Origin of the sequence: Campylobacter concisus, from assembly GCF_001891085.1 — a bacterium.
In the GTDB taxonomy this organism is placed as follows: Bacteria; Campylobacterota; Campylobacteria; order Campylobacterales; family Campylobacteraceae; genus Campylobacter_A; species Campylobacter_A concisus_O.
The window spans coordinates 286564-338852 of the sequence record NZ_JXUP01000003.1 but is presented as its reverse complement, the minus strand read 5'-3'; the positions used below and the strand labels follow the sequence as shown (position 1 = coordinate 338852).

General features: G+C 38.9%; 50 protein-coding genes and 1 pseudogene (1 of these 51 running past the window's edge). 22 read left to right on the top strand and 29 right to left on the bottom strand.

Annotated elements, in window-relative coordinates; genetic code table 11:
* Window positions 1-293: 293 nt before the first annotated feature.
* Genes truA through glmU form a run of 7 tightly spaced genes read right to left on the bottom strand, consistent with a single transcriptional unit; the run spans window position 294 to window position 6666 of the window.
* The gene (gene truA, locus TH67_RS03680) at window positions 294-1025 is read right to left on the bottom strand and encodes a tRNA pseudouridine(38-40) synthase TruA (RefSeq protein WP_072594405.1); all 732 of its coding nucleotides are present in this window, start codon (window positions 1023-1025) and stop codon (window positions 294-296) included.
* Window positions 1025-2053: an LptF/LptG family permease gene (locus TH67_RS03675; RefSeq protein WP_072594404.1), complete on the bottom strand. Its 1029-nt coding sequence runs from the start codon at window positions 2051-2053 to the stop codon at window positions 1025-1027. Before TH67_RS03675 ends, truA begins: the two co-directional genes overlap by 1 nt.
* Window positions 2046-2834, bottom strand: coding sequence for a prepilin peptidase (locus TH67_RS03670; RefSeq protein WP_072594416.1), 789 nt, complete (start codon window positions 2832-2834; stop codon window positions 2046-2048). The genes TH67_RS03675 and TH67_RS03670 overlap by 8 nt, the downstream gene beginning before the upstream one ends.
* Window positions 2835-2841: 7 nt before the next feature.
* Window positions 2842-3513: a polyprenyl diphosphate synthase gene (gene uppS / locus TH67_RS03665; RefSeq protein ID WP_072594403.1), complete on the bottom strand. Its 672-nt coding sequence runs from the start codon at window positions 3511-3513 to the stop codon at window positions 2842-2844.
* A gap of 3 nt (window positions 3514-3516) precedes the next feature.
* Window positions 3517-4203 (bottom strand): hypothetical protein, encoded by a 687-nt coding sequence (locus TH67_RS03660; RefSeq protein ID WP_072594402.1) that lies wholly within the window; start codon window positions 4201-4203, stop codon window positions 3517-3519.
* Entirely contained in the window at window positions 4200-5372 is a 1173-nt protein-coding gene (coaBC, locus tag TH67_RS03655) for a bifunctional phosphopantothenoylcysteine decarboxylase/phosphopantothenate--cysteine ligase CoaBC (protein WP_072594415.1), read from the bottom strand. The genes TH67_RS03660 and coaBC overlap by 4 nt, the downstream gene beginning before the upstream one ends.
* Entirely contained in the window at window positions 5359-6666 is a 1308-nt protein-coding gene (gene glmU / locus TH67_RS03650) for a bifunctional UDP-N-acetylglucosamine diphosphorylase/glucosamine-1-phosphate N-acetyltransferase GlmU (RefSeq protein ID WP_072594401.1), read from the bottom strand. Before glmU ends, coaBC begins: the two co-directional genes overlap by 14 nt.
* A gap of 136 nt (window positions 6667-6802) precedes the next feature.
* Here glmU and TH67_RS03645 point away from each other — a divergent pair, with 136 nt between their 5' ends.
* The 8 genes from TH67_RS03645 to TH67_RS03610 are packed head-to-tail and all read left to right on the top strand — an operon-like array spanning window position 6803 to window position 16199.
* Window positions 6803-7570: a motility protein A gene (locus TH67_RS03645; protein ID WP_021091276.1), complete on the top strand. Its 768-nt coding sequence runs from the start codon at window positions 6803-6805 to the stop codon at window positions 7568-7570.
* A complete protein-coding gene (locus TH67_RS03640; protein ID WP_072594400.1) occupies window positions 7570-8349 on the top strand; it encodes an OmpA/MotB family protein in 780 nt (259 codons plus the stop codon). Before TH67_RS03645 ends, TH67_RS03640 begins: the two co-directional genes overlap by 1 nt.
* Before the next feature lie 11 nt (window positions 8350-8360).
* Window positions 8361-9083 carry a flagellar type III secretion system pore protein FliP gene (gene fliP / locus TH67_RS03635; RefSeq protein ID WP_374048483.1) on the top strand — a complete coding sequence of 241 codons (723 nt, stop codon included), beginning with the start codon at window positions 8361-8363 and terminating at the stop codon, window positions 9081-9083.
* A complete protein-coding gene (locus tag TH67_RS03630) occupies window positions 9083-10348 on the top strand; it encodes a TolC family protein (RefSeq protein WP_072594398.1) in 1266 nt (421 codons plus the stop codon). Before fliP ends, TH67_RS03630 begins: the two co-directional genes overlap by 1 nt.
* Entirely contained in the window at window positions 10345-11088 is a 744-nt protein-coding gene (locus TH67_RS03625; protein ID WP_072594397.1) for an efflux RND transporter periplasmic adaptor subunit, read from the top strand. Before TH67_RS03630 ends, TH67_RS03625 begins: the two co-directional genes overlap by 4 nt.
* A complete protein-coding gene (locus TH67_RS03620) occupies window positions 11085-14111 on the top strand; it encodes an efflux RND transporter permease subunit (RefSeq protein ID WP_072594396.1) in 3027 nt (1008 codons plus the stop codon). The genes TH67_RS03625 and TH67_RS03620 overlap by 4 nt, the downstream gene beginning before the upstream one ends.
* Complete coding sequence (locus tag TH67_RS03615) at window positions 14108-15343, top strand: TolC family protein (protein WP_072594395.1); 1236 nt, start codon at window positions 14108-14110, stop codon at window positions 15341-15343. The genes TH67_RS03620 and TH67_RS03615 overlap by 4 nt, the downstream gene beginning before the upstream one ends.
* Window positions 15336-16199 carry an EamA family transporter gene (locus TH67_RS03610; protein WP_072594394.1) on the top strand — a complete coding sequence of 288 codons (864 nt, stop codon included), beginning with the start codon at window positions 15336-15338 and terminating at the stop codon, window positions 16197-16199. Before TH67_RS03615 ends, TH67_RS03610 begins: the two co-directional genes overlap by 8 nt.
* On the opposite strand, the gene TH67_RS03605 is transcribed toward TH67_RS03610, so the two are convergent.
* The 7 genes from TH67_RS03605 to TH67_RS03575 form a co-directional block, all read right to left on the bottom strand.
* The gene (locus TH67_RS03605) at window positions 16196-17470 is read right to left on the bottom strand and encodes a ComEC/Rec2 family competence protein (RefSeq protein WP_072594393.1); all 1275 of its coding nucleotides are present in this window, start codon (window positions 17468-17470) and stop codon (window positions 16196-16198) included. The two genes, TH67_RS03610 and TH67_RS03605, sit on opposite strands and share 4 nt — an antisense overlap.
* Complete coding sequence (locus TH67_RS03600) at window positions 17470-18882, bottom strand: replicative DNA helicase (protein ID WP_072594392.1); 1413 nt, start codon at window positions 18880-18882, stop codon at window positions 17470-17472. Before TH67_RS03600 ends, TH67_RS03605 begins: the two co-directional genes overlap by 1 nt.
* A 10-nt stretch (window positions 18883-18892) precedes the next feature.
* The gene (ispG, locus tag TH67_RS03595) at window positions 18893-19951 is read right to left on the bottom strand and encodes a flavodoxin-dependent (E)-4-hydroxy-3-methylbut-2-enyl-diphosphate synthase (RefSeq protein ID WP_072594391.1); all 1059 of its coding nucleotides are present in this window, start codon (window positions 19949-19951) and stop codon (window positions 18893-18895) included.
* Between the two features lie 239 nt (window positions 19952-20190).
* Entirely contained in the window at window positions 20191-22044 is a 1854-nt protein-coding gene (locus TH67_RS03590) for a primosomal protein N' (protein ID WP_072594390.1), read from the bottom strand.
* Entirely contained in the window at window positions 22044-22460 is a 417-nt protein-coding gene (locus TH67_RS03585; RefSeq protein ID WP_072594389.1) for a type II secretion system protein, read from the bottom strand. The genes TH67_RS03590 and TH67_RS03585 overlap by 1 nt, the downstream gene beginning before the upstream one ends.
* Window positions 22457-22693: a hypothetical protein gene (locus tag TH67_RS03580; protein WP_054196819.1), complete on the bottom strand. Its 237-nt coding sequence runs from the start codon at window positions 22691-22693 to the stop codon at window positions 22457-22459. The genes TH67_RS03585 and TH67_RS03580 overlap by 4 nt, the downstream gene beginning before the upstream one ends.
* A 13-nt stretch (window positions 22694-22706) precedes the next feature.
* Window positions 22707-22940: a cell division protein ZapB gene (locus TH67_RS03575; protein WP_021091279.1), complete on the bottom strand. Its 234-nt coding sequence runs from the start codon at window positions 22938-22940 to the stop codon at window positions 22707-22709.
* 125 nt (window positions 22941-23065) lie between these two features.
* Between TH67_RS03575 and uvrB the strand changes: the two genes are divergently transcribed.
* Window positions 23066-25042, top strand: coding sequence for an excinuclease ABC subunit UvrB (uvrB, locus tag TH67_RS03570; RefSeq protein ID WP_072594388.1), 1977 nt, complete (start codon window positions 23066-23068; stop codon window positions 25040-25042).
* Window positions 25043-25882: 840 nt separating this feature from the next.
* On the opposite strand, the gene TH67_RS10780 is transcribed toward uvrB, so the two are convergent.
* From TH67_RS10780 to TH67_RS03560, 4 genes are read right to left on the bottom strand one after another with little or no spacing between them, the layout of a single operon-like run.
* Entirely contained in the window at window positions 25883-26155 is a 273-nt protein-coding gene (locus TH67_RS10780; protein ID WP_374057346.1) for an MFS transporter, read from the bottom strand.
* Window positions 26156-26167: 12 nt separating this feature from the next.
* On the bottom strand, window positions 26168-26425 hold the full coding sequence (locus tag TH67_RS10325; RefSeq protein WP_180371723.1) for a hypothetical protein: 258 nt from the start codon (window positions 26423-26425) through the stop codon (window positions 26168-26170).
* A 51-nt stretch (window positions 26426-26476) separates the two neighbouring features.
* A complete protein-coding gene (locus TH67_RS10320) occupies window positions 26477-26845 on the bottom strand; it encodes an MFS transporter (RefSeq protein ID WP_180371722.1) in 369 nt (122 codons plus the stop codon).
* The gene (locus tag TH67_RS03560; protein ID WP_072594387.1) at window positions 26846-29386 is read right to left on the bottom strand and encodes a tryptophanyl-tRNA synthetase; all 2541 of its coding nucleotides are present in this window, start codon (window positions 29384-29386) and stop codon (window positions 26846-26848) included. It abuts the gene before it with no gap.
* 168 nt (window positions 29387-29554) lie between these two features.
* Between TH67_RS03560 and groES the strand changes: the two genes are divergently transcribed.
* The 4 genes from groES to TH67_RS03540 all read left to right on the top strand — a co-directional run bounded on the left by groES (window position 29555) and on the right by TH67_RS03540 (window position 33290).
* Window positions 29555-29815, top strand: a complete 261-nt coding sequence (gene groES, locus TH67_RS03555; protein WP_072594386.1) for a co-chaperone GroES — start codon at window positions 29555-29557, stop codon at window positions 29813-29815.
* A gap of 8 nt (window positions 29816-29823) precedes the next feature.
* Window positions 29824-30132, top strand: coding sequence for a monooxygenase (locus tag TH67_RS03550; protein ID WP_081370901.1), 309 nt, complete (start codon window positions 29824-29826; stop codon window positions 30130-30132).
* A 22-nt stretch (window positions 30133-30154) separates the two neighbouring features.
* Complete coding sequence (gene groL / locus TH67_RS03545) at window positions 30155-31789, top strand: chaperonin GroEL (RefSeq protein WP_002940160.1); 1635 nt, start codon at window positions 30155-30157, stop codon at window positions 31787-31789.
* Window positions 31790-31922: 133 nt separating this feature from the next.
* Window positions 31923-33290 (top strand): phosphomannomutase/phosphoglucomutase, encoded by a 1368-nt coding sequence (locus TH67_RS03540; protein WP_072594384.1) that lies wholly within the window; start codon window positions 31923-31925, stop codon window positions 33288-33290.
* 395 nt (window positions 33291-33685) lie between these two features.
* Here the strand turns inward: TH67_RS03540 and TH67_RS03535 are convergent, their stop codons facing one another.
* The 4 genes from TH67_RS03535 to TH67_RS03520 form a co-directional block, all read right to left on the bottom strand.
* Window positions 33686-34546, bottom strand: a complete 861-nt coding sequence (locus TH67_RS03535; protein WP_072594383.1) for a cysteine ABC transporter substrate-binding protein — start codon at window positions 34544-34546, stop codon at window positions 33686-33688.
* A gap of 93 nt (window positions 34547-34639) precedes the next feature.
* Window positions 34640-35377 (bottom strand): amino acid ABC transporter ATP-binding protein, encoded by a 738-nt coding sequence (locus tag TH67_RS03530; protein ID WP_072594382.1) that lies wholly within the window; start codon window positions 35375-35377, stop codon window positions 34640-34642.
* A 1-nt stretch (window position 35378) separates the two neighbouring features.
* Complete coding sequence (locus tag TH67_RS03525; protein ID WP_072594381.1) at window positions 35379-36047, bottom strand: amino acid ABC transporter permease; 669 nt, start codon at window positions 36045-36047, stop codon at window positions 35379-35381.
* Window positions 36034-36687: an amino acid ABC transporter permease gene (locus TH67_RS03520; RefSeq protein ID WP_072594380.1), complete on the bottom strand. Its 654-nt coding sequence runs from the start codon at window positions 36685-36687 to the stop codon at window positions 36034-36036. Before TH67_RS03520 ends, TH67_RS03525 begins: the two co-directional genes overlap by 14 nt.
* A 109-nt stretch (window positions 36688-36796) precedes the next feature.
* On the opposite strand from TH67_RS03520, the gene TH67_RS03515 reads away from it, so the two are divergent.
* The 4 genes and pseudogenes from TH67_RS03515 to TH67_RS03500 all read left to right on the top strand — a co-directional run bounded on the left by TH67_RS03515 (window position 36797) and on the right by TH67_RS03500 (window position 39809).
* Entirely contained in the window at window positions 36797-37042 is a 246-nt protein-coding gene (locus tag TH67_RS03515) for a CBU_0592 family membrane protein (protein WP_021089339.1), read from the top strand.
* Window positions 37039-38007, top strand: a complete 969-nt coding sequence (locus tag TH67_RS03510) for an agmatine deiminase family protein (RefSeq protein ID WP_072594379.1) — start codon at window positions 37039-37041, stop codon at window positions 38005-38007. Before TH67_RS03515 ends, TH67_RS03510 begins: the two co-directional genes overlap by 4 nt.
* Window positions 38008-38120: 113 nt before the next feature.
* A pseudogene (locus TH67_RS10610) lies at window positions 38121-38935 on the top strand (cation diffusion facilitator family transporter).
* Between the two features lies 1 nt (window position 38936).
* On the top strand, window positions 38937-39809 hold the full coding sequence (locus TH67_RS03500; protein ID WP_072594378.1) for a carbon-nitrogen hydrolase: 873 nt from the start codon (window positions 38937-38939) through the stop codon (window positions 39807-39809).
* Window positions 39810-39835: 26 nt separating this feature from the next.
* Here the strand turns inward: TH67_RS03500 and TH67_RS03495 are convergent, their stop codons facing one another.
* From TH67_RS03495 to TH67_RS03480, 4 genes are read right to left on the bottom strand one after another with little or no spacing between them, the layout of a single operon-like run.
* The gene (locus TH67_RS03495) at window positions 39836-40501 is read right to left on the bottom strand and encodes a phosphate ABC transporter ATP-binding protein (RefSeq protein ID WP_072594377.1); all 666 of its coding nucleotides are present in this window, start codon (window positions 40499-40501) and stop codon (window positions 39836-39838) included.
* Window positions 40470-41327 (bottom strand): PstA family ABC transporter permease, encoded by an 858-nt coding sequence (locus TH67_RS03490; RefSeq protein ID WP_072594376.1) that lies wholly within the window; start codon window positions 41325-41327, stop codon window positions 40470-40472. The genes TH67_RS03495 and TH67_RS03490 overlap by 32 nt, the downstream gene beginning before the upstream one ends.
* Window positions 41314-42171, bottom strand: coding sequence for a phosphate ABC transporter permease subunit PstC (gene pstC, locus TH67_RS03485; RefSeq protein WP_072594375.1), 858 nt, complete (start codon window positions 42169-42171; stop codon window positions 41314-41316). The genes TH67_RS03490 and pstC overlap by 14 nt, the downstream gene beginning before the upstream one ends.
* Window positions 42172-42175: 4 nt before the next feature.
* Window positions 42176-43048 (bottom strand): phosphate ABC transporter substrate-binding protein, encoded by an 873-nt coding sequence (locus tag TH67_RS03480; protein WP_072594374.1) that lies wholly within the window; start codon window positions 43046-43048, stop codon window positions 42176-42178.
* Window positions 43049-43362: 314 nt separating this feature from the next.
* Between TH67_RS03480 and TH67_RS03475 the strand changes: the two genes are divergently transcribed.
* Together TH67_RS03475 and TH67_RS03470 are read left to right on the top strand one after the other, a co-directional pair.
* Window positions 43363-44304, top strand: a complete 942-nt coding sequence (locus tag TH67_RS03475) for a TAXI family TRAP transporter solute-binding subunit (protein ID WP_072594373.1) — start codon at window positions 43363-43365, stop codon at window positions 44302-44304.
* 85 nt (window positions 44305-44389) lie between these two features.
* A complete protein-coding gene (locus tag TH67_RS03470) occupies window positions 44390-46456 on the top strand; it encodes a TRAP transporter permease (RefSeq protein WP_072594372.1) in 2067 nt (688 codons plus the stop codon).
* 163 nt (window positions 46457-46619) lie between these two features.
* Here TH67_RS03470 and TH67_RS03465 read toward each other — a convergent pair whose 3' ends face one another.
* From TH67_RS03465 to TH67_RS03455, 3 genes are all read right to left on the bottom strand, one after another.
* Complete coding sequence (locus tag TH67_RS03465; RefSeq protein WP_072594371.1) at window positions 46620-47105, bottom strand: tetratricopeptide repeat protein; 486 nt, start codon at window positions 47103-47105, stop codon at window positions 46620-46622.
* A 70-nt stretch (window positions 47106-47175) separates the two neighbouring features.
* The gene (locus tag TH67_RS03460; RefSeq protein WP_072594370.1) at window positions 47176-47838 is read right to left on the bottom strand and encodes a M48 family metallopeptidase; all 663 of its coding nucleotides are present in this window, start codon (window positions 47836-47838) and stop codon (window positions 47176-47178) included.
* Window positions 47814-49133, bottom strand: coding sequence for an MATE family efflux transporter (locus TH67_RS03455; RefSeq protein ID WP_072594369.1), 1320 nt, complete (start codon window positions 49131-49133; stop codon window positions 47814-47816). The genes TH67_RS03460 and TH67_RS03455 overlap by 25 nt, the downstream gene beginning before the upstream one ends.
* Window positions 49134-49235: 102 nt before the next feature.
* Between TH67_RS03455 and abc-f the strand changes: the two genes are divergently transcribed.
* The 3 genes from abc-f to TH67_RS03440 all read left to right on the top strand — a co-directional run.
* Complete coding sequence (gene abc-f, locus TH67_RS03450; protein WP_072594368.1) at window positions 49236-51167, top strand: ribosomal protection-like ABC-F family protein; 1932 nt, start codon at window positions 49236-49238, stop codon at window positions 51165-51167.
* Between the two features lie 67 nt (window positions 51168-51234).
* Entirely contained in the window at window positions 51235-51603 is a 369-nt protein-coding gene (locus TH67_RS03445) for a hypothetical protein (protein WP_180371721.1), read from the top strand.
* A 75-nt stretch (window positions 51604-51678) separates the two neighbouring features.
* On the top strand, window positions 51679-52289 hold the start of the coding sequence (locus tag TH67_RS03440; RefSeq protein WP_072594366.1) for a DKNYY domain-containing protein. Its footprint extends 901 nt past the window's final position; only the first 611 of its 1512 coding nucleotides appear in the window; the start codon lies at window positions 51679-51681; the stop codon falls past the right edge of the window.

The window sequence follows — 52289 nt, the reverse complement described above, 5'->3', positions numbered from 1 at the left end:
AGGAGCACCATGTGCTCCTAATAAATAAAATAGATTGGTTTTTATATATTTGCCTACTTTTTAAATTCTATAACTTAGTTTGCCTACTTTTTAAATTTTATAAATTAATAAGTTCATCTAATAGATCTTGTAAAGTAATACTTCTTAAACTATCCTCTAAAGCTTCTTGTGCTTTTAGGAGGTGGGGGGGGGTGGTTAAGAGTAGGAGGGTGTGTAAACTAGCTAAGAATCCTAGCTTATAAGATTCTTTATTTAATATTTTAAATAAGCTTACTATTGAATATTCTAAATATCTAATTAAATTTATAAAAAACTCTATTTAGGTAAAGTCCTTCAGCTGGAGCTGGGATACGAGTTAGAGCGGAACATCCGTTAAGTGAAGCATTGATGAGCTCACCACCATTTTTTATACTCAAAGCTTTAAGCAGATTTGCAACCATAAGCCGTACTTGAGCGCGTAAAAAGCCATTCGCTTTAAAAACTATGATAGTTTGGTTTTTGTATTCATAGCAAAATGCCTTAAAAATTTCTCGCACTGGACTTTTTGTATCACTTCCTGTTTTCATATAGGAGCTAAAATCATGCTCGCCAATAAAATTAGATAAAATTTCATTTGCTTTTTTGATATCAAATTTTGGCAAAAAGACTTTATAATTTGAGCTAAAAACATCAAATTCTCCATGATCTATAATGTATCTATAAGACCTTGCTACGGCGTCAAATCTTGCTTGAAAATTTTCATCAACTAAATTTATACGTTTTATATGAATATTTGGGTGGGCATGGCGGTTGATTAGCTCTTTTAAGTGCTCTAAATTTTTAAAATGATCGCCACAAATTACGCTTGAGCTTTGATTGATCGCATGGACGTTTTTGTCTGTACGTGAACTAGAGACTATTTTTTCAAATATTCCAACGTGAGCCAGAGCACGTGAGAGCTCATCTTCTACGCCATTTTTATGTGGCTGAGTTTGCGAGCCTTGAAATTCGGAGCCATCGTAGCTATAAATTAGTTGGATTTTCATTAGTATCTTCGTATGATCTTGGCTTTAAAAAGCAAAATTCCTGCCAATAAAAAGACGAAAAATATGAGTGGAATCGCAAAAGCTGGTTTTGATGAAAATAGCATTATGAGCGTAAAATAGCCAAATAAAACGCCAAATGTCCCAACATAAACCATGCCCTTTTCATATCTATAAGTAACGATGCCAAAGCTTATGGCAAAAAGTGTACTGGCAAGTGGAAATAGTGCAACAAGCACATATGTGCTAAGGTCTTTTCTTCTTTTTTCACTACTATTTGCCTCCGCCCAGTACTCTTTGATACTGCCTATATCGCTTATCTCTTCACTTTGTGCAGTCCTTATTTTCATGGATTTGAAGTTGCTTTGATGATAAATTTCATCTTTTATGTCATACATTTTTCCATCTAATAAAGAGAGTTCGATGCTTTGATTTGTATTAGTAATCTTTGCGTTTTTAGCAGTGATTAAGCGTTGGGAGTCTTTAATGTAAGGATTAAACATCACAATATCTTTATAAGTAGTGCCGTTGTTATCTTGCATTTCACTACCCACATAGACCATCCAGTCAGAGAATTTTTGTCCAAACTGAGTTGGCTTTAAATTTAGCTTTGCAACAGTCTTTTTATAATCAATAAAATTTGCATTTAGCTGCGCGGCTATTGGTATCATTATGGTAGCGATGACAAGTAGAGCGGTGCTTAAAAATGCTGAAAATATTAAGAAAAATTTAGCAATTTTATTTGGTGAGCCACCAAGCGTAAAAATAACGATACTTTCATTCTCTTTTGATAATCTAAAAAGAGTCATCGCAAGTGATACAAAAAATGCGATAGGCACGACAAAAAGTAGCACGCGTGGAAGCATAAATGAGTAGAGTTTAAAGAGCTCGCCAAAGCTGATCTCAATGTAAGAAGTAATGCGCGCGATCTGGATGAAAAATACGATCGACATGATCAAAAAAAGCGTACTAAATAGCGACGCAAAAGTCCCTAGGAAGTTAAACAAAAGATATCTATTCACTCTACTCATAAATAAACCTTAAAATTTCTAAAATTTGCTCTTTAAAAGCGTATGTAATAAGTAAGCCAAGACTTAAAAATGGCACAAAGGCTAGCTCGTAGCCCTTTTTTTGAACGACCGCATAGACTGGAAGTGTAAAAAGTGCTGCAAGATAGATCGCCACTAGAGCTAGTTTGGCTGGCAAGATAGCTCCGATGATCGCTGCTATAAAGATATCTGCACTACCCATCGCTTCTCTTTTTATGGCAAAGCTTACGACAAATCTCAGCGCCCAAAAGATAAATGCAAAAAGGAATAAATTTAAAATTTGGGCAAAATTTCCTTTAAATATAAAAAGCATCAGAGCGTAGATAAATGCGAAAAATAGCGCCGCAAAAAGAAGCGCATCTGGCACAGCTTTATATCTTATATCTATGACGCTAAGAGCTAGCAACATAACAAAGCAAGGCCCTAAAAATAGCGCGTAAAGCAATGTTTCTACACTTAAAATTTCGCTGCATTCTTTAAAAAAACAGATCAAAAAAATTATCCCAGAAATTAGTTCGATCACTGGATAGATGAGGCTTATTTTTTGCTTACAAAAGGCACATTTGCCGCCTAAAAATAGCCACGAAAAAATTGGAACATTGTGATAAAAATTTAGCTTATGATCGCAGTTTGGACAATGAGAAGCTGGAAAATTTATGCTCTCATTTCGTGGCAAGCGATATATCAGCACATTTGAAAATGAGCCCACGCAGATGCCAAAAACAAAAGCAAAAACGGCAAAAAAGATGACTAAATTATCCATTATCTCGCTAAACTCCGCCAAATCTTCGCTCTATGTTTTTAAATTTGCCAACGATATTTGCAAGCTCATTCTTGCCAAAGTCGGGCCAAAGTGTCGGTGTAAAAAATAGCTCTGCGTAGCTTGCTTGCCAAAGCATGAAATTCGAAAGCCTGCTCTCGCCACCAGTTCTAATGAGAAGATCCACTGGCTCACTCTCATCAAGTGCTGCATTTAGGCTTGCTTCGTTTATCTCGCAGCCTTCTAAATTTAGCTTTTTCACAGCTCTAATGATCTCATCTTTTGAGCCGTAGTTTATCGCTAAATTTAATAATAAATTTTTATTCTCTCTTGTAGCGTTTTTGGTGATCTCTATCTCGTTGTTTAGCTCATCGCTGAATGGCGAAATATCGCCAATTGTGTTAAATTTGATCCCATTTTTTATAAAATCATCACGCTTTAAAATGAGAAATTTCTTAAGCAAATTCATCAAAAACTCGACCTCTTTTTGTGGCCTTTTCCAGTTTTCGGTACTAAATGCGTAAAGACTTAAAATTTTCACCCCATTATCGATACAAAATTCGCACATATCGCTTACTACATTTGCTCCAGCTTCGTGCCCATTTGTCCGTAAAAATCCACGTTTTTTAGCCCAGCGTCCATTTCCATCCATGATAATAGCAATGTGGTTTAATTCATTCAATCTTTAGCCTTTTATATCAATAATTTGTTCTTTTTTGCTCCAAAGAGCACTCACATTTTGCACTGTTATGTTGGCGTTAAATTCACTTTTTAACAAGCTAGCTACATTATTAAATGGGGTCGCGATCTCGTATAAAACTTCATCTTTAAATTTAAAAATAAGTGGAGCAAAATTTGAAAATATTAAAAAAATTTTCATATCATTCTCCTCTTTTTTTAGCTGAAAAACGCTGTTTATGCCATTATAAGTAAATGGTATATGCACGACATTTTCTTGCAGAGCAAAGAGCATTTTCGCTAGCACTTTCATCTCGCCTTTTGTCTTAGCTTCACTTAAGCTTTTAAATAAATAGTCGTAAAACCACGATAAATTCTCATTTTCTATCAAATTTTCGATAAGATTTAGCCCATCAGCCAAGACATCTTCGTCTAAAATTCTTGGCTTTTCGTATAAATTTTTTATGACGATATTTTCGCCATGGCTTTGCACTTCACCCCAGTATCTCGAGCCTACGTTTAGCTCTTTTGCACTTTTTGTGTTTAAATTTCTATTTGCAAAATTTAAAATGTATCTGTTAAAACCGATCTTTTGGCTTACCAAGATACTAAGCGGAAGTGATGAATTTATCGCTACTAACGGTGAATTTGCATTTTTTGCTATTTTTTGAATGCGAGAAATTTTCTCTATCATAAATTTGCTGCTAGTTTCACGATATGTCTTGCGATCTCGTCTTTTGCGGCAAGCGGTAGTAAAGTTTCATTATTTTTCGTGATGAAATTTATCTCATTTTGCTCGCTTGCAAAGCCATTTTTCTCACCCAAGATATTTAGGCAAACTGCGTCAAGCCCCTTTTGCTCTAGCATTGCTCTAGCATTTTTGTGTGCGCTCTCGCTTGAGATTTCAAGCTTAAAGCCGATCTTTTTGCATTTAAACTTTTTTAAGCTTTGCAAAATATCGACATTTCTCTTTAGACTTAAGCTTAAAATTTCGCCAACGTCCTCTTTTTTTATCTTGCCATCTATCTTTGTCGGTACAAAATCACTAACCGCAGCACACATTACAATTAAATTCGCGCTCTCACACTCGCTCTTGCAAAGCTCTAAAAGCTCACTACTTGAGCCAAAATTTAAAATCTCAAATGGCTCGTTTTCCACTTTAAAACTAGCAAGTAGTTTTACCTCCGCACCGGCGTAGTAAAAGGCTCTAGCCAAGGCTCTTGCCATCTTGCCACTTGAGAAATTTGTAATGGCTCTAACATCATCTATCTTTTCAGTCGTTGCGCCACCAGTGATCACTACTTTTTTACCTGCAAAAAGAGGCCTACTAAGCCTTTTAATGGCGGCTTCTACTATCACCTCAGGACTCGCAAGACCACCCTTGCCAACGTCACCGCAAGCTAGAGTTTTAAGAACTGGCTCAACCACTAAAGCGCCGTTTTTCTTTAAAATTTCAAGTGAGTTTTGCGTAGCGAAGTGCTCGATCATATTGTTATTTGCAGCCGGAGCTACAACTAAAGGCACGTGTGAGGCGGCGATTAGCGTTTGCATAAAGACATTGTCACAGATGCCAGCTGCTAGCTTATTTATCGTATTTACCGAGGCAGGTGCGATAAGGACTAGATCCATTTTAGAGTAGGCTATGTGATTTACGCCATCTTGCCAGTTTTGAGTTTGAGAGCTTAAAATTTTATGCTCACTTAGCGCCTCAAAGCCACTTACACTGCAAAATTCAAGCGCTCCGTCACTTAAAGCCACGTAAACATCAGCACCTTGCTTTTTAAGCAGCGATAAAATCTCGTAAGCTTTATAAAAGGCGATACTGCCGCAAACTGCTAGTAAAATTTTCTTATTTTTTAACATCATCTTTGCCAAAGAATTTCTCAAAAAAGCCACTTTTGTTCTCTTGGCGAGCTCTGCTGATCGCTAATGCACCGCTTTCAACGTCTTTTGTGATGGTGCTTCCTGCTGCGATTATGACGTTATCAGCGATATTTACAGGGGCGACTAGCTGTGTATCTGAGCCAACAAAGACGTTTTTGCCGATTTTGGTTTTGTATTTTGTTTTGCCATCGTAGTTGCATGTGATGGTACCACAACCGATGTTTGTGCCACTTTCTATCTCGCAGTCGCCAAGATAGCTCAAATGTCCAGCTTTTACGCCGCTCAAAACACCTTTTTTAACCTCGACGAAATTTCCTATGTGTGTGTCAGAAATTTCAGAATTTGGCCTGATGTGAGCTAGCGGGCCGATATCTGAGTTTTTGATGACGCTGCTTTCTATTACTGATGAGCTTTTGATGATGCTCTCAGTGATGATGCACTCGCCAAGGATACTTACGTTTTCTTCTAGCACGCATTCGCCTTCAAATTTAGCCCTGCTGTCTATGAAAATGCTCTCTGGCATGCGCATCAAAACGCCAGCTTTCATTAAATTTTGCTTGATCTCATCTTGCATGATCTTTTCTGCAATGCTAAGTTGAAATTTATCGTTTATGCCCATGAAATTTTGCTCATTAACATTTACTGCAACGCACTTTAAGCCCTTTTCATTTGCTATTTTTATGGCGTCAGTTAGGTAGTACTCTTTTTGTGCGTTTTGGTTGCTTATGAGCGGTAAAATTTGCTCTAGCGCCTCGCGTTTAAAGCAGTAGCAGCCAGCATTTACGCTTTTTATCGCAAGTTGTGCTTCGCTTGCATCTTTTTGCTCGACGATGCCTTCAACTTTGCCGTTTTTTATGATGACTCTGCCGTAGCCAAAAGGATTTGCTGCTTCAAATGAGCTCATAACCACGTCCGCTTCAGCATTTGCTAGACGCATTAGATCGGTTGATTTTACAAGAGGCATATCACCACAAGTTACTATCACCTTTTCGCCGCTTAAATTTACGCTTTTTATCGCTCCAGCAGTGCCTGGGAAATTTGTATGATCTTGCTCAAAAATTTTAGTTTGAGGGAAAATTTCTTTTATCTTTTTGCTAATTAGCTCTTTTTCGTAGTGAAGCACGACGCTAACGTCATTTGTGATCGCATAAGCTTGCTTTAAGATGTGAATGATCATTGGCTCACCGCAAAGTTCAAATAGGACTTTTGGACGTTTTGATTTCATTCTGGTGCCAAGACCAGCCGCTAAAATTATGATTGAAGTATTGTTCATTTTTAAGCCTTTTAACGTTAAAAATTTCGCAGATTGTAGCAAAAAATGGCAAACATTTTTTTTAATTTAACGATTGTTTCAACAAAAAGCTAATAAAATAGCAATTCTTAAGAATTTATAAATAAAGTGAGCTTAAATGGATTTAGGAACCGTCGTCGGCTGGGTTTTGACCCTGGTGCTTTTGTTTGGATCAATGGCGATAGGCGTTGGTATAGGACCATACATCGATATTCCTTCTGTGATGATCGTTTTTGGTGGTACTATCGGCGTTATGATGGTTGGCTTCAAGATGGAGACGCTTAAAGGAATTGGTAAATTTTATGGCATTGCTGTTAAGCCATCAGTCGTAGTAAATTTACCTGAGACTATAAAAAAAATAGTTGATTATTCAACTAAAGCTAGACGTGATGGTATCTTATCGCTTGAAAGCGAAGTAAATAATGAGACAAATCAGTTTTTAAAAAGAGGCCTCTCAATGGCGGTTGATGGCAATGAGCCAGATGCGATCAGAGCGCTTTTGGAGATTGATATCGATCAAACTAGTACAAGACATTCAAATAACATTAAAATTTTTGAGCAAGTTGGCGGTTTTGCGGGTGCGATGGGTATGATCGGTACGCTCATTGGTCTTGTTGCGATGCTTCTTAACATGTCAGATCCTAGTGCGATAGGTCCATCAATGGCGGTTGCCTTGCTTACGACGCTTTATGGTGCGATGATAGGTAACATCATAGGTGCGCCTGTGGCAAATATCCTCTCTATTCGCGATGCTGATGAAGCACTTGAAAAACAAGTCGTACTTGAGGGAATCATGTCGATACAAGCAGGCGATAATCCAAGAACGCTTGAAGCTAAACTCTTAGCATTTTTACCACCAAAAGATAGAAAAAGTCAGTTTGAATAATGGGTAAGTTAATAAAACCAGAAGAGTGTCCAAAATGTATGCCTGAGTGGCTAGCTGCTTTTGGTGACCTCATGTCACTTTTGCTTTGTTTTTTCGTTTTATTACTTTCTATGGCGACAATGGATGCTAAAAAGATGGAGGCCGCTGTTGGCTCACTAGCTGGTGCTTTAAGTGTGCTTGAAGGTGGTGCTAGACCTGAAAATCAGATAGAAAAAGAGACGGATCCAGAAAATACTCGTGCAAAAAAGATAAGCAAGCAAAAGGGCTCACAAAGTGAGCTAAATATGAATGTTAAAAAGATAAATGAGCTACTAGCTGCTAGCGGGGCACCTGAGATCACTATGGAAGAGAGCGAAGATGGCTTTATCGTAAGGCTTCCAGCAGCTATGCTTTTTGATAAAGATAGTGCTGAAATTTCTGGTGAAGATGCGAAGCTATTTTTAAAACGAATAGGCATGATTGTGGCGAAAATGCCTAATGATGTAAAAGCCGATATTATCGGCCATACAGATAATATAGAACCAAGTAAAGACTCAGCTTATAAAAATAACTGGCAGCTCTCAACTGCAAGGGCTTTAAGCGTAGTTGAAGAGCTAATCAACGATGGCGTGCCACAAAATAGGATAATAGCTTCTGGCAAAGCTTCGTTTGATCCGATCGCTAGCAACGGTACAGAAGAGGGTAGAGCTAAGAATAATAGAGTAGAAATTCACTTCATATCGCTTGAGCCAAAAAATAAAGAGGCTACTAAGAAAAGTATCCTTGATATGAGGAATTAGTCGTGAAAGCACTGCTTGCTTTAGCGGTTTTACTTTGCACGGTTTTTGGGGCTGATCCTGCGCTACCAACTATAAATTTAAGTCTAAATTCTCCAACAAATGCCGAGCAACTTGTAAATTCTCTAAACGTTTTACTAATCCTCACCGCACTTGCACTCGCTCCTTCGCTCATTTTTATGATGACAAGTTTTTTAAGGCTTGTTATCGTATTTTCATTTTTACGCCAAGCCATGGGCACGCAACAAGTTCCACCTTCAACAGTGCTCATCTCGCTTGCGATGGTTCTTACCTTTTTTATCATGGAGCCAGTTGGGCAAAAGAGCTATAATGATGGCATAAAGCCTTATATAGCTGAGCAGATAGGCTATGAAGAGATGCTTGATAAAAGCTTAAAGCCATTTAAAGAATTTATGGTAAAAAACACAAGAGAAAAAGACCTTGCGCTTTTCTTTAGGATTAGAAATTTGCAAAATCCAGCAAATATTGAAGAGATACCGCTAAGTATCGCAATGTCAGCTTTTATGATAAGTGAGCTAAAGACATCTTTTGAGATTGCGTTTTTGCTATATTTGCCATTTCTTGTCATCGACATGGTCGTAAGCTCAGTGCTGATGGCTATGGGTATGATGATGCTTCCTCCTGTAATGATCTCACTGCCATTTAAACTGCTCATATTCGTGCTTGTTGATGGCTGGAATTTACTAATAGGAAATCTTGTAAAAAGCTTTCACTAATGAAAAAATTTTTATTCATTTTTTTGCCGGTATTTTTGCTTGGTTCAAATTTAAGCGTTATTGCAAACAAGGTAACGCAAAATGAAATTTCAAAGATCAAAGAGCTTGAGCTAAAAAGAGCAAATTTAAACGATGAAGCCACATTAAGCTCATATATGCCAAGCCTTAGCTTAGAGGGCTCATACGGCAAAAATGCAAGCACTTTTCCAAGTGTAGTTGCTAAAGAGTCAGCCGGTGTGCTGGCTAGAATTGATTTTTTGCTTTATGATGGCGGGGCTAGAGAGGCTAGGCTAAAGATGAGCCAGCTTTTAAAAAACAAAGCCATGATCGCTAGTGATGAAGTCAAAAACTATCTTGCACTTAAGGCTGTAAATTTATACTTTAACGCAGCTGCACTTGAAAATATAATCACGGCCAAACAGGCTCAAGCAAATTTTTTAGAAGGTGTTTTAGATAAGCTTGAAAAGGCAAACATTGCAGGCCTTGCCGCAAAAGATGAGCTTGAAAATGTAAGGGCTAAATATTACTTAGCTAATAGCACGCAGCTTGAATACAAAAACAAAATGGAGCAAATTTTAAATGAGATAAATTTGCTAACTGGTGAGAAAATTTTACCAGTAGCTGGAGCAAAGATGGCTGAGATTGGCTCAAATTTAGCTTCAAAGAATGCTGAGCTTGATAGACTAAGCCAAGATATATTTTTAGGTGAAGCTAAGCTTAGCGAGGCAAAGGCTGGTTTTTTGCCTCAAATAATGCTCTATGACACATATGGATTTTATAAAAATAATTACGATATCGATCTAGGCAGGCTTAGTTCTTACCGCTCATACGTGGATAAATACTTAAAAGAAGATACTCACGGCAATAAATTTGGTATCGCTTTTAAATGGAAAATTTTTGATTTTTTCGCCACTAGTAAGATGAGTCAGGCCCAAAAGATCGCGCTTGATGAGGTAAGGCTAAATTTGGAGTATAAAAAGCGTGAAAACGAGATAAAACTTAAAAATTTGCAAAGTGAAATCGTGGTGCTTACTTCAAAAATCGCTTCACTAAACGAATATGTAAAAGCAAGCGATTTGGCACTAAAAGCTAGCTATGAAAAGTATAACTCTGGGCTTTTGGGATATAGCGACTTGCTTGAGGCGCTATCGCAAAAATTTGACGCCATTAGCCTTTTTGAAGGGGCAAAAGATGAGCTGGAGATAAAAAAGGCAGAGTATTTTTTTGAAAGTGGCGAGAGCATTTTAGAGAGGATTAGGGATTGAAAAAGCTGATAATTTTAATGATATTTTGCATCTTTTCATTTGCAGCAGAAGATATTTTTGCTGATTTTGAAGTCTATGCCAAGCAAAGCTCAAAGCTTGCATTTGAGAGCAGCGGCAAGGTGGATAAAATTTTTGTAGATGTCTCAAGCCACGTTAAAAAGGGCGACGTTTTAGCTAGCCTTGATCAAACAAGCCTTGAGATCGCTCTAAAAAAGGCAAAAAACGATTTAGCGCTTGCTAAAAATGCCAAAGAATTTGCTAAAAGCACCTTTAATAAATTTAGCCAAGTAAAAGACGTCACTTCAAAGCAAGAATTTGATGAAGTAAAGTATAAATTTGATGAGGCAGCTCTTAGGGTGCAAGCAGCTGAGATCGCCATTTTAAATGCAGATGATCATCTTAAAAAGGCCGTTTTAAAAGCTCCTTTTGATGGTATCATAGCTAGTAAAAATGTCGAGCTTGGCGAGAGCGCTTCGCCACTTCAGCCAGCCTTTGTTCTAAACTCTGAGGAGGCTAAAATTTTAATAGCGATTGACGAAAAATATGCAAATTTAGTAAAAGTTGGCGACATTTTTAAATTTAAGCTTGACGCGACAAACGAGGAAAAAGAGGTTAAAATCGCGCTAATTTACCCAGAGATTAAGCGAGAGACCAGAAAATTTTACGCCCAGGCTTATGACAGCGGGCTAAAGCCAGGTATGTTTGGTCAAGGAAAAGTGATAATCGGCGAAAATAAATGATAAAAACAGCCATAAACCGCCCCATAACTACGCTTATGATATTCTTAAGCCTCGTTGTCTTTGGCATCTACTCGCTAAAGACGATGAATGTAAATTTATACCCGCAAGTAAATATCCCAATCGTTAAGATCACAACCTACGCAAATGGCGATATGAACTACATCAAGACAAAGATCACGCAAAAGATAGAGGACGAGGTCTCAAGCATCGAGGGGATAAAAAAACTTTACTCAACTAGCTTTGACAACCTAAGTGTGGTAAGCATCGAATTTGAGCTAAACAAAGACCTAGAGAGCGCTACAAACGACGTCCGCGACAAGATGCAAAAGGCAAGGTTAAACGCAAACTACGAGATAGAAAAGCTAAATGGCCTCTCTTCAGCCGTCTTTAGCCTCTTTATCACAAGGCTTGATGGTAATGAAACCAAGCTCATGCAAGAGATAGATGATGTGGCAAAGCCATTTTTGGAGCGCATTAGCGGCGTTTCAAAGGTCAAGACAAATGGCTTTTTAGAGCCAGCGGTGAAAATTTTGCTAGATAGATTTAAGCTTGATAAAAATGCCCTTAGCGCAAACGAAGTGGCAAATTTGATAAAGGTTGAAAATTTAAAAGCGCCACTTGGCAAGATAGAAAATGAGCAGATCCAAATGGCGATCAAGTCAAATTTCAGCGCCAAAAGCATAGATGAGATAAGAAATTTAACGATCAAACAAGGGGTCTTTTTAAAAGATATCGCAAGCGTTGATCTCTCTTACAAAGACGCAAACGAAGCAGCGATAATGGATAAAAAAAGTGGCGTCTTGCTTGGCCTTGAGCTAGCTCCAGACGCAAATGCTCTAACCGTGATCGCTCTAGCTAAGTCAAAGCTAGATCAGTTTAAAAGCCTGCTTGGCAGCGAATACGACGTAAAAATAGCCTATGATAAGAGCGAAGTGATACAAAAGCACATCGATCAAACCGCCTTTGATATGATCCTTGGCGTCTTGCTAACCATCGTGATCGTCTATCTGTTTTTAAGAAATTTCTCGATCACCATCATCTCAGTCGTAGCGATACCAACTAGCATCGTAGCGACGTTTTTCATCATAAATGCCCTAGGCTACGACATAAACCGCTTAAGCCTCATAGCACTCACACTTGGCATCGGAATTTTCATCGACGATGCGATAGTCGTCACTGAAAATATCGCTAGCAAGCTAAAAGATGAGCCAAATGCCCTAAAAGCAAGCTTTGCAGGCATAAAAGAGATAGCATTTAGCGTCTTTGCGATCTCGCTCGTGCTGCTTTGCGTCTTCGTGCCTATCGCCTTTATGAGCGGCATCGTTGGCAAGTACTTTAACTCTTTTGCGATGAGCGTGGCAGCTGGCATCGTCATCTCGTTTTTTGTTAGCATCTTTCTCGTGCCAACGCTTAGTGCTAGGTTTGTAAATGCCAAAGAAAGCAGCTTTTTTCAAAAGAGTGAGCCATTTTTTGAGGCTCTTGAAAATGGCTATGAGAAGCTTTTAGCCTTGGCGCTTAAATTTAAGCTCATATTTTTAGCCATAACGCTTGTGGTCGTTGTTTGCTCATTTGGGCTGGCTAAATTTGTAGGTGGAGACTTCATGCCAAGCGAGGATAACTCGGAGTTTAACATCTACTTCAAACTCGATCCCTCACTTAGCCTGCAAGCTAGCAAAGAGAGGCTAAAAGATAAAATTTCACTCATAAATGTCGATCCTCAGGTCGCTTACGCCTACTTCATTCTTGGCTACACAGACGCCAAACAGCCTTATCTTGTAAAGGCTTACGTTAGGCTAAAAGAGCTAAAAGATAGAGCTAATCACGAGCGGCAAAACGCTATCATGCAAAGTTTTCGTGACAGACTAAATAGCGATGATATGAGCGTTATAGTAGCTGATCTGCCAGTAGTTGAAGGTGGCGATGTGCAGCCAGTTAAGCTTACTATCACCTCTGAAAATGGCAAAGAGTTAGAAAAATTTGTACCAAAGATTAGCAAAATGCTAAAAGAGATAAATGACGCAACGGACGTAAATTCTCCTGAAGAAGATCTGCTAAAGCGCGTGCAAATTTCCATCGATGAAGATAAGGCTAAAAGGCTAAATTTAGATAAAGCCAGCGTTGCAAGCGCCGTTTATAGCGCATTTAACGAGAACGAGGTCTCTGTTTTTGAAAACGAAAATGGCAAAGAGTATGAGCTTTACATGCGCCTTGATGATAAATTTAGAAGCGATACAAATGATATTTTAAAGACCAAGATAAGAAGCAAAGAGGGCTTTTTTGTCACACTTGGCGACGTGGCGACGATTAGTTTTGAGCAAAAGCCAGCTAGTATTTCGAGATTTAATAGAGCTGATGAGATAAAATTTTTAGCAAATACCAAAAACAACGCTCCGCTAAATAGCGTGGCAAATGAAATTTTAAAGAAGCTTGATGAAATTTTGCCAGCAAATTTCAAGTATAAATTTTTGGGATTTGTTGAGCTCATGGATGATACGAACGCTTCTTTTATCTTTACAGTGAGCGCTAGTGCGGTGCTTATTTACATGGTGCTAGCGGCACTCTACGAGAGCTTTTTGCTGCCATTTCTCATCATGCTTGCCATGCCGCTTGCCTTTTGTGGCGTGGTGATCGGACTTTTTATAAGCGGCAATCCATTTAGCCTATTTGTCATGGTTGGCGTCATCTTGCTCTTTGGCATGGTCGGTAAAAACGCCATTTTGGTAGTTGATTTTGCAAACTACTTTGCAAATAGCGGCATAGAGGCAAACGAAGCTGTGAAAATGGCTGCAAAAAAGCGCCTAAGGGCTGTTTTGATGACCACTTTTGCCATGATATTTGCTATGCTGCCGCTTGCACTTAGCAGGGGTGCTGGCTTTGAGGCAAACTCACCTATGGCTATAAGCATCATCTTTGGGCTCATTAGCTCGACCTTGCTAAGCTTGCTTGTCGTGCCAGTGCTTTTTGCATGGGTTTATAATCTTGATAAATTTATAAGAAAATTTTATGAAAGGGAGAGAATTTGAAGAAAATTTTGGGAGTTTTGCTCTTTGCTTTGCCTCTTTGGGCTGGAAATTTACTAGAGATCATCGCTCTAGCGCAAAGTGCAAGGCTTGAGAGTTTGAAAGAATTTAATAAAAATGAATATATAAATAAAAATAAGAGTAAAAAGCTAAATTTATCCCTTGATGGCAGATATACCTTTGTGCCTGATGAGATAAAGGGCGGATATATGACAAAGGCAGGCTCGATCACGGCAAAGGTTGAATATCTTATCTTTGACGGCGGTGCGAGTGAGGCTGCTGATAAAATTTTAGACCACAAGGGCGTGGAGAAAATTTACAAAGATGAAGAGCTGATGAACCTCACTGCTTTTCAGGTCGCAAAGGTCTATTTTAATGCCGTTGCCCTAAATTCGCTTATAAATTTAGAGACAAAATTTGTGGATAGCTTTGCTAAGGCTGCGGCTGAAAATGAGTTTTGGTTTGAGTATGGCGAGATAAATAAAGCTGAGTTTGATGCGATAAATTTTACTCTTGATAAAAAAAGATCTGAGCTTGACGAGCTTGGGCTTAAGCTAGCTGAGCTAAACTCAAGGATAAATTTGCTCTCAAACGGCGAGATCGGCTTTAATGCTGGCTCAAAGATAATGATGCCTGATTTTAGTAAAGATGATATAAGCGCAAAACTTGGGGCGATGGAGCAAGAAAAATTTATAAAAGAGCAAGAAAATGAGAAACAAAAGAGTAAATTTGCTCCAAGAATTTACTTAAAAGATACGCAAAGTGTGAATAATAACAGCTTTAAAAAAGGTGAGAGAACGACTTCGCAGATGATAGGCGCTTACGCTGATGCGAACAGGCCTAGAGTGGAGTTTGAGTGGAAGCTGCCTGATAGCTTAAGTCTTAGTAAGCAAAGTCAAGTTAAACGCATTGAAGAGCAAAAGGCGGCACTTGATTTAAGCGATGAAGAAAATAGGATAATCACTCGCCTAAAAGAGCTAGAAAGCACAATCAAAGGCTTAAATGCAAAGTTAAATTTGCAAGATTTGAAGCAAGATAAGCTTGATAGTGATTTTATTGATCTGCTAAATGGCTATCTTAATGGCGAGATAAAATATGAAGAATTTTTGTTTGTGAGTGAGAAAAATTTTAGCGATAGGGCAAATTTTATCCTTGATGGCGATTTACTTGAGCTAAACAAGCTTGAGTATTTTTTTGAATGTGCAAGAAAAATAAATGAGGTGATAATTGAATAAACTGATCTTTGTAACCATTTTGTGGGCGTTTAGCTTTAGTTTGATAGGTGAGTTTTTAGCTGGCAAGGTTGATAGCTATTTGGCTGTTTTTATTCGGGTTGCGCTTGCGAGCTTAGTCTTTTTGCCATTTACAAAATTTCGTAGCATCAGTCCAAAGCTCGCATTTGGCATCATGGCGATTGGAGCGGTGCAAATAGGACTTATGTATCTATTTTATTACAATTCATTTTTGTATTTAAGCGTGCCAGAAGTCGCACTTTTTACCATTTTTACGCCGTTTTATGTGACGCTCATCTATGACGCATTTAGCTTTAAATTTAGACCACTTTATCTATTTAGCGTTGGCGTTGCGGTTTTTGGAGCTTTGGTTATAAAATACGGCGCTATAAACGATGGTGTATTAAAGGGCTTTTTGCTAGTGCAAGCGGCAAATATCTGCTTTGGAGCAGGGCAGAGTGCATATAAGGCACTTTTAGAAAAATTTGACGTGGATCAAAAAAATGTCTTTGGCTACTTTCACTTTGGTGCATTTTTTGTAGCTGTCGTTGCGCTTCTTGCTCTTGGCAACCCAGCCAAATTTTCACTTACTTCAACACAAATTTTAGTGCTTCTCTGGCTTGGCATAGTCGCTAGTGGAGTTGGATATTTTATGTGGAACAAAGGTGCTTGCGAGGTCGATAGCGGCGTGCTTGCTATCATGAATAACGCTCTTATTCCAGCTGCCATCATTGTAAATTTAGTCTTTTGGCAAAAGGATACAGACTTAACTAGGCTAATTTTAGGTGCTGTTATAATGTATATATCTTTGATAATTCATAACAAGATAATGAAATTTTATGGTATGAAGATCGCTTAGGTGTAAATTTTATAGCTGGCAATAGCAAAACACAAAAGCCCAAGCAGCGGTAAAATGTAGAATATGGATCTAAATTTTATAGCTAGAAGTGAAGCGATATTATAAAAGATAAAAATAATGGCTGGCACGAAAATTTTAGTCGAGCTTAGTCTAAAATTTAAAACATTATTTAGCAATCCATCAAAAATGTCGCCATACGAAGCGATATGAAGTGCGGCGCTTAATGGATAAAAAATGCTAAAGATGTAGTTGATAGCAAGGACGCTAAGCTGCTGTAAGCTAATGAGTGGAAAGAAATAAAGCACGCAAATTTCCATTGCAAAGCAAACATATAAATTTAAAAGTATAAGATGAGCGAAGGGCGAAAATTTATCTTTTAGGTGTTTAAAATATAAAAATATGTAAAAAACGCCCATGAGTGAAAAGTAAAAACCTACGCTAAAAAATAGCTGCGGAAAGAGCGATATGCTAACAAGTGCCACTATAAAAAGTGTTTTGAAGTTTAAAATTTTAACGCCTTTTAACGTGCAATAAAATCCTAAAATGCTCATTAAAAATGCTCGCAAAAAGCTTGGTATAAAGCCTATTATAAAAAAGTAAAATGACAAGACTATAAAAACTATAATGGCTAGATCAAAGTTGTAGTTTCTAAAAGGTAAAAACCTCGCATATAAAAATTTTAAAAGCGGCCTAAATACAAAAAATATAACTGCACTTATAAAACCTAAATGATAGCCACTTATGGCTATAAGATGCGCTATACCAAGGTGCGAGACATCATCTCTTAGCTTGCCGTCAATACTTGTGCCTAAAAATAGAGCCGAGTAGAGCTGTGAAATTTTGCTATTTTCATGCTGGGCGTAGATGAGTGATTGTAATTTTTGGTTGATATTTGGTGTGACTTTTTGTGGTAGTTTTTCGCGTGAAAAGCTAGGCATGTAAAAGAAAGAAGCAAGATAGTCTTTAAAACTAACGTCTAAATTTATGACGCTTAGAAATATATTATCTCCAGCTTTAAAGTCATCTGTTTTAGCTCCAAGCGTATAAAATGAAAACTCATCAGTTTTAAGCTTTAAAATTTGCCTTTTCTTGCCGTCATCTCCAAGCTTTTCGTAGCTAGAAATCACGGTTGCTGTTAGCTCTTGTTCGCCTTTGTCCATAAAAATTTGATATTTATGATAGCTAATAGCTAAATTTATAGAAAAAATACAAAGGCAAAACAGATAAAATATAGTAAAAATTTCTCTATTTTTTAAAGCTTTAAAACGCATCAGCCTTCAAATGAAACATCAGATACTGGCATTGCAGACATATCTTCAAATCTTGAGTGTTGCTTTTGAAAGAGCACATCAACTGAACCAGTTTCGCCATTTCTATTTTTGCCAACGATGATCTCAGCCTTTTCTTGAAGCTTATTAAAGACGTGATTGCTCTTGTACTCTTTGCCCTCGGCACTTGCGCGTTTTTCTTTCTCTTTTTCTTCTTGTTCTAGATAAAACTCATCTCTATAGACAAAAAGAATGATGTCAGCATCTTGCTCGATCGCGCCTGACTCTCTTAGATCGCTTAGCATAGGGCGTTTATTTGCGCGAGATTCAAGGCTTCTATTTAGCTGAGAAAGAGCGATGATTGGCATATCTAGCTCACGTGCCAAAAGCTTTAATCCACGAGAAATTTCAGCTATTTGGACGTGACGATCAGCGTAGTTATTTGTACTCATCATAAGACCGATGTAGTCGATCACACAAAGTGAAATTTCAGGATGCATAGCCTTTAGTTTTCGCATTTGCGTTCTTACTTGATGGATATTTACATAGCCACTATCATGCACAAAAAGCTTGCTAGCAGCAAACTCCTCGCAAGCATCGCTAAATCTAGCCAACGCTTCATCATCCATCTTTGCAGTCATTATGTCTTGAAGTGGGATAGAGGTCTTGCTTGCTAGCATTCTCATCATTATCTGCTCAGCTGGCATCTCGAGCGAGAAAAAAACAACTCCAGCATTATTTTTTAAAACCTGACTCATAAAATTTAAACAAAGTGTCGTTTTTCCCATGCCTGGACGAGCTGCGACGATGATGAGGTCTCCATTTTTAAAGCCCTTTATCATCTCATTTAGCTTTTTAAATCCAGTATCAAGTCCAACGATATCTTTTTCACCAAGCAAGGCCTGAGCATTAATATGATCCATCATTTTCATGATGATCTCTTTGCCTTCTTTTATAACTCCAGTGCTTCCACCTTCTATCAAAGAGTAAAATTCCTGGCTAAGATCATCGACCATATCGCGGCTTGGCTTGTCTTCATTTACTTTGCTTGGTATATTGTGAGCGATCTTTACAAGACTTCTTTTTATGGATTTTTCTCTTAGTTCGTTTGCGTATTTTTGAATGTCTATTAGGGAATTTGTGCCCAAAATATCTAGTATTAGCTCTTCGTCGTATTTTTCGCCAAGTCTATTTTTTAAAAATGGCATAGTTATAGGATCATCGCTATTTAGGCATGCTACCATTGCATCGTATATTTGCGAATGCCCTTTTAGATAAAAATCCTTTGCCTTAACAATATCAAAAATTTCACCTAAAATATCGTTGTTTTGCAAAATGGAGCTTAGTATAGCTCGCTCCATATCAATGTCGTAAAGGTTGGTAAATTCTATCTCGTTAACTCTTTGCTTTGCCACAACTTTTCCTTTAGTCTCTACTTTTTATCTCATCGTCGATCTCTTGTAAAAATCTATCTACAAGCTCGCTCTCAGGCAGCCTTGCGACCACTTCGCCATGACGCATTATCATGCCATTGCCTTTTCCAAATGCTATGGCAACATCTGCACCTTTTGCCTCGCCGATAGCATTTACCACGCAGCCCATGACCGAGACGTTTAACGGCTCTTTTATGCCTTTTGTTTTTTCTTCTACGAGCTTTACTGCTGCCATTAGATCAGCTTGTAAACGCCCGCAGGTTGGGCATGAGATGATATTTAGACCCTCTTTTTGGCGGCCGCTATCTTTTAAGATCGCCTTTGCGACTTTGATCTCTTCTTCTAGCTCGCCTGTAATGCTAACTCTCATCGTATCGCCAATGCCATCAAGTAGTAACCCACCAAGAGCGATCGCGGACTTGATAGTCGCATGAAAAGTGGTACCTGCCTCAGTAACACCAAGGTGAAATGGGTAGTTTGTCTTTGGACGAAGCGCCCTATAAGCTTGCATAGTACGCTCGACGTCGCTTGATTTGAGCGAAATTTTAATGTCTGTAAAGTCAAAATCCTCAAGAAGCTTGATGTTATACATCGCACTCTCCACCATAGCCTCCACCGTGCGGCCGTAGCGGTCTTCAAACTGCTTTTCAAGCGATCCAGAATTTACACCTATTCGGATAGGTAAATTTCGCTGTTTGCAGGCATCAACGACCGCTTTTATGTTTTTAGCTGAGCCAATGTTACCTGGATTTATGCGGATAGCATCGACAAATTCACTAACGATGAGCGCATAGGTGTGGTTAAAATGAATATCTGCAACGACTGGAATAGGTGAGCCCGCAACGATCTGCTTTAGCGCGCTGGCGTCCTCTTTGTCAAAAACTGCGCAGCGCACGATATCACAGCCTGCAAAATATAGCCTTTGTATCTGCTCAAGCGTGCCTTTAACGTCTTTTGTCTTTGAAAATGTCATTGATTGCACGGAGATCGGTGCGTCACCGCCTATTAAAACATTGCGAATTTTTATCTGTTTTGTTGGGTATCGTTGCAAAATTTTGCCTTTAAATTTTTATTGGGGATTATAAAGAAAAATGGCTTTTAAAAGGCTTGAAAATTTATTTTTAATAGTTTATAAAAATTAGTATTTTTATTGGATGTAGTTTCTAAAATTTTACTTACTCTTTATAGTCAACTTATCAAATTTCATAATGCTTTCATAAGCCTTAGGTTTCTCTATTATCTATTTTAAAATTTACCATGTCTTTGTTGGATAGTTTTTAGACTAATATTTTAACTAAAGTTGACTGGATCAATATCGATATCACTAAGCTCGCTTTTGCAGAGGCTTGCAGCTTTTAAAAGAGGTATATGAGAGTTTGAGCGGAGTAAAATTTCATATCTAAATTTGCTTCCAAGATACTCTATCTGGCACTTTCCGTATCCTATGATCTCAAGTTCATCGCTTCTTAAAGGTTCTATTCTTTGTACAAATTCATTCATTGTATTTTTTACTATGTGTTCATCTTTATGTGAGATGATAATGCGAAGAAGCCTAGTAAATGGCGGATAAAGCTCTTTTCTATAATCTATCTCATCTTTTAAAAATGAGTCATAATCACTGATGTAGCTCTCAAAAAATTCTCTTTGTTTGCTTTGAATGATAACTCTGCCAACCCCATTTCTGCCAGCTCTGCCAGCTACTTGCATGGCAAGGGCGAGCGTTCGCTCTCTGGCTTTATAATCAGGAAAATTTAAAAGCTCGTCAAAGCCCATGATGACAGCAAGCTCTACGTTGTGATAATCATGCCCTTTGCTTAGCATTTGCGTACCAAGCAAGATATCTATCTTGCGGTCGTTAAATTCCTTCAAAGCCTTTACGAGCTTGTTTTGCGTCGTTATCTCATCCCTGTCAAATTTAGCGATTCTAGCATTCGCAAACTCAGCTTGCAACCTCTCAAGTAGCTCGCTCGTACCGATCTTTTTGGCCTCTATCATCTCACTACCGCACTGATGGCAGGTCTTTGGCACGGCCATTTTATGTTCACAGTATTGACACTTTAGCACGTTTTGTTTTTTGTAATAGCTCATACCGATACTGCAAAACGGACACTTTAGCGTTTCACCGCAGTTTTTGCAGACTAGATATTTAAAATTTGCCCTTGTTGGCAGACAGATGACAGCTTGCTTTTTATTCGCGAGTGTTTTTGAAATTTCATCTTTTAAAATTTCACTAATTCCAGTCTCGCTCTCATCGAAAATGTAATTTTTCTGCGAATCAAAATATGTCCCTTTTAAGCGAAAATGCTCCTGCTTGTAAAAGCTAGTAAGGCTTGGCGTGGCACTTCCAAGTACTACTTGTAGATCAAATTTGCTAGTTAGAAAGAGGGCAAGGTCTCTTGCATTGTAGTGTGGCTTTGAGCCTGTATTTTTGTAGCTATCGTCGTGTTCTTCGTCGATGATGATGAGTTTTAGCTTCTCAAGTGGTAAAAATAAAGCCGATCTTGCACCTGCAACGAGCCTAACTTTTTCACTTTTTATATCTTTTAAAATTTGCTCTTTTTTCTTTGACGTGATCTTTGAGTGCCAAACAGCTACCGCCTCGCCAAAGAAGCTCTCAAGGCGTTTTTGCATTTGTGGTGTGAGTGAAATTTCAGGCATTAAAAATAGCGCTTGGCTGCCTGCGTTTAAAATTTCTCTGATCTTAGCGATGTAAATCTCGCTTTTTCCGCTTCCAGTGTCGCCAAAGATGAGCGAAATTTTACGTTTATTTATAAATTCCAAAGCCTCTTGCTGTTTTTCGCTTAGTTTGGGTGCTACATTAAAATTTTGATTTTCATAAATTTGATCTGCTGCAATAGTGTCATTTGGTTCAAATAAATTTAGGCTGATACCAAGCTCGCATGTGTAATATTTTGAGATAAATATTGCCAATTCGCTTTGCATTGAGGTTAGATTAATCGGTAGAATTTCTAAAATTTTACTTGTTTTAAACTCTGGTTTGCCAGTTTCTTTTACGATAAAGGCAGTAAGAATTTTTCCTCTTAAAGAAGCCTTTACGCCTTGAAATTTTTCTAGTTTTTGATCGCTTTCATAAGTGAGCGGGGCTAAATTTAGCCCATAAAATGCGAGTATATAATAATGCATTACTGAAGTGATTTGCAAATTTCATTTTCATCACTGCAACCAAAATCACCAGTATTTTTGTCGTATTTGAAATTTGCTACTTTGCCATCTAGCCTAAATGTGTATTTGTCATCGCCTATTCTGTGCCAGCCATTTTTGCTACCGCTATCTTTTATCGGTATATTTATAACATTTTTAAAGAGTTTACTTGGATCGCCATCGTCTAGTTTTTGTGGAAATTCTGGCTTTGCTTGCAAGATGTTGTCGTTGTATTTTAGTGAAATTCCGCTTCTTATAGCAGCAAGTTGAGTTTTGGCATTTGAGATGGTAGCATCACTTCTAGAAAAAAATAGCCTAGGTATAGCGACTGTGCTTAAAATACCTAGTATAACTACTATAAATATTAGCTCAAGCAAGGTGTAAGCTCGTCTTTTCATCTCTCTTCTCGCTTTAATATCTCATCAACATTGCCAGTTAAATTTTTTACTGCCTTTATCACGGCGTAGTTTTCATAACATTTTTCTATAAAGGCGTTTAAAAGCTCTTTTGGCTCGATAAATTGGCGTCCGCCCATTAAATTTTGCCAGTCATCTTCAAAGAATTTAGCAAAATCATCATCAAGCGTGATCGTGTAGTCGCGAGATGATATCGTGAGCGTAATTTTTTTCATATTTTAACCAAGCTTATCTGCCAAGGACAGCTTCGATTTTTCTCATTACATCGTCAGCTTCGGTATTTTTCTTGTCAAGATCCTCTTCTAAACGCATGATTTGATTGCTTTTTGCCTCATTTTGTGCTTTTAAAGTTACGATCTCATTACGCAACTCTTCGTTCGTTTTGCAAAGTTCGTCATATTTTGTGATCAGGTCATTTACTTTATCGCTTAGTGTGGTTAAGATCGCATTATCTTCAAACATAAAAGTTCCTTTAAAATAATAATTAGGCTCGTATTCTAACACGCAGAGGCTAAATTCTTATTAAAATTCTCATTTGACAAAGCACTATCTTTGCTATAAAATTCGCCCAAATTTAAAGGCGATCAATGAGTAAATTTGAAATTTCATCTAAATTTAGCCCAAGCAGCGACCAAGCAAGAGCGATAAAAGAGATAGTAAAAAGCATAAAATCAGGCAATAAATACCAAACACTTCTAGGTGTGACAGGATCTGGTAAAACTTTCACCATGGCAAATGTCATACGTGAGCTAAACATGCCAACGCTTATCATGACGCATAACAAATCCCTTGCCGCGCAGCTTTATAGCGAATTTAAGGGCTTTTTCCCAAAAAATCATGTCGAGTACTTCATAAGCTACTACGACTACTACCAGCCAGAGGCCTATATCCCAAGAAGCGACCTATATATAGAAAAGGATAGCTCGGTAAATGAGGAACTTGAGCGCTTGCGCCTCTCTGCGACGGCTAGCTTGCTAAGCTTTGATGATGTGATCTGTGTGGCCTCAGTCTCTGCAAACTACGGCCTTGGTAACCCAAGCGAGTATAAAGGGATGGTGGCATATCTTAGCGTGGGTGAGAAGATAAGCCAAAGAAAGCTTTTAGAACAGCTTGTAGATATGGGCTACAAGCGCAATGACAACTACTTTGATAGGGGTGACTTTCGCGTAAATGGCGATGTGGTGGATATTTATCCAGCTTATTACAACGACGAAGCCCTAAGGGTTGAGTTTTTTGGCGATGAGATCGATGCGATGTATCATTTTGACGTGCTTGATAACAAAAGGCTAAAAGACATCTCTAAATTTACGCTTTATGCGACTAGCCAGTTTATCGTGGGCGCTGATAGGCTAAAGATCGCGATGAAAGAAATTGAAGAGGAGCTTGATGCGCGTTTGAAAGAGTTTAACGAGCAGGGCAAGCTAGTCGAGGCGCAGAGGCTAAAGCAAAGGGTGGAGTTTGATCTTGAGATGATGGCAAGCACTGGTATGTGTAAAGGCATCGAAAACTACGCACGCCACCTAACTGGTCAAAAGCCCGGAGAGACGCCATACTCGATGTTTGACTACTTTGAGATAAGTGGCAAAGACTATCTAGTCATCGTCGATGAGAGCCACGTGAGTTTGCCGCAGTTTAGGGGTATGTACGCGGGCGATAGGAGCCGTAAAGAGGTGCTTGTGGAGTATGGATTTCGCTTGCCATCAGCGCTTGATAACAGGCCGCTTAAATTTGATGAGTTTATAAGCAAAAAGGCGAAATTTCTCTTTGTTTCAGCCACGCCAAACGAATACGAGCTTGGTATCAGCCAGGGGCACGTCTATGAGCAGATTTTGCGTCCTACTGGACTGCTTGATCCTCTCATTGAGATAAAAGATAGTGACAATCAAGTTGAAGCGCTATTTGACGAGGCAAAGGCGGTCATCGCTAGAGGTGAGCGCGTGCTAGTTACGGTGTTAACTAAAAAGATGGCCGAGGAGCTAAGCCGCTACTACATTGAGCTTGGCGTAAAGGTCAAGTATATGCACTCAGACATCGACGCGATCGAGCGAAATGAGATCATTAGAGGGCTTAGAAGCGGCGAATTTGACATGCTAATAGGTATAAATTTGCTCCGTGAGGGGCTGGATCTGCCTGAAGTGAGCCTGATAGCGATCATGGACGCCGATAAAGAGGGCTTTTTGCGCTCGACCACGAGCCTTATACAGACGATGGGGCGTGCGGCTAGAAATGTAAATGGCAAGGTGCTAATGTTTGCCAAAAAGATCACGCGCTCAATGAAAGAGGCAATCGATACGACGACAGCTAGGCGTAAATTTCAAGATGAATACAACAAAGCTCACGGCATAACGCCACACTCTGCCAGCAGAAATATCGAAGAGAGCCTGCATGTCGAGGATGATAGCGAAATTTACAAGCGTGGTAAAAATTTAGAGAAGATGCCAGCAAGCGAGCGAGCTGCGATAGTAAAAGAGCTAAGAAAGCAGATGCTTGAAGCGGCGGCGCAGCTGGAGTTTGAGAAGGCAGCGGCGCTAAGAGACGAAATAGCGAAGATGAGAAAATTATAAAAAAGACAAGCCCTTTTTATTTTATACTGCGTTGGATATCGCTTCAAACTTCGGTCACGTATCATATATACGCTCCCTTGTTTTTGCTCATCCGCCTTGTCTAAAACAAAAAAATCTTGTATTTGGCGATTTGTCTTTTTCTGCTATACGTCGTTGAAATTTTACTCTACTTCAGTCACATACTATATGTATGCTCCTTTGTATCGTAAAATTTCGCCTCGTCTAGCAAAAAAATACTGTATCTTGGGGTTTAAATTACTAAACAAAACAAAAAATTTCTTGTCCTGGTGGCTTAATTTGTTCTATCTTCAGTCGAAAATTTCTTCGTTTCTGCTTACAGTTGTGATCTTGCTAAGCAAAACATTTAAAATCATCACAAGATACTTTGCCTTGATACTTTATTGATCAAAATTTAAATTTTCTATTTGTCTAGTCTGCGAAATTTTTAACTGCATAACATTTAAATCTATCACAAAATACTGCCGCCAAAAGCTATGGCTCGGCTCTTTTACATCTTAAAATTTCGCTTGTTTCCCTGTAGCGAATTCTTGTTGCGAGTAGGGCAAAACAAATAGAAATTAAAATTTACTCGTAAATTTCCTTACGTAATTTTTATATAAAAATGAAGCAAGAGATATAAATTTAAGTTCTACTGGCTGGCTTTAAAAAGTAGCTAGAAACCGCGCAGATGAGCGAAACTGCGGCGATAAAGTAAAATGAGTGCATTAGGCTAAAGATGTCAGCGATCTTGCCGATGACTGTTGCGAATATGTCGCCGATCGTGATACTAAGGCCAAGCGTTACGCCTGAGGCTAGGCCGATTTGATTTGGTAAATAAAGCTACGCAAGGGCGATTGAGGGGCTAAAAGATAGGCTGATGCAGGCGCTCACGCATATGGAGGCTGCGAGAAATAGCGCATAGCTGTCAATAAAGAGCATTAGCACGACTAGTGGTGCGGCGATGCTTAGGCTTATTTTGATGAGTCTAACTAGGCCGTATCTATCCGCTAGCACTCTGCCAAATAGCGTAGCTATCGCACCTACAGCAAAAAATAGACTTAAATTTACATTTGTAACCTCTTTGCTGAGGCCAAAAATTTTAATGAGATAGATGCTAAAAAATGTCTAAAAGCCAAATGTGACGATCGAGCGTGAAAATATACATATGCAAAGCCTCAAAAATGCGCCTAAATCGTCTTTTAAAGCGCTTGTTTTTTGTGAAATTTGCTTTTTGTGATTGCCTTCTAGCGCTTTTATAAATTTGCCCTTTTTGAGGTATAAAAGTGTTAGAAAAATTTGAGGGATTATAAAGACTAGCGTCCCTTTTAGGCCAAAATTTTCCACAAAAACGGCGACTAAAATGGGCCCAACTGCAAAGCCCACGTTGCCTCCAAAAGAAAATATACTTATACTTTTGGCTCTATTTTTGGCGTTTTAGGCGTAGTTTACGATCCTTGTGGCGCTTGGATGAAAGAGTGTGGCACCGATACCGCTTATCATCACACAGACCAAGATGATGTAGTAGTTTGTCACAAAGCCAGTGAGGTTCATGCCCCCGCCAGCAAGTAGTAGCCCAAGTGGGATGACGTATGGCAGCTCTTTTTTGTCGCTTAGGCGGCCGATAAGTGGCTGGATGAGCGAACTTGCTAAATTTGTGGTGGTCACGAGCGAGGCGGCTGTGGCATAGTCGTAGTGGTAGCTTGCGATGAAAAATGGCAGCATCGTGCCAAGGGCACTTTGGTTTATGTCGCTACAAAAGTGCCCAAGCCCCATTAGATACTTTAAATTTTCCGCCTTTTTCATCTAAAATAGCCCTTTTAAAAGCCCCTTTAAATTTTGTTTTTCGCCGCTTGCGTCATCATCTTTGCCAAGCTTTTTATCTAAAAATCTACCTATCTCTTTTTTGACCTTATTTTCAAGATATTGCGATCTGACATCGTATTTTAGCTTCTCTGTCGTGCCTGAGATTTGCACGTTTAGATCGGTCTTTTCTAGCCTGCAAACAAGTGGCACGTTAAGCATTTTTGTCGCGGTATTGTAAGTACCGCCCGCAACCTTTATGTCGCTCTTTGGCGAGCTTAAATTTACATTAAAAACGACGTTGTCACCCTTTATATCGCCGTAAATTTTGCCGTCTTTGTAAATTTCTTTTGTGATGTCCTTGCCGGTGAAGATTTTTATATTGTTTGTGAGATTTGTGCTGGCTAGATGACCATCTTTTAGTAAGATGTCAAATTTACCGAGCTTTTGCTTTGTTTCGTAGTCAAATTTAGCATCGCCATTGCCATCATAGAGATGATCTAGCCCCAAAGTCTGCGTTAGCCCTTTGACCTCAAAGTTTTTTAGCACCGCATCAAGCGTGCCACCTTTGTAGTTTGCCTCTAGTTTGCCCTTAAATAGATCATCAGAGGTGGCTTTTACGCTTAGATCATCCACTTTGCCCTCTGCCGTTACGTGGGCTGCAAATTTACCGTGAAGCTCGCGGCCAGCTAAAAACGCAAGCTTATTTAGCTCTGAAACTACCGCTTGAAGCTTTAAGTTTAGCGTGCTTTTGCTCATGTCAAAGCTGCCATCTATGCCCTTTATATCAGCTAATGAGCTAAGAAAGTCGCCGCTAAATTTCGCCATGTCGCCTTTATAGTCTAGGCTCAAATTTGAGCTAAATTTCTCATTTTCAGGGAATTTTTTATCAAGCATTTTGCTAAGCGCTGCTGCGTTAAATTTGCCCTCGTTTAAAGCGATCGTTGCGGCGACGCTTGGACTTTTGCTAAAGATATTTTGCCCCTTTGCTTGGACATTTGTCTTAGCATTTGCCAGCCTGTCGTTGCCGCTAAGTACTAAAATTTCTCCTAGCTGTGCCTCTTTTAGGCTAAGATCAAGATTTTCATTTTTTATGGTGGCGTTTAGCTTGCCAGCAAAGACATCACCGCCTAAATTTAGCTCATCTATCTTGCTCTCTTTAAGCTTCATATCGCCCGCAAGCGCCATCTTTGAGCCAACCTCAAAGCCGCTAACCGTTTTAAATTTCTCAGGGTCGCTAATGAGCAAGTTAAATTTGCTAAAAATTTGGCTATTTTTTAGGTCATAAACGCCCTTTACATCTTTTAGCTCGCCAAGGTCGCTAAGCACATTTGCGTCAAAATTTACAAGCTCACCTTTTGCGGTGGCGCCGCCTTTTAGCTCAAATTTAGCCGCATTTTTAAGCTTTGCAAGCCCTTTATCTATAAGGCCGTTTTTTATCTCAAATTTAGCATCGCCTGCAAGTTTTTTTAGCTCGTCAAAGCCACTAAAATTTGCATTTAAATTTATCTGCCCGTCTGCGTAGCTAGGCTGCAGGGCAAGTGCGAGAAGCTCTTTTAGCTTGATGTTAGCTGCATTTAAAGTTAAGTTTTTGCTATCAAAATTTGCATTTATCTTGCCGCCAAGCCCATTTATCTCAGCTTTTAGGTTTTGAAGGGCATTTTCTTGCATTGTAATTTCGCCGTTTGCATCCACAGCGCCACTTAGTTGCTCGCCTAAGAGCTTGCCAAAAAGGGTAAGATCAGGCACGTTTAGCAAAAAGTCACTCTTTAAATTTTTGCTAGCTAGATCATAAGTCGTCTCGTTTGCTTTTAAAGTGGCTTCAGGTGCGATGATAATGGTTTTTGCGCTCACTTTTTCATTTTCAAATTTAGCATTTACGCCGCCTTTAAAGCTTATATCTTTTGCTAAATCTAGCCCAAATTCGTTTTTAAGAATTTCTTTGTTTATCGCTGCGTCGCTAGCTAAAATTTGAGTATTAATGATGGGCTCATTTTTCTCATCAACTCCTTGCATATTGCTCGTTAGATCAAGCTTACCGCTAGCTAAATTTGGCTTTTTAGCAAGAGCTGAGATCTCAGAAAGCTCGATGTTTTTAGCGTCAAGATTTAGAGCTTTTGGCAGGTAGTCTTTTAAATTTGCGTTTAAATTTATGTTTGAGCCAAGCGCCGTGCCAGTTGCTGTTAGCTTGAAGTCGTTAAATTTACCAGCCACGTTTGCTTTAAGAGCGACGTCCTTTTTTAGTCCAAGCTCGCTAGCCTTTGCCTTGTCGGCGTCTATATCTATGTTTAAGTTCATGCTTTGAGCAAATAATGAGAGATCGCCATTTGCCTTTAAATTTATAGCGTTCATTACGATCGCTTCTAAATTTAGCGTGCTAAGACCAAGGCTAAAGTCTTTAAATTTGACATCTATACCACGAACGAGTGCTTCTTTTTCTATTTTGCTGGCTATAAATTTGTTACCAATTGAGCTAAAGATAAAGCCAAAAATGCAAAGGATTATCAGCGCCAAAGCCGCTACTATATAGGCTATTTTTTTCATAAATTTCCTTTATATTAGTTTTACATATCATAAAACTTTAGTGTAAGTGACTAAAGTTTTAATAAAATTTAACTATAAATTATTGACTTTTTTAGAAAAAAGTGCTAGGATTTCATCACTCAAAAATAAAGAGTGCTAAAAAAGACAATTAAACCAAAAGGATGAACAATGAACTTTCAACCATTAGGCAAGCGTGTTCTAGTCGAACGCGTAGAGGAGACAAAGACCACAGCTTCGGGCATTATTATACCTGATAACGCAAAAGAAAAACCTTTAAGCGGTGAGGTAAAAGCAGTTGGTGCTGAAGTAGAGGGCGTAAAAGTTGGTGATAAAGTTGTATTTGCAAAATACGGTGGCACTGAGATAAATTTAGATGATAAAACATATCTTGTTTTAAACATTGATGATGTTTTAGGCGTTTTAAAATAAGGATGCAGATGGCTGCAATTATGTATGTTGATTTTCCGCAAGAAGGTCTTTTTGGAGACGAGATGTCAAAAGCTTTTGAGGATTTGGCTAAAAGCATCAACCAAGAACTCGGTATGATATGGAAAATTTGGACTGAGAATAAACAAACAAAAGAAGCCGGCGGAATTTATCTTTTTGACAATAAGGAGAATGCGGAAAAGTATCTGAAAATGCATAGCGAAAGACTGGCTAAAAACGGCTATTCAAATATTCGCGGCAAAATTTTTGATATTAATATGCCTTTGTCAATGATAAATAAGGCTGATTTTTTAAAATAAATTAAAACCGAAAGGAAAAACAATGGCAAAAGAAATTTTTTACTCTGATGATGCAAGAAACCGCCTATACGAGGGCGTAAAAAAACTAAATGATGCTGTGAAAGTGACAATGGGACCAAGAGGTAGAAATGTCCTTATCCAAAAGAGCTTTGGCGCTCCAAACATCACAAAAGACGGCGTTAGTGTGGCTAAAGAGGTTGAGCTAAAAGATACTATCGAAAACATGGGTGCAAGCCTAGTTAGAGAAGTAGCAAGCAAGACAAACGACCAAGCAGGTGACGGCACTACAACAGCAACTGTGCTAGCTCACGCGATATTTAAAGAGGGTCTTAGAAACGTAACTGCTGGCGCAAATCCTATCGAAGTAAAACGCGGCATGGATAAAGAAGTAGCAGCTCTTATAGATGCGCTAAAAAACATCTCTAAAAAAGTTTCTGGCTCAAAAGAGATTGCTCAGATCGCTACTATCTCTGCTAACTCAGATGAGAGTATTGGCAAACTTATCGCTGATGCGATGGAGAAAGTCGGCAAAGATGGCGTCATAACAGTAGAAGAGGCAAAGTCTATCCAAGACGAGCTAAGCGTTGTTGAGGGTATGCAGTTTGACCGCGGATACCTAAGCCCATACTTCATCACAAACCCTGAAAAGATGCAAGTTGAGCTAAGTAACCCATTTATATTGCTATTTGACAAGAAGATTACAAATTTAAAAGATCTACTCCCTGTGCTTGAGCAAGTACAAAAGAGTGGCAAACCGCTACTAATCATCGCTGAAGATATCGAGGGTGAGGCACTTGCAACGCTTGTTGTAAATAAACTTCGTGGCGTGCTAAACATCTCAGCCGTAAAAGCTCCTGGCTTTGGTGATAGAAGAAAAGCGATGCTTGAAGATATCGCTATCTTAACAGGTGGCGAAGTCATTAGCGAAGAGCTAGGTAGAACACTTGAGAGCGCTACTATAAATGACCTTGGACAAGCTTCAAGCGTAGTTATAGACAAAGATAACACAACTATCGTAAATGGTGCGGGCGAGAAGTCAGCGATCGACGCTAGAATAACTCAAATAAAAGCTCAAATCGCAGAAACAACAAGCGACTACGACAAAGAAAAACTACAAGAGCGCCTTGCAAAACTAAGTGGTGGTGTGGCAGTTATCAAAGTAGGTGCTGCGACTGAGACTGAGATGAAAGAGAAAAAAGACCGCGTAGATGACGCACTAAGCGCTACTCGTGCAGCTGTTGAAGAGGGTATCGTAGTAGGTGGCGGTTCAGCTCTTATCCTTGCTTCAAAGAGCGTAAATCTAAATTTACAAGGTGATGAGGCAATCGGCGCTGAGATCGTTAGAAGAGCGCTTCGTGCTCCACTTCGCCAAATCGCTGAGAACGCTGGCTTTGACGCAGGCGTTGTAGCAAATGCAGTTGAGACAAGCAAAGATGCAAATTTTGGCTTTAACGCTGCAACTGGCGAATATGTAAATATGTTTGAAGCTGGCATTATCGATCCAGTAAAAGTTGAGAGAGTTGCGCTTCAAAATGCTGTTAGCGTGGCTAGCTTACTACTAACGACTGAGGCAACTATCAGCGAGATAAAAGAAGAAAAAGCAATGCCTGCAATGCCTGACATGGGCGGAATGGGTGGTATGGGCGGTATGATGTAGCAGCCCTTTTCGAGCTAGAGCTTTCTAGCTCGAATTTATATTTAAATTTAACCTCACAAAATTTATAAAATTATTTACTCCTTTTTAAATTTATTCTTGTATCATTTTTGCATTCTTTTAGGGAGAATTTATAATGAAATATGATGAAATTTTTAGAGAATACGATATCCGCGGTATTTTTGAAAAAGACTTGACAGAGGACAGCGTCAAGGCTATAGGGCTTGCTTTGGGTAAGAAATTTAATGAATTTGGCGTAAAAACTTTAAGCGTTGGTTTTGACGCAAGACTAAGCGCTAGTACGCTTTTTAGGTATCTGCTAAGCGGCCTAAATAAGGCTGGTGGCTTTAAAATTTACAACATCGGCTTGCTTCCAACTCCTGTTGGCTACTTTAGCGTTTATGCTGATTATTTCGACGCAAACATTATGATCACGGGCTCTCACAACCCAAAAGATTATAACGGCTTTAAGATCACTATCAAAAAAGATAGTTTCTTTGGCAAAGATTTGCAAATTTTAAAAGATAAGGTGAACGAGATAATCGCCTCTGGTGAGCAAATAGCAGACAATGAGAGCTGTGAGAAATTTAATATCTTAGAAAAATACGTTGAGTTTTTTGTAAAAGAATTTAGTGAGCTTAAAAATTTCAAAAAGCCTTTTGTTATCGACTGCGCAAATGGCGCTGTTGGCGTGAGCTTGGTGCCGATCGTCAAAGCACTTGGGCTAAATGCAAAAATTTTATATGAAGACCCAGACGGAAATTTCCCAAATCACCACCCAGATCCAAGCGAAAAAGAGAATTTAAAAGAGCTATTTTCGCTCATCGAAAAGAAAGAATTTGACCTTGGGTTTGGCTTTGACGGAGATGGCGATAGGATCGCAGTTATAACGCCAAAAAGAGATATAAAAGGCGATGAGCTAGCCTATCTTTATGCGCTAAATATGGATCATCCAAAGGTGCTTGGTGAGGTTAAATGCTCACAAAATATGTACGATGAGATCGCAAAGATCGGCGAAGTATTTATGGGAAAAACAGGACACAGCAATATAAAAAAGATGATGAAAGAGCTAAATGTCGATCTTGCGGCTGAAGTTAGTGGTCATATCTTCTTTAAAGAGCGCTATTTTGGCTTTGATGACGCACTTTATGCGATGATGAGGGTACTTGAACTAGTACATAAAGGCTTTGACCTTGACGGCGAGCTTGATAAGATGCCACTTGTCTTTAGTACCGATGAGATCAAGGTAAAAACGACTGATGAGGCTAAATTTAAGATAGTTGCCAAGTTAAAAGAGTATGTGAAAAACGAGAGTTGCGATCTACCAAAGATAAAAAATATCATTGATATTGATGGTATAAGAATTCAGTTTGAAAATGGTTGGGCGCTGGTACGCGCGTCAAATACAACGCCAGTTATTGTTACTAGATTTGAGGCAAAGAGCAAGGAATTTTTAGAAGAGATCGAGCAAAAAGTAACAAATCTACTAAAGAGCTTAATGTAGTTTGCAAAGGCATTTTGGGCTAAATTTACTCCAAAATGCCTTTTAGAATTTTATTTAAATATTTAAAAACTAAGTTGTATCTTTCTCGCCTAGCTTTCGTGGGTTTCTTTTTTTGTGGGCTCTATATACATATTATCTAGAATTTAAATTTATAAAATACATGCGCCTTAGCCTTTTTGAACCTTCATGTGCATAATGTAATTTAAATCCGCAAGTAGTCTATCTATAGCTCATTATTGCAAGGAGCTCGTCTACTAGCTTGCTACTCAGGTATGTTAAGATATCCGCCCTTTATGGATTTTATGCAGTGTAATCTACTGGCAAAAATTTTTACAAACGTATTTGTCAAATTTAAAAAAAAAGAGAGATGGCGTAAAAATTTACGCCATTAAATTTTAGAGTTTGCCGCCTTCAACGACAAGTGATTCTGGATTGACGCTGTCGCCGTAGATCGGTTTTAGCGTAGCATCATAGTCTTTGTGGAAGAAATTTTCTTTTCCAAGCTCAATGATCTCATTGTTTAGCCAGTCAAGTAAAACTTTGTTACCTTTTTTAACAGCTGGTGCTATCACATCCACATCACCAAGTGCTTCAACGCCTACAACAAAGCCAGGGGTCTCTTTTGCCCAGGCAAAAAGTAGGGCGTTATCATGTGCTAGTGCGGCACCTCTTTTATCAACCAAAGCTGCGAATGTTTCAGTATTTTGGTCGTATTTTGCAAGCTTAATGTCAGGATAATTTTTTGTAAAAAACGCGTCTGCGGTTGTGCCCTTATTTACGATTAGGGTTTTGTCTTTTAGCTCATCGATGCTTTTTATCACTGCACCTTCAGGGCTTACGATGCCAAGTGAAACCTTCATGTATGGAAGTGCAAAATCAACAACTTGTGCACGCTCAGGTGTTTTTGTAAAATTTGCAAGCGTGATATCTACTTTATCAGCTACTAAAACTTCAACTCTACCAGCAGCCTCGACTAGCTCAAATTTTACCTTGCTCTCATCGCCTAGTAGGTCTTTTGCGATACGTTTTGCAAAGTAAATATCATAGCCTTGGTTTTTGCCGTCTTTATCGACATAGCCAAATGGTGGTTTGTCGCTGAAAACGCCAATTCTTACAAATCCACGCTCTTTGATCTTTGCGATCGCATCAGCTTCGTTTGAAGCAGCTTTTGCCGTATCGGCACCTTTGTCATTACCACAACCCGTTAGAAAGACGGTAGCGATTAATGCTAATAAGAAAAATTTAAATTTTCTCACTCTTTCTCCTTGTAAAAAAGTTAAATAAATAAGAGCGTTAAATTTTCGCTCTAAACGCATTTTGAAAAAACGGCAAATTATCTCTTATTTTTTCTAAAACGAGAATAAATTTAGAAATTTCTTCGCACGGTCGCTCTTTGGGTTGGTAAAAAATTCCTCTGGCTCGCTGATCTCCACGATCGCCCCAGCGTCCATAAATACGATCTTGTTTGCAACCGCCCTTGCAAAGCTCATCTCGTGGGTGACTATTAGCATCGTCATTCCATCTTTGGCTAAATTTAGTATAACATCAAGCACTTCTCTAACGATCTCTGGATCAAGCGCAGCCGTAACCTCGTCAAATAGCATAATTTCAGGGTTTAAACAAAGGCTTCTTACTATAGCTATGCGTTGCTTTTGGCCGCCGCTTAGCTCTTTTGGATAGGCAAATTTCTTATCAAGTAGCCCAACCTTGCTTAACCACATATCAGCGGTTTTTTCAGCCTCGGCCCTATCTCTTTTTTGCACCTTTAAAGGCCCAAGAAGGACGTTGTCTATGACGTTCATGTGATCAAAGAGCTCATAGCTTTGAAAGACCATGCCGACTTTTTGGCGGATCCTTTGCCAATCATTAAAATTAGCATCAATTGCTTCACCATCGATTATTATCTCGCCACTTGCGATACTCTCAAGGCCGTTTATACATCTAAGAGTTGTGCTTTTGCCACAGCCCGATGGTCCAAGAAGCACGACCACCTCGCCACTTTTTACCTCTAAATTTATATCCTTTAAGGCGTGAAGCTCTCCATAAAATTTATTTATTTTTTTAAGTTCTAATATGTTTTCGCTCATTTTAACTCCATTTTTCTTCTAGTTTTTTTGATAGTTTTGAGACTGGATAGCAGATCACAAAATATAAAAAGAATATGAGCGTGTATATCCAAAATGGCGCCATAGGATTTGTAAATACATTTCGCTCGATGATCTGCTGACCGACTTTGACTACCTCCACAACGCCGATTAGCACGACGATAGAGGTCGTTTTTATCATACGACTTAGTAAATTTACAGCCCCAGGCACTAGCCTTCTCGTGGCTAGTGGGATGATGACGTGAGAGTAAATTTGAAATTTACTAAGCCCAAGTGAGGCAGCTGATTCAAATTGATGTTTTGGTATTGATGTTATCGCTCCACGCACGATGTCCATCATTTCAAAAATTCCCCACAAGCTAAAGACGATGAGTGAGGCTGTAAATGCTGAAATGTGGATATCAAACGCCTTGCTGACACCAAAATAAAATAAAAATAGCCAAACGATCTGAGGCATTATACGAACGATTTCTAGGCAAATTTTTAAAATAAAATAGATAAATTTATTTTTCATGCTCATAAGTACGCCAAGCACTAAGCCGCCGATTATAGAGATAAAAATAGAGATAAATGAAATTTCTGTGCTAATGACTAGACCTTCAAAGAGCCTTAGTAAATTTTGTGTATCAAATAATATACTAACTCCTTGCATTTCTCACCCTTTTTTCGATATAGCTAAGCGCCAGCGAAACTGGCAAGATGATGATGAGATAGCTAATTACTAGCATAAAAAGCGCTTCGTCTGTTTTGTAATAAAGCCCAATGAGATCCTTTGCGACATAGACTAGATCGGCAAGTGCTACGATGCTAACGATGCTTGTCTCTTTTAGTAAAAAGATAATATTTGCACTAATGCTTGGCACCGCTACACTAAATGCTTGAGGCAAGATAACATATCTTAAGAGCTGATTTTTGCTAAGTGCGATGCTTAGTCCCGCTTCTATCTGTGACCTTCTCACCGCCTCAAAGCCAAGCCTAAAGCTCTCGCTCATATAGCTACCACCAAGAAAGCTAAGACCAGCGACCGCACAGGCAAAGCCGCTCATTGACACTCCAAGCTTTGGCAAGCCATAATATAAAAAGAAAAGCTGTATAAGAAGTGGCGTATTTCTTGAGAGCTCGATGTAACAGTCAATTACTTTTGATAGAAATTTTAGCTTGTAAAATTTCACGGCCATACAAAAAATACCGATCAAAATAGAAAAAACGATCCCTAAAAAGGCAATCTCACAGGTAAGCACTCCGGCCTTAACATAAAGCGGATAAAATTTCTCAATAAACTCAAAATCCATAAACTTTAATCCAATCTGAAAAATGGAGTTATTTTATCTTATAATCATAAATTTAAAACTAATTAGATATGATCACGCTTTAAATTTAAGCTTGTAAAAAGGATAAAATTTGATCGATCTTTTTCAGATCATCGGCTTTTTAGGAATGATTTGTATCGTGATGGGCTACTTTTTACTTCAAATCGGCCGCCTAAATAGCCGCGATCTAGCCTATCAGATAATAAATTTAGCAGGTGCGGTGCTGCTTATCATCTCGCTTTTTGTGCACTTTAACCTCGGTTCATTTTTGATAGAGGTCTTTTGGATAATCATTACAATTTATGGAATTTATAAAATTTATAAGGAGAGAGCGTGAGAGCTTACGCAGAGTGGGAAGAGCAGGAGCTTTTGTTTTTATCACTGCCACATAGTAAGAGTGACTGGAAGCCTTATTTAGAGGAGATTTTGGCGGGTTATGAGGAGCTTGTGGCTGCTGTTACGCCCTTTGAAAAGGTAGTGCTCATCTGTCCTGATGAGGCAAATTTTTCTAGGTTTAAGAAATTTAAAAATGTTGAGTTTGTTAAGCTTGATACTGATGATACTTGGATCAGAGACTACGGTATGATCGACGTTTGCGATGGCTCTGGCGTAAAGAGCTACGACTTTAAATTTAACGCTTGGGGCGGTAAATTTAAGAGCTCAAAAGATAATGCAATAAATTTAGAGCTAGCTAAAATTTACAAAACCAAGCTTGAGCCAGTTGATATGATACTAGAGGGTGGCAGCATCGAGTTTAACGGCGATGGTGTGCTTTTAACCACCTCAAAATGCCTACTAAATGAAAATAGAAACAAGGCACTTAGCAAAGAGCAGATTGATGAGAAACTAAAGAGTTTGTTTGGCTTAAAGCGTATCATCTGGCTTGAAAATGGCTTTATAAAAGGCGATGACACAGATAGCCACATCGATACTTTAGCACGTTTCATCACACCTGATACTATCGCTTATGCGAGCTGCAAAGATGAGAGCGATGAGCACTTTGATGAGCTAAAAAGGATGGAAGATGAGCTTAAAAAGACAGGCTTTAAGCTGCTTGCTCTGCCGCTTCCTAAGCCTAAATTTTATGATGGTAAAAGGCTTGGCTGCACCTATGCAAACTTTATCTTTATAAATGGTGCGCTAATCGTGCCAACATATAACGACGAAAACGATGAAAAGGTGCTAAATTTACTTGCCAATGTACTGCCAGATAGAAAGATCATCGGTGTAAATTCGCTAGTTTTTGTCCGTCAAAATGGCTCGCTTCACTGCTCAAGCCAAAATAGATACAAAAGGTCTTAGTCTTGTCAAGTCCGTTTGATTATGAGTTTAACCGCATAAATAAACAGGAGTGCACACAGGGCGAAAATAAGGCCGTTATCGCAGCTGGAGCTTGCGCCTTTTTGCTAGCACTTGTGAAATTTACAGCTGGGCTTTTTAGCGGCTCGGTCGCTGTGCTTGGCTCGGCGATTGACTCGATGCTTGATTTTATAGTCTCGCTTTTAAATTTATTTGCGCTTAGAAAGTCAAGAAAGCAAGCCGATGAGAGATTTAACTTTGGCTACACAAAGCTAGAGGCGTTAGCAGCGCTATTTGAGTGCGTCATCATTGTGGTGGCTGCTGGATATATATTTTATGAGAGCGTTAAGAAATTTAACGAGCCAAATTTAGAGATAGACCTTGGCTTAAGCTTGGTGTGATGGTATTTTCGGTAGTTGTGACGCTATGTTTGGTGATATTTTTAAACCAAATTTCTAAAAAAAGTGGAAACCTTATCATAAAAGCAGACGCGCTGCACTATAAAATAGACCTTTTTAGCAACCTGGCAGTCATTATCTCACTACTTATCATTAAATTTAGCGGATTTATGATGATAGATGCGATCTTTGGCATCGTGATAAGTGGCTACATCGCTCAAAGCGCTATAAATTTAGGTAAAGACGCCTTTGGTGTCTTGCTAGATCACGCAGCAAGCCCTGAAGTCACAGATGAGATCATCAATATGATAAAGGCAAAGCAGAGGATTTCAGACTTTCACTACCTAAACACAAGACAGAGCGCAAATACTATATTTTTAACGCTGCATTTAGTTTTTGACAAAGATATTTCGCTTTACGACGCGCACGAGGTGGCCGACTCACTTGAAGCTGAGATAAGAGAGAAATTTAGGGATTATTCGTGGCAGATAACCACGCATTTAGACCCGTACAACGACAAAGAAGGAAAATGAGATGAAAGTAGCACTACTTCAACAAGAATTTAAAGGGACAAAAGAGGCGACTATCGCAAAGACGCTTGAGCTAATAGCCGAGGCAAAAAAAGGCGGTGCCGACCTAGTCGTCTGCCAAGAGCTGCACCAGACGCAATACTTTTGCCAAAGCGAGGATACAAATTTCTTTGATCACGCAAACGACTGGCAAGAGGACGTCGCTTTTTGGGGCAGGGTGGCAAAAGAAAATGGTGTTGTTTTAGTCACTTCTCTTTTTGAAAAGAGGGCTGATGGACTTTATCACAACACCGCCTTTGTCTTCGAGCGTGACGGCAGTGTGGCTGGCAAATACCGAAAAATGCATATCCCTGATGATCCTGGATTTTACGAGAAATTTTACTTCACGCCTGGCGACATTGGCTTTGAGCCAGTTGAAACTAGCCTTGGCAAGCTTGGCGTTTTGGTGTGTTGGGATCAGTGGTACCCAGAGGCAGCAAGGCTGATGGCGCTAAAAGGGGCGAAAATTCTCATCTACCCAACGGCTATTGGCTGGTTTGAGGGCGATAGCGAGGATGAAAAGTCAAGACAGCTTGAAGCGTGGGTGGCAGTTCAAAGAGGTCACAGCGTGGCAAATGGCCTGCCAGTTGTTGCAGTAAATCGTGTGGGCTTTGAAAAAGATGATAGCGGCGTAATGAATGGGATAAAATTTTGGGGAAATAGCTTTGTTTTTGGGCCACAAGGCGAGCAGCTTTTCCGCGCAAATAGCACAGATGAGCTATGCAAGATCGTTGAAATAGACATGAAAAGAAGTGAAGAAGTGCGAAGAATTTGGCCATTTTTAAGAGACCGCAGGATAGATGCCTACGCAAATATCACAAAGAGGTTTATCGACTAAAATTAGGGCTAGAATTTTTAGCTCTTTTAAAATGCAAATTTCTTATCCACTATGCGAACTATCCTGCCGCCAAGCCTTTTTGCCTGCTCTTCGTTGTGCGTGGTGATGATGATGGTGTATCTTTGCGACAAGCTTTTTAAAAGCTCCTCTATGATCAAGACATTTTTCATATCAAGCGATGAGCAAGGCTCGTCAAGCATGAGCACTTCAGGTTTTGTAGTTAGCATCCTTGCGATGCAAAGTCTTTGCTTTTGACCGCCAGAGAGCTTGTTAGCTGGCATATCTAGGTCGTTTATTTCGCCCAGTAAATTTACGCTTTTTAATAGCTCCTCTACTCTTTTTTGCTTATCTTTTATGCTACCTTCATAAAATTCCATCGCATAGGTCAAATTTCTCTCAACGTTAAAAGGAAAGAGCGTGGCGTCTTGAAAGAGTATGGCTAGCTTTCGTCTGAGCCAAATTTTGCCCTTATTTTTGATATTTTCGCCTTTAAATAGGATCTCTCCGCTATATCTACCGCCCTTTTGCTCCAAAAAGCCATTTAGCGCTGATAGAAATGTCGATTTACCACATCCTGAGCTGCCCATTAAGCAGATGATCTCGTTTTTAGCGACGCTTAAATTTAGATCTTTTAAAATTTCATTGTCTTGGTAAAAGATACTAAGATCTTTTATGTTTAAAATATCTGGCAATTTTCTCTCCTATATCAAATAAAACTACGGCTGAAAGCAGGTGCAAAATGATCAATATAAAAATGAGCACAAGCGCCGTGGCATAGGCATTTTGCGTTGCGACTGACTGGCTTAGGAGCATGTGCAGATGAAAAGGCAGTGCCATGACTGGCGAGAGTAGCCCCTCTACTTTTGCCATGAAGACGACTCCTGTTAAAAGTAGTGGCGCAGTTGCCCCTATGGCGTAGCTGCCAGCAAGTATCAAGATAGATATGATATTTTTTCTAATAGTTGGCAAAACAAGCTTTCTAGCCATGAAATTTTTATCAACACCAAGCGCAAAGCTATCTCTTAACATCTTTTCATCTATCTGAGAGATCACCTTTTCAACGCTTACTTCAACAAACGGAAAGACCATCAAAGCAAGCGTAATGCTAGCTGTTAGCAGGCTTTTAGGGATATCAAGACTAACGATAAAAAGCCCATAAACAAACATCCCAAGCAAAATAGAAGGAATAGAAGCCATCGTTTGGATGATAAATTTAAGTCCGAGCTTGATCGTGCTATAAGTGCAGTAAATTTGCCTATAAATGGCGCAGCTAACGCCAAGGAGCGCAGAAAATATCATAGATAGTATCATCAGCAAAAATGAGCCTATGATAGCGTCTCTTATGCCACCACTCTCACCTAAATTTAAACCTTGCGGATTTTTAGTTAGAAAGTCTAAATTTATCTGAGAGATGCCATTTGCAAAGATGAAATAAAATATCCAAAATATCACCGCAACCACTATAAATACGCAAAGATAGGCGTAAAATTTGACTATAAAATCTTTAAAAGCATTCATTGTTTTTCTCAAATTTAAAGATAAAAATATTTAGCATAAATATAAAAGCAAGCAGGACAAATCCGCTTGCAATAAGAGCGTGATAGTGCAGACTGCCAGCTTCACTCATACCCATTTCAAGGGCTATTAGAGATGGTATGGTCTGAGCTTTTGAGAGCAGGTGCGGAAAAAGCGGGGTGTTGCCTATGACCATCATCACAGCCATCGTCTCGCCAGCTGCTCTTGAAAATGCTAGTATAAAGCCTGAAATGCTAGCTTTTATAGATTTCCTAAAAATTATTTTTCTTATAAAATATCCAGTGCTTACGCCAAGCGCGTCTGAGTTTGTTTTGAAATTTTGCTTTAGCAGACCCACACTTTGGAGCAAGTGCGAGGTAAAAAAGGGCAGTATCATGACGCTAAGGATTAGACTAGCTGCTAAGACTGACTCGCCAGCGGACATTTTTAGCCCTGACTCTAAAATTTTTACAACTGTGTAAAGCGCAAAAAATCCATATATGATAGAGGGTATGCCAGCTAGTATCCGTATCATCCAGTCTAGCACGTGTTTAAGCCAGGCGCTCGCAAAAAAGCATATAAATATAGTAACGCCAAGCGAGATAAAAAATGAAAATATGCAAGCTAAAAACGCAACTGCAAAATTTGCGACTAGGATATTAAATAGTCCAAAGCTAAAAGGCTCTGTGCTAACGTCCCAGTCGCCATTTAGTAAGAAGTCAAAAAGGCTTACTTTTGCAAAGAAACTCGTGGAATTTAGCAGTAAAAATCCCACGAGTAAAAGCAAAAGCATGGCGGATAAAAGTGTGAAAAAATATATCGCGCCTTTAAAAATTTGCCCTGTCATTGGACTATTTTACTGGTATAAATCCCATTTTTTCGATAGTCCTTTGACCTTCAGCTGAATTTAGTACGTCAACAAAAATTTGCTCGCTCTTGCTTAGATCGCCACTTTTTACGATGATGAGTGGGCGAGAGATGTAGTATTTGCCATCAACTATATTTTTAACAGTTGGCTCGACGCCATCAACGTTTAGTGGTATTAGCTTGCCTTTGTTTTGATTTGTGATACCAAAAGAAGCGTAGCCAATAGCGTTTTTATTTTCGATTATTTTTGAGACAAGCGCGCCCATTGATGGTGACTGGATGACGTTTTTGCTAACTTTGACATCTTTCATGATCTTTTTTTGAAATACCTCGTGAGCACCACCGCCAAGATCTCTTGTAACTACGACTATTTCGTCATTTGGTAGGGATTTGTCAAGATCGCTCCACTTTTTGTACTCGCCTGAGAAAATTTTGACGATCTCATCTTTACTCAAATTTCCGCCCTTTAGCTTTATCACCTCATTTTCTGGGTTTACAGCTACGCAAAGTGCGTCTATGCCAAGTGTATAGGCTTTCATATCCTTTATCTTTGCTTTTTCGCTATCTTTTATATCGCGAGCTAGCATGCCAAAGTCAGCGACATGATCAAGCACGGCTTTCACGCCAGCGCCAGAGCCACCAGCTGAGACGAAAATGGTTATATTTTTGTTTGGCAAAGCACTATCTACTTTGTCCCAAGTTTCGTATTTTTCGATAAAGTCGGTTGAAATTTTAGCGATGACTGGGGCCAGAGTAGATGAGCCACTAAAGCTAACTTGCGTTTTCTCATCCGCGCCAGAAGCGAAATTTAGAGATAAAAGCAGCATAGAAGCAGCCAACATAAGTGATTTTTTCATAAAAACCTCCAAAATTTGATTGTTATTAATATTTGTAAAAGCTATTGATTAGTTGTAAATTTGCAACAGTTTTTCTAAAACTTAGAACTGTGGTGGATTATACAATAAAAAATGATATTTAAATAGCCGGTTTATCAAATTTATTTTGACTGATAAAGAAATATAAATTTAATCTTAAGGAAATATTTTTTTAAGTCTTGATTGTGTAGAATGGTTGCAACTTTACTAAAACGGCATGAAAATATCATATCAAATAAGGTAAAAAGCTAAATTTATAGAATAAAATAGCCTTAAATTTCTTGAAAGGATCTTAGATGAAAACTACTTCTTTGGCACTTGCTGGCTTGCTTTTAGCAACAACTCTTTCAGCAAAAGAATTTATCAGTATTGGTACTGGCGGCATGACAGGCACATACTATCCGATAGGTGGAGCGATTTGCCGTTTAGCAAACAAAAATACTAATGTAAAATGCTCAGTCCAATCAACTGGCGGCTCGGTTTACAACGTAAATAACGTTTTGAAAAAAGAGCTTACATTTGGCTTTGTTCAAAGTGACGTTGTCTATGATAAATTTAATGGCACTGGCAAATTTGACGGAGCAAAAGATGAAAATTTACGCTCAGTAGTTGCGATCTATCCAGAGCTTCTTGCATTTGTTGTAGCAAAAGATAGCGGTCTAACAAGTGATCTTGCTTCATTTGCAGGCAAAAAATACAATGTCGGAAACCCAGGTAGCGGCAACGAAGTGAGCACACTTGAAGTCTTTAAAGCAAAAGGCTTTGACGTTTCAAAACTAGGCTACCGCGGCGTTTTAACAGTTGGCGAATGCCCACACGCACTAAAAGATAAAAAGATAGACGGATATAGCTTTGTCGTCGGTCACCCAACTGCAAATATTACTGATGCTGCGACATCTTTGCCGATCGATATCCTAAATATCGAAGGTAGCGAGATTGATAATCTTCTTAAAGAGAAGCCATACTTTGCAAAAGGTGTGATCCCAAAAGGCTCATACGACGGCGTCGATCACGACGTAAATACTATCGGCGTAAAAGCTGTTTTGGTAACCAATAAAGATACAAAAGATGAGGCTGTAAAAGCTGTGATAAAAGCTATTTTAGACAACTTTGATGAGTACAAAACTCTTCACCCAGCGCTAAAATCAGTAAACAAAGAAGATCTTGTTCAAGGTCTTTCAGCTCCGCTTCACCCAGCTGCAGAGGCTGCATTTAAAGAGGCCGGCATCTTAAAATAGTCTAAATTTCCAGGGGCTTTTGCCTCTGGATAAAATTTAAATATACAAATTTTTAATTTGTATATTTAAATTTTAAAGGAGAGAGATGAACGAAGTCAAAGACAACGAAGAACAATTTGTCGAAGTAAAAACAAGGGAGATAAATAGCAATTTTTACAACTATTTCATTGCGATCGTATGCTTTTCTTGGTCAGTTTTTCAGCTTTATATAGCTTATTTTCCACTAAATACTAACATTTCCCGCTCAATACACTTAGCCTTTGCGGTTGGGCTTGTATTTTTGCTTTATCCAGTCACTTTTCATAAAAAGGCACATTCTAGTTTGCCATTTTACGATCTAGTCTTTTGCGTGGTAGGCGTAGTTACTGTGCTTTATCCGGCGGTTTATTTTTATGAGCTAGCCGATAGGACCGGGGACTACATCACACAAGATATCGTCATATCATTTTTAGCGATCATTGTCTTGCTTGAGGCTGGCAGGCGTGTCATGGGACCAGCACTTCCAATTATTTGTATATTATTTTTGATATATGATCACTTTGGTCCTTATATGCCAGACATCATCGCTCATCAAGGTGCCAGCTTTGAAAAGATCGCAGGTCATATGTTTTTGACAACTGAGGGTGTCTTTGGTGTGCCTATCGGAGTTAGCGTTAGTTTTATCTATCTTTTTGTACTTTTTGGCTCATTGCTTGAAAGGGCAGGTGCTGGACAATATTTCATAAATTTAGCTTTCTCGCTCCTTGGCAAATATAGAGGCGGTCCGGCTAAGGCCTCGGTCATCGCAAGTGGCCTAACAGGTATGGTTTCAGGAAGCTCGACTGCAAATGTTGTAACAGTTGGCACATTTACCATACCACTTATGAAAAAAGCCGGTCTTTCACGCACAAAAGCTGGAGCCATCGAGGTTGCGGCTGGTGTAAATGGTCAGCTTATGCCTCCGATCATGGGCGCAGCTGCTTTTATCATCGCTGAGTTTTTAGGCATGACATATACAAATGTCATGATGGCAGCGGTAATTCCAGCTTTTGCTTGCTATTTGTCACTATTTTTTATCGTTCATTTAGAGAGCGTGAAGCTTGGCTTAAAAGGTATAAATCAAAGCGAGTTTCACTCAAGATTTAAAATTTTTGTAAGCGGACTTCACTATATAACTCCGATTTTGATTTTGCTTTATACGCTATTAATCGCAAAAGAGTCAGCCATCGCTGCAGCATTTAATGCGATTGGATTTTTATTTTTAATAATGATTTTTCAAGAGCCAGTTAAAAAACTAGCAAGTGGCGAAAAAGTTGGAATAAATGATGTGTTAATAGGCTTTGAAGATATATTTTGGGCGATGGTTGCAGCCGCAAAAAGTATGACAACGATCGCTATAGCAACCGCACTTGCAGGTATTATCGTGGGTTCTATCTCTCTAACTGGCCTTGGTCAAGTGCTTTCAGATCTAGTTGAGCTACTTGCTGGTGATAATATAGTTATGATATTGCTTCTTACTGCGATGATGTCGCTAATACTAGGAATGGGTCTTCCAACAACGGCAAACTACATCGTTGTTTCAAGTCTTGTAGCACCTGTTATTTTATTTTTAGCGCATAAAAATGGCTTTTTGATCCCAGCTATCGCCGTGCATCTTTTTGTATTTTACTTTGGAATTTTAGCTGATGACACGCCACCAGTTGGCATCGCAGCTTACGCAGCTGCTGGTATCGCTAAAGCAAATCCTATAACCGTTGGCGTTCAAGGATTCTTTTATGATCTAAGAACGGCGATCTTGCCATTTGCCTTTTTCTTTAACAATAAACTTATGCTAATAGAAAGCGTAAATGAGGGCGACCCGCTTGATTCAAAAGGAATAGTCTGGATGAGCAATCCACTTGAAATTTTACTTGTCTTTGGTATGGCGATCGTGGGAATGTTTGCATTTTCAAGCTTACTTCAAGGCTACTATGTCACAAAGCTTAGAATTTGGGAGCGTATTCTTTTGATCCCTGTTGTGCCACTAGCTCTTGTACCAAATATATGTGTGAAATTTAATCTTATACCAAACGAATACACTGCTTATATCGTAGCTGCTGTACTTTATGGATTTGTTTTTATGACTCAATGGGGCATTAAAGACAAACCACTTGATCAAATAAAAATAATCTAATCTTAGGCAAGAGCATTCTTGCCTAAATTTCTAATATAAATTTTTAGACTACCTTTATACTTTGAGTAATTTCTATTTAAAATAAGTGTTTTTTGGATTTTTTGTTTAAGGATATTGGTGTAATAAATTAAATAAGAAATTTTTAGGCTCGTAAGCCTAAAAATTATAGTTGTTTTGAGCGTCTTAGATCGCCTGCAAATTCGCAAGACATCTTATCGCCTAATTCGCAGCCTTTTACTAAAAATTCATAAGCTTTTTTAAATTCTTTAGCTTCTATCAAGATAGAACCTACCATCTCGCAAGAATATCCATCATTCTTATTACAAGCTTTATTAAAAAGTTCTCTTGCTTTTTGCGGCTCAGTGTTTAGATAAAGTCCACCAGCTGCCGAGCAACCTTCAACATCGCCAGCTTCGCAAGCTTTATTGTAGTACTCTAAAGCCTTGCTTGGATTAGGTAGAGCTGTTTTTCCTAGTTGGTAAATCGCTCCAACTTTTACGCAAGATTTTACGTCATTTGCCAAACATCCTGCTTCAAATTTAGCCAAAGCTTCTTTAAAATTTGAACCAGCATACGCTTTTAAGCCATCTTCAAAATCACCTGCGAAAGCACAAGCAGCTAAAAGCGATACAAGAATCATTTTTTTCATTTAAATTTCCTTTTGTAAAATTTCTCGCAATTTTATCATATTAAATTTACACTTACTTGATGAAAAATAATTACGCTTTTAAAATTTGCTCTTGCTTTCTATAATCAGGCATGATTTTTTCTATAAAATCGTAAAAACTTTTTTGATGATGCGGATAAAGCAGGTGTGTTAGCTCGTGAAGAACGACGTAATGCATGGCTGAGAGTGGCTTTTCTATGAGTCTTAGGCTTAGATTTATATATCCTTTTTTATGATTACAGCTGCCCCAGCGAGTTTTGCTATTTCGTATGACGATGCGCTTGATTGGCTTATTTATAAAAGGCTGAAAATGGCTTACAAGCTCTAAAAATAGCTCTTTTGCTCTTGTTTTTTTAAAACGCTCAAGGCTTTTTAAATTTGGCGTAAAGACAAACTCGCCATCAAAAAATGGCTCTTTAAAATTCTCATCAAATTTTATCTTATAAACTTGCCCAAGAAATTTCATCTCATCATCTTTTGGTAAATTTGCAAGAGCTTTCTTGTAAGTATTTTCAAGCCAAATTCTGTGCATCTCAAGAAAGCTAAGAGCTATCTTTTGTGTGCTGTAAAATGGCATAGATAATGTGATCTTAGCATCCTTGCCAACTCTTAGACGCATGGATTTTACATTTGTTTTAAAATTTATTAAAACGCTTAGCCCATAAAAGTCTAAATTTATGCTCTTTTGCTTTAAACTAGGCGTTTTTCTTGCCATTTTTTGCTTCTCCAACGCCACGTATTTGCAAGGCCTCTTAGCCACTCATCAGCACAAAATCCTATCCAAACGCCGATAATTCCCCAGCCAAGATAGATACCTAAAAAATATCCAAGTGGCAGCGAAAGCCCCCACATAAAGATAAGCCCGGTTGCTAGTGGAAATTTTGCGTCGCCGCTTGCACGAAGGGCATTTACGATGACTATGTTAAAGGTTCTACCCGCTTCAAGAAATATCGAAAGTGTAAAAAGTGGCAACATGATCGTACGTAAATTTTCGTTTAAATTTAGTGCGTCCATGATTTGATACTTTAGTGCATAAGCTATAAGCACGACTACAAGCGTTATAAAAACGCCAAGTCTTAGTGCTCTAAATGTCCTTGCATATGCCTCGTTAAACTCGCTTGCTCCAACTAAATGTCCTACAATGACCTCGTTTGCCACGCTAATGCTTGCTCCACAAAGCAAAATAAGAAGCGTGATCTGAAAGTAAATAGTCTGCACACTAAGGCTAGCCTCGCCCATACTTGCCACAAAGCCAAAAGCGACCATGTATTGCGCCATCCAGAGTAAATTTTCGCCTGCACTTGGAAGGCCGATTGAGAGGATTTTCTTTAAAATTTCAAATGGTACGACAAGTAGCTTTTTAAAATAAATTTTAACTTTTGCCTTTTGACTTAGCATATAAGCTAGCACAAAAATGCCTACTAGTCTACCAACAAGTGTCGAGATAGCAACCCCTTGTAGGCCTAAATTTGGTAGATTAAACCAGCCAAAAAGGGAGATAGCATTGCCTAAAATCGTAATTACGTTCATCAAAACCGACGTTAGCATAACAGCAGTTGCTAGGTTATAAACACGAAGCACCGCAGCTAGCACCATGCCGATGCCATCAAATAGCAATGCAAAGCCAAGGATGTGAAGATATGAGAAGCTATCATTTATAAGTTCTTTTGGCACGTTTAGTAAATTTAAAATGTTGTAGCCAAAGACATAGATAACGATAGCTGAGAAGATACCAAAGAGCGTATTTGACGTGATACTTGCGTGTATAACGCTTGATGCAAGATCGTTCTTTTTAGCTCCCAGTGCTTGTGCTACGACGACTGAACAGCCAATGCTTAGGAAGTTAAAAATGGTCATAAAAAGATCCATCACTTGATTGCCAGCACCCATTGCACCAACTAAATGCACACTCACTTTTGTAACCATGTAGGTGTTGATAATAAGCGTAATGAAGTGTAAAAACATATCCAAAAATATCGGAACTACGAGTTTTCTCATAGATAAGTTCATTAAATTTTCCTTAATTATTTTAAAATTTTGGCGATTATAGCCAAAATTAGGTTTTAGCTCCCTTTTGATATAATCGCGAGAAATTTAAAAAATGAGAGAAAAATGGCATTAATCGACCTGATAGACGTAAGTAAAAAATTTGGCGCAAATGAGATTTTAAACGCTGTAAATTTTAGTGTAAATGAAAATGAAAAAATAGCGATCATCGGTAAAAATGGCAGCGGTAAAAGCACGCTTATGAAGATCATCTCTGGTGAGGTGGCAGTAGATAGTGGTAGGCGCATAGTGCAGAGCTTAATAAGCGTCGAGATGCTAGCACAAACTCCAAATTTTAACGCAACTTTTACCGTAAGGCAGGCGCTAAATAACGAGCTAAAAGAGATATTTGACGCGATAAGCGAATATGAAAAGAGTGGCGTCCTGCTAGCAAACGACCCAGAAAACAAAGAAATTTTAAAAGAGCAAGAGAGGCTTTTAAAGTTTATAGAGGCAAAGGACGGCTGGAATATCGAGCACAAGATCGAGCGAATTTTGCAAGAATTTAAGCTAAAAGAGTATGAAAATAGACCCATTTGCTCGCTAAGTGGCGGCGAGATCAGACGCGTGGCACTGGGTGCGCTCATCCTTAAAAAGCCTGATGTGCTGCTACTTGATGAGCCGACAAACCACCTTGATGTTTACATGGTCAAATTTCTTGAAGATATGCTAAAGAGCTCAAATCAAAGCATAGTTTTTATAAGCCACGATAGGTATTTTATCGATGCGCTCGCTACTAGGTGCGTTGAGGTCGAGGATGCAAGCTTAAAAAATTTTGAGGGCGGATATGCAAACTATCTAACCAAAAAAGAGGAGATTTTGGCAAGCCTTGCAAAGTCGCATGAGACGCTGCTAAAACAGCTAAAGGCTGAAGAGGAGTGGCTAAGGCGTGGCGTAAAAGCTAGGCTAAAGCGAAATGAGGGCAGAAAAGAGCGGGTGCTTGCTATGCGCGAGGAGGCTAAGAAAAACCCAGGCGTGATAAGGCGCGTGAGGCTTGAGCTAGAGCGTGCGAGTAAAAATTTCAACCAAGTGCAGAGCCAAAACCGCAAAAAAATGCTCTTTGAGTTTAAAAATTTAAGCAAAAGTATAGACGGCAAGGTGCTTTTTGAAAAATTTGACGCAAGGGTCTTGCAGGGCGAGAGGATTGCCATAGTGGGGCGTAACGGCAGTGGCAAAAGCACTTTGCTTAAAATTTTGCTAGGACTTGAAAAGCCAAGTAGTGGCGAGATAAAAAGAGGCGAGGTGAGCATCGGCTACTTTGATCAAGCTAGAAATGTCCTTGATGATGACAAGAGCCTTATAGAGACATTTTGCCCAAATGGCGGCGATCACGTGCTGGTTCGTCGGCGAAATATGCACGTCTATGGCTATCTTAAAAATTTTCTCTTCCCAAAGGAATTTCTAGATAAAAAGATAGGCGTTTTAAGTGGCGGCGAGAAAAACCGCGTCGCACTTGCGCTTCTTTTTACTAAAACTTACGATGTGCTGGTACTTGACGAGCCGACAAATGACCTTGATATCGCAACTATCAATATCTTAGAAGACTACTTGCAAAGCTTTGAGGGGGCGATCTTGCTGGTAAGCCACGATAGGTATTTTGTTGATAAGATGGTAAATAAACTTTGGGCGTTTGAGGGCACAAAGATAAATGTCTTGCACGAAGAGTATAGCGTCTATTTGGAGCTTGAAGATGAGCTAAAAGAGCTTGATAAATTTGAAAAAGAGCTCTCAAATAGCCAAAATGAAGCCAAACAAAAGAGCAAGACCGGCGTAAAGCTAAGCTACAAACAAACGCAAATTTTAAATACATATCCAGATAAAATTTCAGCCCTTGAAGCAAGAGTGGCTGAGCTAAATGAGGGGCTTAGCGATCCTAAAATTTATCAAAAAGTGGGACTTACCAAGCTTTATGAAGAGCTTGAAAAGGTAAAAGCCGAGCTTGAAAGCCTAGAAAATGAGTATTTTGAAGTTTTAGAGATCGCCGAGGAGCTAGAGTAGCTTAAAAAAGATCGGTAGGATAAGCGCGCTAAATACGAGAGTTGTTAGACAAAATTTAGCCACAAGCATGAGCCTTTTGATAGGTAAAGAGAGATTTAGTGGGGTGTTTTCACCAGAGATAGAAAAATATGAAGTAGGCGATCTAGTCCAGATAAAATATAAAAGAGTTGGGTTTTTAAATAAGATAGAGACAATTAGGCTAATCGCAAAAAGCAGCGAAGAGTCGGGACTTTTTGCAAGGATAGAAAATTTATTCTTTTTGCTTGTTGCTTTGTATCTTTGTTTTATTTCTTTGTGGGTTATCTATTATGGGATCACGTTGGAATTTAGCATTGATAGGCTTTTTGTTATGTTAGCAGCTACTTGTTTTCTATTTTGGATGGGCAAATCTGCATATATTAGGCTTATGATATTTAGATATTTTATATTTGGATAGAACTTTGAAATTTAAACTTATGAAAGGTTTTTGCGCCATGATGAGGTCGCTAAATTTATTTGAAACGAGGCTAAAATGCTAAAAAAACATCCGCTAATCTCTGTAGTGATCGCCATTGTTGTGATATTTTTTGCTGTCTATTTTTTTATCTTTGGGTTAGTTTCTATTTTAGATGACGACATTGGCGATAGTAAAGAGCTAAATAATAGCTTTTTTTACGTTAAAGACGACAAGGTCTATGCCATGGTGCCAAGTGGCGGTAAATTTGAGCTAATAGGCGTGAGGGCCAGTAAATTTAGATACATCGACACTGGCAAATACGACAACAGAAACGTTGGCGCTAGCGATGAGGCGGTGTATTGCGGTAATCTCGTGATGAGCGGGCTTGATCCAAATGGCGTTAGAGCGCTTGGCAATGGCTACTTTGGCGATGGCAAGATAACATATTTTTGCGATAGCGAAAGCGAGACAAACCTCGAAATATCCGCATTTAAAGAGTTTTGGGACATCGTCTCGCACAAAATGTTTAATACCCCAAAAGCGCAAACTCATATCTATAAATTTAGGCAGGTTTATAACGTAAATTTAGCAGCGATCTTGGGCTTTGGCTACGCAAGTGACGGCGTGAAGGTCTATCATGAGGGCAAAGAGCTAGAGGGCGCAAATGCCAGCAAAATGCGCTACAT

What these genes read in the sequence shown, in the direction of transcription:
- TH67_RS03530 (WP_072594382.1), bottom strand. Translation starts at nt 35,377, where the DNA reads ATGAGCGAAAACATATTAGAACTTAAAAAAATAAATAAATTTTATGGA.
- pstC (WP_072594375.1), bottom strand. Translation starts at nt 42,171, where the DNA reads ATGACAGGGCAAATTTTTAAAGGCGCGATATATTTTTTCACACTTTTA.
- TH67_RS03460 (WP_072594370.1), bottom strand. Translation starts at nt 47,838, where the DNA reads ATGGCAAGAAAAACGCCTAGTTTAAAGCAAAAGAGCATAAATTTAGAC.
- TH67_RS03585 (WP_072594389.1), bottom strand. Translation starts at nt 22,460, where the DNA reads ATGAAAAGACGAGCTTACACCTTGCTTGAGCTAATATTTATAGTAGTT.
- TH67_RS03520 (WP_072594380.1), bottom strand. Translation starts at nt 36,687, where the DNA reads ATGGATTTTGAGTTTATTGAGAAATTTTATCCGCTTTATGTTAAGGCC.
- TH67_RS03675 (WP_072594404.1), bottom strand. Translation starts at nt 2,053, where the DNA reads ATGAGTAGAGTGAATAGATATCTTTTGTTTAACTTCCTAGGGACTTTT.
- TH67_RS03445 (WP_180371721.1), top strand. Translation starts at nt 51,235, where the DNA reads ATGAGCCTTTTGATAGGTAAAGAGAGATTTAGTGGGGTGTTTTCACCA.
- truA (WP_072594405.1), bottom strand. Translation starts at nt 1,025, where the DNA reads ATGAAAATCCAACTAATTTATAGCTACGATGGCTCCGAATTTCAAGGC.
- TH67_RS03470 (WP_072594372.1), top strand. Translation starts at nt 44,390, where the DNA reads ATGAACGAAGTCAAAGACAACGAAGAACAATTTGTCGAAGTAAAAACA.
- TH67_RS03465 (WP_072594371.1), bottom strand. Translation starts at nt 47,105, where the DNA reads ATGAAAAAAATGATTCTTGTATCGCTTTTAGCTGCTTGTGCTTTCGCA.
- TH67_RS03620 (WP_072594396.1), top strand. Translation starts at nt 11,085, where the DNA reads ATGATAAAAACAGCCATAAACCGCCCCATAACTACGCTTATGATATTC.
- groES (WP_072594386.1), top strand. Translation starts at nt 29,555, where the DNA reads ATGAACTTTCAACCATTAGGCAAGCGTGTTCTAGTCGAACGCGTAGAG.
- coaBC (WP_072594415.1), bottom strand. Translation starts at nt 5,372, where the DNA reads ATGTTAAAAAATAAGAAAATTTTACTAGCAGTTTGCGGCAGTATCGCC.
- abc-f (WP_072594368.1), top strand. Translation starts at nt 49,236, where the DNA reads ATGGCATTAATCGACCTGATAGACGTAAGTAAAAAATTTGGCGCAAAT.
- TH67_RS03640 (WP_072594400.1), top strand. Translation starts at nt 7,570, where the DNA reads ATGGGTAAGTTAATAAAACCAGAAGAGTGTCCAAAATGTATGCCTGAG.
- TH67_RS03480 (WP_072594374.1), bottom strand. Translation starts at nt 43,048, where the DNA reads ATGAAAAAATCACTTATGTTGGCTGCTTCTATGCTGCTTTTATCTCTA.
- TH67_RS03540 (WP_072594384.1), top strand. Translation starts at nt 31,923, where the DNA reads ATGAAATATGATGAAATTTTTAGAGAATACGATATCCGCGGTATTTTT.
- TH67_RS03455 (WP_072594369.1), bottom strand. Translation starts at nt 49,133, where the DNA reads ATGAACTTATCTATGAGAAAACTCGTAGTTCCGATATTTTTGGATATG.
- TH67_RS03590 (WP_072594390.1), bottom strand. Translation starts at nt 22,044, where the DNA reads ATGCATTATTATATACTCGCATTTTATGGGCTAAATTTAGCCCCGCTC.
- glmU (WP_072594401.1), bottom strand. Translation starts at nt 6,666, where the DNA reads ATGAACAATACTTCAATCATAATTTTAGCGGCTGGTCTTGGCACCAGA.
- groL (WP_002940160.1), top strand. Translation starts at nt 30,155, where the DNA reads ATGGCAAAAGAAATTTTTTACTCTGATGATGCAAGAAACCGCCTATAC.
- TH67_RS03660 (WP_072594402.1), bottom strand. Translation starts at nt 4,203, where the DNA reads ATGATAGAGAAAATTTCTCGCATTCAAAAAATAGCAAAAAATGCAAAT.
- TH67_RS03605 (WP_072594393.1), bottom strand. Translation starts at nt 17,470, where the DNA reads ATGCGTTTTAAAGCTTTAAAAAATAGAGAAATTTTTACTATATTTTAT.
- TH67_RS03525 (WP_072594381.1), bottom strand. Translation starts at nt 36,047, where the DNA reads ATGCAAGGAGTTAGTATATTATTTGATACACAAAATTTACTAAGGCTC.
- TH67_RS03490 (WP_072594376.1), bottom strand. Translation starts at nt 41,327, where the DNA reads ATGAATGCTTTTAAAGATTTTATAGTCAAATTTTACGCCTATCTTTGC.
- TH67_RS03575 (WP_021091279.1), bottom strand. Translation starts at nt 22,940, where the DNA reads ATGTTTGAAGATAATGCGATCTTAACCACACTAAGCGATAAAGTAAAT.
- TH67_RS03630 (WP_072594398.1), top strand. Translation starts at nt 9,083, where the DNA reads ATGAAAAAATTTTTATTCATTTTTTTGCCGGTATTTTTGCTTGGTTCA.
- TH67_RS03670 (WP_072594416.1), bottom strand. Translation starts at nt 2,834, where the DNA reads ATGGATAATTTAGTCATCTTTTTTGCCGTTTTTGCTTTTGTTTTTGGC.
- TH67_RS03550 (WP_081370901.1), top strand. Translation starts at nt 29,824, where the DNA reads ATGGCTGCAATTATGTATGTTGATTTTCCGCAAGAAGGTCTTTTTGGA.
- uvrB (WP_072594388.1), top strand. Translation starts at nt 23,066, where the DNA reads ATGAGTAAATTTGAAATTTCATCTAAATTTAGCCCAAGCAGCGACCAA.
- TH67_RS03645 (WP_021091276.1), top strand. Translation starts at nt 6,803, where the DNA reads ATGGATTTAGGAACCGTCGTCGGCTGGGTTTTGACCCTGGTGCTTTTG.
- TH67_RS03580 (WP_054196819.1), bottom strand. Translation starts at nt 22,693, where the DNA reads ATGAAAAAAATTACGCTCACGATATCATCTCGCGACTACACGATCACG.
- TH67_RS10320 (WP_180371722.1), bottom strand. Translation starts at nt 26,845, where the DNA reads ATGAAAAAGGCGGAAAATTTAAAGTATCTAATGGGGCTTGGGCACTTT.
- TH67_RS03475 (WP_072594373.1), top strand. Translation starts at nt 43,363, where the DNA reads ATGAAAACTACTTCTTTGGCACTTGCTGGCTTGCTTTTAGCAACAACT.
- TH67_RS03560 (WP_072594387.1), bottom strand. Translation starts at nt 29,386, where the DNA reads ATGAAAAAAATAGCCTATATAGTAGCGGCTTTGGCGCTGATAATCCTT.
- TH67_RS03500 (WP_072594378.1), top strand. Translation starts at nt 38,937, where the DNA reads ATGAAAGTAGCACTACTTCAACAAGAATTTAAAGGGACAAAAGAGGCG.